Origin of the sequence: Microcoleus sp. S13_C3 (genome assembly GCF_036700905.1) — a bacterium.
In the GTDB taxonomy this organism is placed as follows: domain Bacteria; phylum Cyanobacteriota; class Cyanobacteriia; order Cyanobacteriales; family Microcoleaceae; genus Microcoleus.
This window is the reverse complement of the sequence record NZ_JAUBPT010000050.1, coordinates 1-48,650: the sequence shown is the minus strand read 5'-3', so window position 1 is coordinate 48,650 and position 48,650 is coordinate 1. Positions and strand designations below refer to the sequence as shown.

The window sequence follows — 48,650 nt, the reverse complement described above, 5'->3', positions numbered from 1 at the left end:
CAAGCTCAACCTTTGTTTTATTAGGCTGATGATTAGAAGGCTTGCACCCTCTTCTTAGATGTCAAATGGGTTCTATACACTGGTAGTAGGCGAGTTGTTGTTTAAATTGCCAAATTAGATTGGCTTGTATCTCTGAAGTTCAAGCCAACGGCAAAATCAAAAATGCTTTATTGTTTAGCACTGATATTCATCTACAACCTGAGCAAATTCTTGAATATTATCAGGCTCGCTTCCAGATTGAATTTATTTTTCGTGATGCCAAGCAATTTACGGGATTGTCTGATTGTCAAGCTCGTCATTTGCCACGGCTGGACTTTCATTTTAATGCCAGTCTTATTGCCTTAAATTTAGCCAAATATCAACTCTCTAGCTGTCATTCATCTGCCAAATTTTTTGTGTTTTCTATGGCTTCTTATAAACGTCTGGAACTCAATAAGCATCTACTTTATACCTTTATTGATAAGTTAGATTTAGACCCGGATTTGATTTTAAATCACCCTAACCTTCCTTCAGTCTTGTCTTATGGTACTTTGGCTGCTTAAAAACTGTCCGGACTATTGTTCTAACAGTAGCACCAGTAACCCTCAAAGGCGTTCTTTAGCTCGCACTGTCCATTGCAGTAACCATTGGGCGGATCGTGGGTCAAGTTGGGGAGCATCTCATATTGGTAAAAACACTTCTTCTAACTCCTTCCTTCTTCCTCTTGCCTTCTGCCTCCTGCCTCCTGCCCCGGAGCAAGAGGGCCTAAAAACTCCAATTTCTAGGTCGGCTGCTTTCATTGAGATGTTCCCTCAAGTTGTGATATGTTGTTATAGGATCAACCAGTCTAATTTTGCGAGATTGCCGACCCTGCCAGAACTGCGTTTGTGTTTTGTAAAGATTTAAAATATTCTGATGCTAGATAAGTTAACTGCGGTCAGTCAAAGGCTCGGCCCTAATCTGCGCCAGGTACTCAGCAACATAGCTTGGCTGTTCACTGACCAAATCTTGCAGATGGGTCTAGGTCTGTTTGTAGGTCTTTGGGTGGCTCGCTATCTTGGTCCGACACAATTTGGATTGCTCAACTACGCGATCGCCTTTGTGTCGCTGTTTAGTTCGGTGGCAACGATGGGGTTGGGTACTCTGGTAGTGAGGAATATCGCTCGTGACCCAGAATGCAAAAATGAGACCCTGGGAACTGCCTTCGGACTGCAATTTACTGGCGGTATAATCACTCTGGTGTTAACTGTCACCGTGATTGCGCTACTCAAGCCCAACGACACTCTGACTCGGTGGCTGGTAGGTATCATCGCAGCAGGAACTATCTTTAATGCCTTTGAGGCTATCAATTTTTGGTTTCAGTCCCAAATCCAGTCAAAATATACAGTTTTGGCTAAAAATTCGGTATGTTTTTTAGTTGCTGCTGTCAGAATTGGCTTAGTGACAATTAAAGCCCCCCTGCTTGCCTTCGCCTGGGTGCGATTGGCAGAGGTGGCATTGGTAGGAATCGCTTATGTATATTTTTATAAGCTTACGGGGAATAAAATTAAGGATTGGCAATTCAGTTGGGAACGGGGCAAGGAACTGCTATCGGAGAGTTGGCCGATAATTTTGTCGGGATTGGCAGTTTATGTATACTCAAAAACCGATCAGATAATGCTGGGTGCGATGAATAAAAATGCAGAACTGGGCTATTATGCTGCCGCTGTGAAAATTTCAGAAATCTGCGATTTCTTGCCGATGATCATATCCAGCTCTATTTTTCCCAAATTAGCGAATTTGAGAAAGACCAATTATGAAGAATATTTAAATAAATTTCAAATTTACTCGGATATTATGATATTTTTATGGTTGGGAGTTGCCATACCGATATCATTACTTTCTCCCTGGATAGTGCATCTACTTTACGGTGAAAAATATGCACAGTCAGCAGCGGTGCTTGGAATCTATGTTTGGGCGCAATTTGGCAGTAACTTTGGAGTAGCACGGAGCAGCTATTTAAACATAGAAGGTCAGTTGCGCTACGGTCTTTATTTGACTGTAGTCGGATCTACTTTAAATGTAGGGTTGAACTTTTTGCTGATTCCTAAGTATGGAGCTTTGGGAGCAACCACAGCTACTCTGATAACTTATTTTTACGTGATTATATTAGTCAATTTCTTGATTAAGGAATTGCGTCCTTTCGGAAATTTTATCTGGCGATCGCTTAACTTGTACAAGGCTGCTTCCCGGCTCATAGGATTAGTAAGATGATTGAAATTAAACCAAATATTCAGCATAAATCAAATTGCCCTTATTCTGATAGGCCCCTCACGCCCCTCAGCGTATTCTGGCCCGGAATGCAAATTTGTGTAATCTCTAAGTGCGTTGACTGCGATTGCGAATTCATCGAAGGGTTGAGAGTGGGTCACTCGGTTCATAATCCCTACCAAATTGATTTAGAAAAAAAAGTAATTTGGTCTGACAAACACTCCAAAGAATGGTTTGTGAAACCCCTTCTAGAAGCTCTCCAAAATCCTGAAAGTGAAAAACTAGAAATTCATAAAGAGGTTTTCCGGGAGTGTAAGCGGATCATCGTCTTAAACTGTCTTGATTATCTTTACGGACACTGCTTGTTAAAGCTGCTGAATGCCCAAAGGCATTTAGATTCTCACTCGGATTGTGGCGTAGTTGTCATAGTACCAAAGTTTCTAAGGTGGATGGTTCCCGATGGAGTGGCAGAAGTATGGACGGTGAATATATCCCTAAAAAAAGGTTCATGCTATTATCCCAGCTTTGAGAATTTCGTGGCCGAAGAATTCCACCGTTACGATCAAATTTACGTGAGTAAAGCACATTCGCATCCCAGCAAATTCGACATCACAAGATTTACTAGAGTCCCCAAACATAATTTTGAGGAAAAAGAATTTAAAATCAGCTTTGTCTGGCGTGAGGATCGGCTTTGGTGCAATAGTTTTCTTTTCCGAGTTCTCAGAAAACTCAAAATGCTTGATATGGGAATCGCCATCCAAAATTGGCAAGTGCGGAGGTTATTTGAAAAAATGCGTAATCGCCTTCCTGAAGCAAAATTTGCCGTGGTAGGTCTAGGCAAAAAAACTGAATTCCCTGAATGGATTGAAGACTATCGAGTAGATAAGTTTGATGCAAAAACGGAAATAGAAATGTGTAAAGTTTACGCGACGAGTCGTCTAGTAATTGGTTTGCATGGCTCTAATATGCTGCTGCCTTCTGCCCATGCCGGCATGACAGTTGATTTGATAGATGAGCGGTGGGGTAACTTTGCCCAAGACATCCTTTACCAAGAAACTGATCCCCGGGTTGCTACTTTCCGCTATCGATTTCTGCCAGTTCAGATGCAGATTTCAGTGTTAGCAAACATCGCTGGTTGGATGATTCTGAGTTACTGTGACTTTAAATCGAACATGACTGCTGATATCGTTGATTTAGTTGCTGGAGAAGATTAGAAAAGAGGAAGTGGCGAAATGTTAAGGTGCGCTTGTGGATTGAGCTTGTCAACTTCACATTTTTTTGCTATAGTTAAGCTAACACGCATCTAATTTTCCAAGGCGAGTCCTGTGCTACAAAAATTTGCACCCCTAAAAAGTGCTATTTAGATGCGCGCTCAATTACCCACCCTAAAAGTTAGTAAAGTAAAGTTTTACTAATAAAGTTTTACTAAGGAGAAGCCATGGAGTCTCTCAAAGCGAAGTTAGTTCGCAAATGGTTACAATTAGCGAATCAGAGGCACGAGCAAAAAATACAGAAAAAAGTTACCATTTCTAAAACTTCCGAACCAAGCTCAATTTACACAAGCAGCCCCAAACTTTCACTTATTGTACAATTTTTCAATAAAAAACCTAATATTAAGAGTATCATCAATGCACTCAGGTTAACCTCTGCTGAAGAACTGATCGTCATTGATGATGGCTCTAGTGATGGTTCTTACGAAGAGTGGATGAAATACCTGGATAGGCGCAATGACTTTATACTGCGCTGCAATGACTTATTCGAGGTAAGAACCTACGATCGAGCGATCGGGATGGCGAAAGGCGAGTTTGTTTGCTTACTGCAAGATGATGATATACCACCTTATAATAATACTTGGGTAGAGAACGCACTCTCTTTGTTTGAAGCTTTACCTAGTTTACTAATATTAGGTGGCAGAGAAGGCTTGGACTTTTTAACCCCAGATCCAGTGAATCCAAATGAAGAGCCTACCTATAAAAGAATTGGAGACATAATTACTCGACCAGGACTTTTTAAGAAGCGGATTTATGAAACGCCTCACTACATAGAACCTCAGTCGGGTATACCATTTATGTTTGCTACATCTGTTAACAGGGCTCCCACATTTCTGAGGAGAAAGCCTTTCCTGGAATTAGGAGGAATCAATCAAGATTATGCTCCGTTTCAGTTTGACGATGACGAGGCGAGCGTCAGAGCTTGGTTGGCTGGGTACCAAGTAGGTTTATATCCCTGCCCATTTGTTAGAAATGTGGGCGCTGGTGGCATGAGAATCTTTAATAGCGAAAGAGTGAAAAAACAATCGGTTATTAATGCGAAAAAGTTTTATGAGGCTTATGCTCCTATTATTGCCAGTGGCGAACTGCAAAATATGATAGATCGTGCTAATCAGCAATTAATCAATGCTCCCAACAAAAACTAAATAATTTGAACTCACATTTTGAGCGAGATATCACTGATGGACTTTTCCTAAAATTGGGCTGAGTCAGTCTCTCTGATACCTAAACTATAAGCATAGTCTAAGCAATGTCAAATTACAAAATCCAAACACCAGTCGCTTTTATCATCTTCAAACGCCCTGATACAACGGCTAGAGTATTTGAGGCAATTCGTCAGGCAAAACCCCCTAAATTGCTAGTAGTTGCTGACGGCCCGCGTCCAGATAGGCCTGGAGAAGATGGAGAATGTGCTGCCGCTAGAGCTATTATTGACCAAGTTGATTGGGACTGCGAAGTTTTGAAGAATTACGCAGACGTAAATCTCGGTTGTCGGCTGCGAGTTTCTAGCGGTATGAATTGGGTGTTTGATACGGTTGAAGAGGCAATTATTCTTGAGGATGACTGTCTCCCTCATCCTACATTTTTCCGCTTCGCTGAAGAATTGCTCGATCGTTACCGAGACGACCACCGAATTCTGTCTATTTCTGGTCAAAATGTTCAGTTTGGGCGGAAAAGAACTGATTATAGTTACTACTTTTCTCGCTACAATCACTGCTGGACTTGGGCGAGTTGGAGGCGAGCTTGGCAGCACTATGATTTAGATATGAAGCTGTGGCCAGAAATTCGTGATGGTAATTTTTTGATGGATGTACTGGGAGACTCCAATGCTGTAAAAGTTTGGACAAATATTTTTCAGCTTTGTTATGAAAAAAAATTACAGAGTTGGGCTTGTCAGTGGACATTTGCTAGCTTTATTCAAAATGGTATTAATATTCTGGCGAATGTTAATTTAGTTTCTAATATCGGACATGGTGTAGGGGGAACTAATACGGAGGATGTCAACAGTCCTTATAGTAATATGCCTGTAGAAGCTATAACATTTCCGATGAAACACCCGCCTTTTGCAATTAGGGATACGCAAGCAGATAATTTTACCCAAAAAACTTTATTTGATTACGATCCGCCGTTGTTAAGAAAGGTGCAAAAAAAAGTAGATAAACTTTTGAAACAATTCCGATAAAATCAGCTAGAAATCTAGAGGATAGGCATGGAAAATGAAGGTTGTAATTGTCAATAGTTCTGATACTGAAGGGGGGGCAGCCCGCGCAGCTTATCGACTGCAACAAGGTTTGCAGGGGATTGGTGTTTCTTCGCAAATGCTCGTAAAAAATAAGGGTAGTGGCGATTCAAGTGTAATTTTGTCACAGAATAGTATTACAAATAAGTTGGACAAGATTATTTCAACTTTATATAACTCGCCATTGCGACTTTACCCTGAGAGAAGGCCTGTTATTTTTTCTACAGAATGGTTGCCAGATTCTCTAGATGTCCAAATTTCCAAAATCAAGCCTGATATTATTAATTTACACTGGGTGTGTGGGGGTTATTTACAAGTAGAAAGTATTCCCAATTTTAAGCAGCCCTTAGTTTGGACGCTGCATGATATGTGGCCTTTTACAGGTGGATGTCATTATAGTGAAGATTGCAATCGCTACACTCAATCTTGTGGTAGTTGTCCGCAACTTCACAGTAAGAAAGAGTCGGATCTGTCACGGTGGGTGTGGCAGCGGAAAGCTAAAGCTTGGAAAAAGCTTAACCTAACTCTGGTTAGCCCTAGTATTTGGTTAGCTAAATGCGCTAATTCTAGTTCTTTATTCAAAGATTTTAGAGTTGAAGTAATTCCTAATGGCATCAATACTCAAAAGTATAAACCCATAAATCGTCAATGGGCGCGAGAAATTCTGAATTTACCTCAAGATAAACAAATTGTACTGTTTGGAAGTGCAGGTGGAACGGGCGATCGCTGGAAAGGATTTAACTTGCTCGTACCCGCTTTACAAAGCCTCAGTAAATCAGGCTGGAAAGATCGGATAGAGTTGGTGGTTTTTGGATCTTCTGAACCCGAAAATCCCATTGAACTTGGTTTTAAAACTAACTATGTCGGGAGACTCGCAGATGATATTTCCCTAGCCACTGTTTATGCAGCAGCAGATATTTTTGTCGCCCCTTCCGTGATAGATAACTTGCCAAATACAGTCATGGAAGCCCTTGCTTGTGGCATCCCCAGCGCCGCATTTAATATTGGGGGACTGCCCGATCTGATCGAACACTGCTCCAATGGCTATTTAGCTCAACCTTATGAAACAGAAGACTTAGCGCGAGGAATTGCTTGGGTTTTAGAAGATCCCACTCGGCATCAAAAACTTTGTATTCGCGCCCGCCAGAAAGTGGAAAAAGAATTTACCTTAGACATACAAGCAAATCGCTATTTGTCTATTTTTAACGATGTTGTGTCAACTCCAAAGTAAAAATCTGATTTTACGTAGTAAATTTTACCGGGCTATCGCTAAAAGTCGCACAATGGGGAACAATGAACCGTACTAAAATCGCCGCCCTTTTAACTTGCTTCAATCGCAAACAAAAAACATTGGCTTGCCTAGAGGCCCTTTTTAAACAGGTACTTCCAGCCGATGTTGATATTTTAGCCTATCTAGTGGATGATGCCAGCACGGACGGAACCAGCGATGCAGTCCGTCAAACCTATCCTCAAGTCAAGATTTTTTGCGGCGATGGGAACCTATTTTGGAACGGGGGAATGCGTGGGGCTTTCAGCGAAGGAATGAAAGATAATCCCGACTACTACCTCTGGTTAAATGATGACACTATTATTTACCCACAAACAGTAAGTGTCTTGCTAGAAACCTGTCACAAATTATCAGAAAAAGGAGAAACAAAAGCCATCGTTGGCGGTTCTACCTGCGACCCAGAAACTGGTCAAACAACATACGGCGGCCTGGTGCGAAATAACCCTTTGCACCCCTTCCGATATGGTCTCCTAGAACCAACAAAAGAGCCTCAGATTTGCGATACTATGCACGGCAACTGCGTATTAGTTCCCCGCAGTGTTGTGCAAATTGTCGGCAACCTCGATCCGACTTTTGTCCATTATATTGGGGATTGGGATTATGGTTTACGAGCGAGACAGAAAGGATGTACAGTGTGGATTGCTCCGGGTCATTTAGGAACTTGTTCCCTCAACCCCCAGGTGACCAAAACGGCTGCTGAGAATTTAAGCGAAGGATTGGATAAAATGAGCAAACCGAAAGGTTTATCCTTCAAAGATACTACCCTGCAACCGGCTCAAGAGTGGAAAGTATTTACTCAGCGGCATGGTGGCTTGTTGTGGCCAATTTATTGGCTGCTACCTTATCGAAGGTTAGTTTGGCTTTCAGTGTCGAGTAAGCTGGGATTGACTAAAAACAAAACTCAAGGTGAATAGGATGGTTGATAGAAATGAACTCCGCATTGCTTGGCTCGTTCCTTCGGCAGAATTTGGGGCCTATTGGCCGCCGGTTTTGCATGAGCTCAAAAAACTGATTCCGAACACGATTTTTTATACAGGTCGCCTCTGGCCTCGCTACGATCCGGAAGCTCCTGGTACAGAAGTAGTCGAAGTTGTGGGAGATACACAATTCATCACCACCCAAAAGATAGAAACTGGGTACAGTCGTGGTTATATTAAGGCTACTCCGGGGATTATTTTTCCTCTTTTGCAATTCAAGCCCCAGGTCATTTTTGCTAGTGGATTTTCGATCTGGACATTGGTAGCTATACTCTTTAAGCCTATAGGGAAATGGCAACTGGTTTTAGTTTATGAAAGTAGTTCCCCGAATGTAGACTTTCGAGATTCTAAGGTGCGCTCGACGATTCGACGCTGGATGGGTAAATTTGCTGATACCTTTGTTTCTAATAGTCGCCGAGGTAAAGAATATTTGGTAGAAGTGATTGGGGCCGCCGAAAGTAATATTTTTGCTCAACCTTACATGGTTCCTGATGCTAAAGCTTTGGTACAAAAGTTAGAAAATAATAAGTCTATCTCCTTGTCATTCCCCCACCCAATTTTTCTGTGCGTGGGTCAAGTAATTTCCCGCAAAGGGATTAAGAATCTGTTAGAAGCTTGCAGAATTTTGCAAAGCCAGGGATACTCGAATTACACAGTCATTATCGTTGGAGACGGGGAACAGCGATCGGAACTAGAAGCACTTACAAAAAAATGGGGTTTAGAAAAACAAATTGTTTGGACAGGGTGGATAGAATACGGATACTTGGGCTCTTATTTTCTAGAAGCTGATGTGTTTGTTTTTCCTACGTTAGAAGATACTTGGGGAATGGTGGTGCTAGAAGCGATGGCATTTGGTAAGCCGGTTTTGTGTTCAAAATGGGCTGGGGCTTGCGAAATGATCGTTGAAGGTGAAAATGGTTATATTTTTGATCCCTATCAGTCGGAAGGTATTGCAAACGCGATGCGGGACTTGATTGATTGCCCAGAAAAGTTAGCCATCATGGGCAAAAAATCCCAGCAACTGATTGCTGAACATACACCCGAAAATGCTGCGAAATTAATAGCAGATGTGACTTCGCTAGTATTGGAGAAAAGTTGATGAAAATTCTTTTATCTGCCTTTGCCTGCGAACCCGGACAAGGATCTGAGGAAGGAGTGGGCTGGAATGCGGTGGTAGAAGCCGCCAAGCATCAAGAAGTTTGGGTACTAACTCGCACCTTTTACCGTACCGCTATTGAAGCCTTCCTGGCCACGTACCCGAACCCTAACCTGCACTTTGTCTATATTGAGCCTTTCGGCTGGAGCGAAAACTTTAAAGGTAGACAGGGAGGGCTGCAATTGCACTATTACCTGTGGCAAATTTTGGCTTATTTAGAGGCGCGCAAGCTCCACCGCCAAATTAATTTCGATATCGCCCGCCACGTCACCTACGTTAAATTTTGGTCGCCCAGCTTCATCTCGCTGCTGCCAATTCCTTTTATTTGGGGGCCTGTGGGCGGCGGTGAAGCAGCCCCGAAACCTTTTTGGGCTGATTTTAGCTTTAAGGCAAAACTTTACGAAACGGCGCGAGATTGGGGACAGCGGCTCGGCGAAAGCGATCCCTTTGCCCGGATGACGGCTAGGCGAAGTGTCTTAGCTTTTGCGACAACGGAGGACACGGCGAAGCGGGTGCGGGCGATGGGTGCTAAAAAGGTGCAGGTGCTTTCCGAGGCGTGTCTGTCGAAGAAAGAGATGGCGAGGCTGGGAGAGTGCCAGATGCCAGGGCTTTCCCCGATCAGGTTCATCAGTATGGGGCGGCTGCTGCACTGGAAGGGCTATCACCTTGCGTTGCGGGCATTTGCCCAAGCTAACTTGCCGAATGCCGAATATTGGCTGCTGGGGGATGGCCCGGAACGCGATCGCCTTCAGTCTCTAGCGGAAGAATTGGGCATTGCCTCTCAAGTTAAGTTGTGGGGGAGGCTGCCACGCGAGGAAACTTTGGCTAAGCTAGGGGAGTCTCATGTACTTATTCACCCTAGCTTGCACGATTCAGGTGGCTGGACTTGCTTGGAGGGGATGGCGGCGGGGCGTCCCATCATCTGCTTGGATCTGGGAGGGCCTGCTACTCAAGTGACGGCGCAAACGGGGATAAAAGTACCTGGTTACAATCCAGAACAGGCAGTGCAGGGTCTAGCTGAGGCGATCACTAATTTAGCCGGCGATGCCGAGTTGCGATCGCGCTTGGGTCAAGCAGGTCGCAATCACGTTCGGGAAGTATATGATTGGGATGTTAAAGGCGAATTCTTTGCTCAATTGTGCGAAGATATAGTCTATGGAAAATCAGGATAACTTCTGATGGGCGCGATCGGGAAAAACACAAAAAACTATATTTTTTTAGGCGGTGAAACGTGGGCGTTGCAATCATTACTGGCTCGGCGGGATTAATTGGCTCTGAGGCGTGTAAGTTCTTTGCCAAACAAGGCTTAGATATAGTTGGGATCGACAATAATATGCGCCAGTTCTTTTTTGGTGCTGATGGTTCTACAAACTGGAACCGGCAACTGCTCGAAAAGTCTTTGGGTACCAAGTATTATCACTTAGATGTGGACATTCGCGACTATGAAGCGATTACCAATATCTTTCAGCGGTACGGCGAGTCGATCGAATTAGTAATTCACACAGCAGCTCAGCCCAGCCATGATTGGGCTTCCCGTGCTCCGAAAATAGACTTTACCGTCAATGCCAACGGCACTCTCAATCTTCTAGAAGTAACTCGCTTGTACTGTCCTAAAGCGGTTTTCATTTTCACTTCTACAAATAAAGTATATGGCGATACGCCTAACAGTTTGCCTTTAATTGAATTAGAACACAGGTGGGAAATTGAACCCGGTCATACTTACGAAAGTGGCATTCGGGAAGATATGTCAATCGATCAGTGCCTGCACAGTTTGTTTGGTGCTTCTAAGGTAGCTGCTGACATTTTAGTCCAAGAATACGGTCGATATTTTGATATGAACACCGCTTGTTTTCGTGGCGGCTGTTTGACGGGGCCAAATCACTCAGGAGCTCAATTGCACGGCTTTCTAGCCTACTTGATGAAGTGTGCTGTCACGGGAACTCCTTACACCGTGTTTGGCTACAAAGGCAAGCAAGTTCGCGATAACATTCATAGCGCGGATTTAATTTCGGCATTTTATGAATTTTATAAAGCTCCCAAAAGCGCCCAAGTTTATAACACAGGAGGAGGCAGGTACAGCAATTGTTCGATGTTAGAAGCTATCCAGATGTGCGAGGCAATTGCAGAACGCAAGTTTAATTGGACTTATGCTGAAGGGAATCGCATTGGCGATCACATTTGGTGGATTAGCGACAATTCCAAATTTTCCAGTCACTATCCCAACTGGAAAATGAAATATAACGTTAAACAAATCTTACAGGAGATTTATGAATGTAACCGCGAGCGTTGGCTGAAAGAGGATGCCAATGAGTGAGCGGGGCAAAAAGAATGTGCTGAGAATTGCGGTAAACAATTGAAGAATACAAGGTCAAACAAATCTTAGGGGAGATTTATGAGTGTAACCGCGAGCGTTGGTGTAAAGAAGTGTTCCATGATTGATAAAGGGAAAAAGAATGTACTCGGCATATTAGTAAATGCCGTTAATTATGAAGCGGCTGTTAGCAAAATTATTGCGGCAGCCAGCGCCGGAAAACCAATGTCAGTTTCTGCTCTCGCGGTTCATGGGGTAATGACTGGGGTTCTCGACAGCACTCATCGTTATCGGATTAATCACATGGACTTAGTATTGCCAGACGGACAGCCTGTCAGGTGGGCGTTAAACTGGCTCTACCATACGGAATTGCCCGATCGAGTTTGCGGGCCGAATGCGATGTTACAAATTTGCGAACGTGCGGCAGAAGAAGGATTACCTATCTATTTGTACGGATCTCAAGCTTCTGTACTGGAAGCTTTATCTCGCAATCTCTGCCAGCGTTTTCCCAAGTTAATTATTGCTGGAACTCAGCCTTCTAAATTTAGGCACGTGTCGCCCCAAGAGAAACAAGAAATTGCACAGCAAATTCGCAACAGCGGTGCAGCAATTACTTTTGTCGGTTTGGGGTGTCCCCGGCAAGAAGTCTGGGCTTACGAATACCGGGACGACTTATCAATGCCATTGATTGCTGTAGGTGCTGCTTACGATTTTCATGCGGGTAATTTGGCTAAATCTCCTGACTTTTTATCTAAAATAGGTTTGGAATGGCTGTTTCGGATGATGAAGGAACCTCGGCGCCTTTGGCAGCGGTATGTTTTTTTGAATCCGCTTTATATCTGGCTGTTTTTGCTACAAGCTTTGAAAATCAAACAGTTCGACCCCACAGACGCCACGCCGCCTGTAGAAGAAGTATTATATGGTTGAAATTTAAAAGTTTTTGGTGAATTATGGGTGCTCACAAGAAAAAATTTAAAAAGCAAACACATCGTAACTAATCGTTTTGAGGTGCAACTGCGATCGCATTTTAAATAAAATTTATATCAAATCCGGTGGCATCGGAATTATAGTGGGAGCTTAAGAGTTCGCGATTTGGGTAGCGAGATATTAAGCTCCCACTGACACGATCCGAATATATAATTCCGATGCCACCGGAAAGGATATTACGCCAGAAAACACTTTTTACCTTATCTATGTGGTAAGCTGCCGACTGCACACCTTACATACAAAGTTTGTGCGTCAGTCTCGATCGAGTCAGGTGGATTGCTGGGTCAATAGTCGCATTTGGTTTGAGTGGGGTCGGGCGGGTTTATAGAACCTATTTGCAAGCTTTAAGGCTGTTGGCGAACCCGCCCCTACGGCTAATTGAGAATGGTGCAAGATCTCAGTTTGAGCGCACTCCTGGCATGGGGGATGATGGCAGGGGAGCGCAAAACTATTGTGACTGTGTAACCAAGCTGGATACAAAACCAAAAGTTTATTGCCCTTACCTCGCTCTTGCTATGGCTTTTGGGCTACAATCCGGATCGAATCGTACTTGTTTTCATCAGCCGCAAAAATTGTTTTCAGCAGTAGATTCCAAGCTTGGGCCTTACTGTTTTCTTTGGGCTTTACCATCCGAGGGGATTCCATTGAATCCAACACACTTAAAATTTTTCTTTCATCATCGATCCAACTGTTGGCAAATTGGCGATAGTAGCCATTAAACTGGGTAGAAATTATCTCAAATCCGGCTTTTTCACAGATAGCGCGGAAGCTCTGCGGTGTGAAGAAATACAAATGCCTTGGTACATCTAGATGCATCCATGCAATCCCTGATGACTTCAGCCCAATACAAGAGTTATTTGGTACTTCCATTACCAATTTGCCGCCATCCACGAGCAACTGCATGGCATTGCGGAGTGCAAGTAAAGGATCTCTGGTATGTTCGAGTACGTGGTTCATCACAATCATGTCGTACTGTCTAGACGTGACTTCCGGGGGCAAAGATTCAGCAGTACCATAAAATACATCAAGACCTCGCTGCTCGGCCAAAACCAAAGCTTGTCGATCGGGTTCTACGCCCCAGACTTTGTGACCATGTGCTTGCAGTTCTTGCAGCAGGTACCCGTTGGCGCAACCGATTTCTAAGATCGAGCAGGAAGCAGTCCCGAACTGTTGCTTCCACCATTGACTTGTGACATCTACTCCGCGATCGAAACGCCAAGCTAGATGCGTGCGTAATTTATCCCAGAAGGAAATAGAAGAGGAAGACTCGGAACCTGTAGAGTCTATATGATGAGTATAGTAGTCGTCAATCTCGTAGAAACTGGCGATTTTGTTGAGTTCGGGTAAAGGATGAATGCATCCAAGTTGTGACTTTTCGCACCAGTACAATTGAAAGGATTCTTTGTTTGCAGGTCTGCGCCAATCACCGGGTATCAATAGCCACGGTTTCATATTCTGTCCCGATATCGGACAGACGACGGTAGGACTTAAGCAATTTTGACTTGGCATTTTAGTTTTCATTATTTAGGTACTTGATGTACTAATAACCACTGATGTTGGATTTCAAATCCGGAAATAAATTATGTGCCAGTGACCATTGCGGAATCTGAAATACAGCGGATGACGGCCCCAAAATTATTAGGTTTCGGAAACAGGATTGCTGCGGGGTGGTTTTCAGCTTACATCGCATTTAAGCTAACGCATTTAGCTTGCTTTGTCACGTGTAATAAAAAACTACACATTCCGCGATCGGGCTGTGAGTAAGTTTTCCTATATTTAGGAATTCATCAATAATTAAAGTATAAATTAAGTTATAAAACTGGGTAGCGATGTCGGCTGCGATCGAGATAAATAAAAGCTTTATTGCCTTCATACCTAAGTAATATTATTTATTTTATTGCAAAAGCGAAGTATAAAATTTGCGATTTCATATATCGGTGGACGCAAATGTTGCGCCCGCTACGGTGCCTTGACATAAAAATTTAGCTCCCAGTTGAGTTGGGAAGCCAAACTTTTCTTTAATCTTCATCACAATAGCTGATTGACAAGCAGGGATTTTTATGTAGAGGTCGCCAAGGTCTCCTATCGATCGGCGTAAGCCCCCATCCGTTCTTTGATAAACCGGATATAAAAATGCCTGAAAGTAGACTTAATCACCCGCGGCATACCAAAGTCTATTGGCATCATACTTTCCGGCAACTTCCAATCCAAAACCTTGAGATTTTCCGGCTGCAAAAGCGGAAAATCAAGATCCTCCAAATTCGAGCAAAGCCCCAATCTCATCGCCGCAGCTACAGTGGGAACCGCCGCGGGATCAGCATTAATAATTTCAACTAAAGTTCTGTCCAAAGCAAACACATCATCAGATCCAGCCAAAATTCCCAAAAACTTAGGTTCCCCGCCGCTTGGCCCGTTACCTTCGTGGCCGATAATGCCATCCAAAATCGTCAAATTAGGGTTAATTGCCCTGGCCGTTTCTACTAGCATTTCACCGAATCGGGCGCTATCTTTGCCAGCTTCCATGTGCCACCAAGCCTTCATTTTACCAGGGACGCAGCCGAACAAGTTTTTCACGCCCATTGTCACGGTTAATTGAACGTGAGATTTGAGTTTGGGCAAATTAATCACTACATCCGCTTCCATTGCTTCTTTGCAAATTCGCAGATGATTGAAATCTTCGCTGACAGTTTCGTAGCGTTTTCCTTGAAACTCAACTACTGGCAAATTCAGTTCTTCCAACAGCGGCAAATAACCGTTGGCTTTGGCTACACCCATCGCGGTACCAAAAGCTGGACTATCACCTAAAAATGGTTTTCCTCCCGCTTCAATGACCATTTTAGCGACGCAGTAAACCAATTCTGGGCGGGTGACACATTCTTTTGTAGGGCGAGAACCGGTGAGGAGATTGGGTTTGAGTAAAACCCGATCGCCCGATTTGACAAAAGCCGAGATTCCGCCCAAGGGTGCCAGCAAACTTTCTAAAGATGTTTGCAAGATTTGGCGATCGTATGAATTGGCACGAATTAAACTAACAGCAGACATAATTATGAATTAATTTGTAATTGGTTATCGATCGGGAATAATCTCAATGTAACGCAGGCACGGAACATCCTAAGCAGGGTGATCTGCGCCTGCGTTACCAAGAATCATCTCAATACAAATGAAGCCTAACTATTCATCGGCAATCTACCAACAGCAGCCCGCTGCATGGTACTAACTCGCAGCGAGTTAGAGAATACTCCTTGACCTTGCAGTTCCGGGATAGCAGGTTTTACTTCTACTTTTACCACCCTGGCTGTGCAGATAAAAACCGTTTGATCGGCTAAATGGAAAGTCAACCAAGGTTGATTTAACAAATGCAGCACTTCCTCTTGGAATTCTTGTGCAGGGATCGGAATAGTGAAAGTTTCAGCCTGACCTTCCACATAATGAAATGTCACTTGAGTTGTGTTCTCTTTATCTTGAGTTAATTTGGCAAAAGAACCGGCGCGCATAATTTTTGCTCCCCAACTTTAGACTATAAAAAAAATTCAGAATTAAATGTAAAAAAAATGAATTCTGAATTGTTTAACTTTCACCTGTGACAGCGATCGGGCAGAACTCAGAAGGCAGAAGGCAGAATTAAATCGAGTTCAGCCTTCTAGTTTCTAGCTGATTCCTGCGAGATCCTATACGTTAGCAGAAGATGTTGGCATCGCACTCATTTTCTCTAAATCTAGAACTTTTGCCAAGTCTTCTGCACTCATTAAACCCCGTTCTAGCACAATTTGTCGCAAAGATTTGCCGGTTTCTAGAGATTCTTTGGCGACAGCGGCGGCGTTGAGATAGCCGATGTGAGTGTTGAGGGCGGTAACGAGGGCGAGACTACCTTCAGCATAAGCGAGACACCGATCGCCCTTAGCTTCAATTTTGGCGAGGCATTGTGTAGTCAACGCGCTGATGGTATTGCCCAAAATTTCGATGCTGTGAATGAGATTGTAGGCAATCAGGGGCATCATCACGTTCAATTCTAATTGTCCTGCTTGGGCGGCAAGGGCGATCGCGCTATCGTAACCCATAACTTGAAAACAAACCATCGATGTCATTTCTGCCATCACAGGATTGTATTTTCCCGGCATAATTGACGAACCCGGTTGCACAGGAGGCAGTTGAATTTCTTTCAAACCCGTTTTCGGCCCTGAGTCCATCAAACGCAAGTCGTGGGACATTTTAACGCAATCTTGAGCGAGATTTCGCAGTGCACCAGACACATTTACAAACGGTGCCATACTCTGCATAGCAGCCATTAAATGCTTTGCTGGTTTCAGGGGGTGGTCAATTAATTCGGAGAGAATTTCCGCAACTTTTTGACAGTATTCAGGGTGAGTATTTAACCCTGTTCCTGCGGCACTTCCCCCCAATCCCAGGGAGGTCAAATCATCGGAGGCCCTGTCAATTCTCAAGGTATGTTCTTTCAGAATTTGCGCCCAAGCGCCGAAGGTGTCGCCGAGTCGAACTGGTACGGCATCTTGCATATGAGTGCGGCCGGATTTAACGATATCTTTGAATTCTTCTGCTTTGTTTTCTAGGGCGACTACGGCCTCCGACAAAGCCGGAAACAGAGTTTTTTCTAAGGCCAACAATCCGCCGATCCGAATCGCCGTCGGAATCACATCATTTGTCGATTGACCGTAGTTTACATGATCGTTGGGACTCACGCGCTTGTAATTGCCTTTTTCCTCGCCCATAATTTCCAAAGCGCGATTTGAAAGAACTTCATTAACATTCATGTGGTGAGAAGTTCCGGCGCCGGCTTGGTAGACATCAACTACAAATTGATCGCGCAATTTGCCAGCTAGGATTTCATCTGCTGCTTGGACAATTGCTTGACTGATGTCTTGGGGAATGCAGCCGAGTTCGCCATTGGCGATCGCCGTTGCTTTCTTAATTAAAACACAAGCATCAACGTATGTTGATAAAGGCTTAATGCCGCTAATCGGGAAATTTTCAATAGCCCTTAGAGTTTGGATGCCATAATAGACATTAGATGGGATTTGTTTGTCTCCCATAGAGTCGCTTTCTGTGCGGTAGCTGATGGTTGGGTGTTCGCTCATATCGCCTTGTTTGTGATGATTGGGAATTGAGATTTTTTTAAAACGCTGCTGACTGTCACTGCTGTTTTACCGCGCGCCGGCGGACTCAGTAAAATACAAGTCACGATTGTAAATAATTATCTCACACTCTGAGTTAAATCTCAAAACTAAAATTTTAAATTAAGGTTTTTCCCTAAATTTGTGAAGAAGAGTAGTTGTGTAATCCCAAGTTTTTGAGTTTGCCCATTTTGGACTTTATTAGATAAGATTTGCCTGTTTAACAATAAATATTAAACCAGGGTTCTGATTTTTGTAACAAAAATTCAAGTTACAAGTTTCGGAAAGTTGTTATATTTGGTAGCACAAACAATTTTGCAGCAGGCGAATTGCCAAAAATTATGCCGCGTTACCAAACCATAGATGATGTTCCGACCCTCCAAGAGGCACTCGAAGGAATAATTGTTGAAGATTTAAAAAAGCTGAATGCACTGTTGTCGGGCGATCGTAAATTAACCCGCAAAGCAGACCTGGTTGCTGGGATTAAACAGCAAATGCAGGGAGAAAAACTTAAGCAAGTTTGGGCGCAATTAGACGACCTGCAAAAAGCGGCCGTAGCGGAAGTTATACATGGGTCAGGTGGTGGCTATGATGCCGATGTATTTGTGGCGAAATACGGACAACAACCAAACTGGGGAACAAGCGATAGCTATGGATACAACCGAGAACCATCCCTACTATGCTTGTTCTTCTACGGCACTGCGATACCCTACGATCTGGAAGAAAAATTGCTGAAGTTTGTGCCAAAACCTCAAGCAACTCCCTTAAATCTGGTTGGGGATGTACTGCCAGATAATTTTATGGTTCGTGTAGAAAAACCTAACTTTCGTACATCTCAAACAGAGGTATCCGAGTACGAACTTCCTTTGACAATTTGTGAAATGGAACGGGCAGCCCCAAAGGATTTGGAAGCAGTTTTGCGTCTGATTCAGTCGGGCAAAGTTGCCGTTAGTGAGAAAACCGCATTACCTGGTGCCGCAACTCAGAAAGCGATCGCCGCTGTATTGCAGGGGGGTGATTTTTATAACGACGAACAGCGCCAAGCTACCGTGGAAAAGGGCGATATATTCTACGAGGTTGGTAACATCAAATCCTTTGCTTGGGCCGCGATCGCCCAAGCGAGCAAATTCGCCGAACTATCGGGCAAAAAGCTAGTTTTGACGAAAGCGGGACAGAAAGCTTTGCAAGAATCACCTGCCAAAGGATTACAGACAGCATGGAAGCGCTGGTTAAAAACAAACTCTTTTGATGAATTTCGCCGCATTGATGCGATTAAAGGACAAACTGGCAAGGGGGCGCGCGGCATGACAGCGGTGGCGGGGCGGAGAGAGGCGATCGCCTCAATTCTAGCAGAATGTCCTGTCGGTAAATGGGTTCTGTTTAGCGAATTTAGCAGATATATGTTGGCAACGGGCAATCGGTTTGAAGTAACGCGCGATCCCGACAATCTCTATATTTCTGAATTTGGGTATGGTAACTTAGGATATTCCGGCAGTCACGATTGGCATATTCTGCAAGAAAGATATATGCGCTGCCTGTTGTTTGAGTATGTTGCTACCCTGGGAATAATTGATGTTGCCTATGCCGATCCGTCTCTCCTACCCAGCGATTTTGACGATCTTTGGGGTACGGACGATTTGAGATTTCTCAGTCGCTACGACGGCTTAATCTCTTTTCGCCTGACAGCTTTGGGGGCTTACTGTTTGGGATTGACTCATAATTACACTCCGCCAGCAATTGAGTTCCGTCAAACACTCCGCGTACTGCCCAATTTAGATATTGTTGTAGCAGGAGAAGGCATCGCGACATCAGATGCGATCGTCCTCGATCTCTATACTAAAAAAGTTTCAGATGTCGTCTGGCAACTCGATCGACAAAAGCTATTTACCGCCATTGAAGCCGGATACCCGCTAGCAGAATTTAAAGAAGTTTTAGAGACAAGAAGTATCGAACCGCTACCGGAAACCGTACAGCGATTTTTGACGGATGTTACAGAACGATCGAATAGTTTGCAAGATGCAGGAACTGTCAAGTTAATCGAATGTGCTAACCCCCATTTAGCTGTGTTGATTGCCAATGATTCCCGTACCAAAAAATTCTGTCAGCTAGCGGGCGCTAGCACTTTGGCGGTTCCATTATCCCAGGAAACTAAGTTTCGCAACGCCCTGCGGCAAGTCGGCTACGTGTTACCCCAGCGGGATAAATAGTAATACCATTTCTCTAAAATCGTGCAACACTCTTTGACCCCCCCTAGCCCCCCCTTGCAAAGGGGGGGGACAAGAATGCGGGATAAATAGTAATACCATTTCTCTAAAATCGTGCAACACTCTTTGACCCCCCCTAGCCCCCCCTTGCAAAGGGGGGGGGCAAGAATACTGTTATTTCGTTTAAAAGTGGTATAAAATCCTGTCCGATGGTATCGATCGCACTCGCGCCAGAGTGCAGCATTCCGATACAAATCCTGAAATTTATTGCAGGGACAAGCGCCCGACTGCTTCACCCCTACAAGTATCTAAAATAGTTTCCTTCTTCCCGATCGCATTTGAGACAAGCATAATAATTAATCCGTGTATCCGTGTTAATCCGTGTCGTGCATTCCTTCTTCCTATGAATTATGTTCCCGAAAATGCTTTGATCGTGCAAAGCGATCGATCGATCTTACTAGAAGTTCACGCCCCCACAGCACAACAGGCGCGAGAAGCGATCGCCCCCTTTGCCGAATTAATCAAAAGTCCCGAACACATCCACACCTATCGCATCACGCCCCTCAGCGTGTGGAATGCGCGGGCGGCGGGAATGCCAGTTGAAGAGGCGATCTCCGCTTTGCGAAAGTATGCCAAGTATCCCATTCCTGAGTCGGTAGCGCAGGAAATTGAACTGTTGGGGGCGCGGTATGGATTAACTGTAATTGAAAGAATCGATGCGGCTAGCCCCGATTTACAACTGCGAATTGCCGATTTGCCCCTAGCGGAATTGCTGGTACGGGACGATCGCGTCAAACCAATGTTGGGCAAGCGCATCTCGGATCTTTGCTTTCAAGTCGATGCCGGGAATCGCGGCGTACTCAAGCAAGCTTTACTAGCGGTGGGCTATCCGGCAGAAGATTTGGCTGGATATGTCGAGGGTGCCGAATTAGGGATTTCTTTGCGTGATCGTACTCTAACAGATTTGCCCTTTAATTTGCGTGCTTATCAACAAGAAGCAGCAGAGGCATTCTATCAGGACGGGGAGGTAAAAGGTGGAAGTGGCACGATCGTCCTACCCTGCGGGGCTGGTAAAACCATAGTCGGGATGTTAGCGATGAGTTTGGTAAAGCAAAAGACACTCATCCTCACCAGCAGTTTGACTTCTGTGCACCAGTGGCGCAGAGAAATATTAGACAAAACAAGTTTAACTGAGGATGCGATCGCTGAGTACAGCAGTGTCACCAAACAGACGGCTGCTGTCACCCTATCGACTTACCAAATGCTAAGTTATCGATCGAATAAAGATGATGAATTCCCGCATTTCGAGTTGTTTAATGCCCAATCATGGGGACTGATTATTTATGATGAAGTCCATCTATTACCTGCACCGATATTTCGGATTACTGCGGAATTACAAGCACGACGCAGGTTAGGTTTAACTGCGACATTGATTCGCGAAGACGGGAAAGAAGGCGATGTATTCACGTTGATTGGGCCCAAGCGCTATGACGTACCTTGGCGCGAATTGGAAGGACAGGGATTTATTGCCACTGCGAATTGTACGGAAATCCGCGTCGCCCAAAATGAGGCGGAAAAAATGGAATATGCCCTAGCGCCCCGCCGCAATCAGTTTCGGATTGCTGCGGAAAATCCGGGTAAGTTGGATGTGGTGCAAAGTTTGTTGCAAAAGGAGGCGGGACACCGTATTTTAATTATTGGTGAGTATCTCGAACAGTTGGATGCGATCGCCAAAATTACCGAATTGCCTCTGATTACGGGGAAGACAAAACAGGCAGAGCGCGATCGGTTATACGAAGCATTCCGTCATAAAGAGATTCCAGGGTTAATTCTATCTCGCGTGGGCAATTTTGCCGTCGATTTACCCGATGCCGATGTGTTGATTCAAGTATCGGGAAAGTATGGTTCTCGCCAAGAAGAAGCGCAGCGCCTCGGACGAATTCTCCGTCCCAAAGCCGACGGACACAATGCCAGCTTTTATACATTAGTATCGCTACAAACTTGCGAGGAAGATTTTGCCCGACACCGCCAACTATTCCTCACCGAACAGGGCTACAACTATCGCATAGAAGTTCAAGGCAATGGTTAGTTAGCGATCGATAAATTCTTGGTAAAACTGCTCATGCAAACCTAAGAAATTATCCATCCCCTTCTTTGTCAGATACCCGCTCTTCTTACCAGTGTGCGGGTTTTCGACGTAGCTATAAATTACTTTTGAAACATTAGGATTCTCGCGCCAGCTAATGTTGAACGCTGCATACTTTGGGAAAAAGGTCATTTCTGCATAAGCATCAATGTGGTCATGTATCCACCATGCCAATGCTGTCCAATCTTGAGTGCGATCGTAGTAAGGAATGAATGATGTAACAACAATACATACTGTTGCTCCCATATACCCATCTGAATCTTTTACATCCCAGATATGTTCTGCATAGTTGGACTCATTACTGGCACAGTTGTACTGATTTTTATTCTCTGCTCCTTTGGCGTTCACTGCAGAAGAACGATAGGCTGAGCGGATACTAATCCGACCAAGCGCATCTTGAATTGGTTCAAGCACCCTCTCACACAAATTCTTTCCTGCTGCGATCGCCAAGTCAGGATCGCTAGGAATGTTAGGGATACCTTCAATTTGAGAGATTTCTGAATAAAGAAACTCACGCATGAAAAAACTCTTAGACAGTTGAACCCGTCCTAGCTCTTCCAAAGCTTTAACAGTTTGTGGCTTTCTCATAGAATGAACTCCAGCAATTAGAGGTGAATAGCTTAATGTTAAACACTGGCCGATAATTTAGAAGCATTGTTTCAGCCAAAAGCAACGTTCCGGTTGAGTGGCTAGAAATAACTTTTGCATCACCACCAATATCTTTCGGTAGTCCGCTCCAACCGGGTTGTTAGACCGCGGCGATCGCCACTTGACGCTGTTATTGTCCGCGTCCTGGTTTGCAATCTGCAAAACCTAATGCCTCCGTGTCAAGGAAACTAGCGATCGCCATCTCAATGACTGCTTCGATTGGGTATTCAATTTCAGCAGCACGAGCAATTAGGGCAGCACGAATTCGTTCAGGAAAACGTCCTAAAATAACTTCGGCATCAGCGAGGGAAAGTTGCTCTTGAAGTTTGGCTTGCATGGCATTTACATCTCAGTTGGAATTTGGACGTTGTAAGGGGGTTCAGTAGCTCTTAGAATGATGGCTTCTAGCTCCAATAGTAACGCAGGGTTCTGCCAGTGAGAAATTGTCTGTACTGCAATCCGTATGTCTTCATCGCTATATTTATCGAGCCATGCCCACAAAAAAGCTTTGTGCCCACCACTGAAGCGACCTCGTAAGCTCTTGGTTTTACCGATGTAGAGCAATCCATCAGTTCTGTGCCTGATTGCATAAATGCCAGGACGCGCAGGAATGCTCTCAAACCCACGGGTCAAGGGTTGACATTGCTCAAAAGGAATGAAAGCAATCGCGTCTAGAATTCTTCGCGCTTGGATTTGTAGGTCAGAATCATTCGTTGGCATGAAGGCAAGAAGGCTGATTGCACAGAAATCATAATCCCACAAATTCTGTTACAACCATCATCAACTAGGGATGGTTTCCTGCGCGATCGCACAGAGAAGGCGATCGATCCCGAGCTGATTTGAGCCTTGGCCGTGCCTGTGTTTTTCTAGGATATGGTAAAGGGGCGAGCGATCGGGTTTCACCTGTCGGTAAAAAATGTAACGTTATTTCCGTAAAAAACCTGGTTTCTGCGTCCAGGAGTATTCATGATGAAATTAAATCTAAAAAGCAACAAGTGCAGAATATCTGGCAACCATCCGAATTATACCTTCTAACATCCTGCTACACTATTAATAACCGCATCCTCAAGCACATTTATGTTCGCAAACGCAATCATCGACGCTATCGCTCCCTTAATCTTGGAAGTGCTGTCACCCATTGCCAGAAATATCGGTCACAAACTAGGAGAAACCCTCAGCAATAAATCTCAACAGTGGGTAGAATATCTGATTCCCGAACCCAATCAGATATTCTCAGATTCGACTGAGATAGAGCAAGCAAAACAGCGTTATTCCCAGGAAATGATCGAATACGCGAAAGCGAAAGATGCCAGAGATAACGAATTGTTAAAGATGAAAGTAGCACAAACGGCGCGTCGCATAGAGTTGCAGGAACAGGAACAGCGAGACAGACGGAAGCTGGCGGCTTTGCAACGGGATTTGATGCGGGAATTGCAAGCAAAAGATATTCAGGTAAAGCTGGCTGAAATTCAAACAATTTGGGATAAAGATACTTGGTTTTCTAAGTTGAATCGAGAGGAGACTAAGCAGATTTTACTTGAACAGCAACATCGCCTCTTAATCTTACTGTCACCGCCAAAAATTAGCAAGCGATGCCCGGAAACCTTCTGTGAAGATTTGCCAATTGAGATGAGAAGTGTGGGAGATTTTCTCAGACAGCATTATCCTCAACAGGATGTCTTACGCCCAGTTAAGTTTTATAGCGACTATTTCACTGAGTCGATTGGTGATATTGATGTGGAACGCTTGCAGCGAATTTTATCTCCGGTTCCTACTACAATTCTATATAGCGATATCAGCGACTATGCCGTAACTTTTCGCGTCGGCTTTTGGGGCTTCCTGAATAATCAGGAAGTATCCCTGTTTTCTACGAAAGTTTTTGACTGGGAAGAGGCAAAAGATGCACTTTTAGCATCTGGGGTAAGTGAGAAAAAAGCCCTCCGCATCATTCGGCAGTTGATTGTGGCGATTCACAAGTTACTGGCTGGATTTTTAGCAGATTTGTATTATATCAATATTGACCCCGGCTATGAACCTTTATTATTTAAGTTAAAGGATGAATTGGCTCAAAATGGGTTGGCAGAAGAATGGGTGAAACCTTATTTTGATATTCTTCAGGATATCCAGGGGCGACAGCGAGAACTGTATGAACAGGAGTTGAAAAAGCTGATTGAGCAAGTAGAGACTGAACGTCAATCTCAAGAAGCTGCCAAAGCTGAAGCTCAACGCCAACAACAAATAGAAGAAGCTGCCAAAGCTGAAGCTCAACGCCAACAACAAATAGAAGAAAAAACCATTAGAAAAGCTTACTCCTTCAAATGTGTAAAAACTCTTAATGGCGTAGCTATGTCATCTGTTGATTGCGTAGTTATTAGTCCAGATGGCAAGACTTTTGCTAGTAACAGCAGTGGAAATTGTAGCAAACTTTGGAATCTCCATACAGGAGAGCTGATTCGTACTTTTTCTGCGGATTCAGGTGCGGTTTATTGCGTTGCCATTAGCCCTCATGGAAAAATTTTAGCTAGTGGAAGTTCTGACCAACAAATTAAGCTGTGGAATCTGGAAACTGGACAAGAGATTAGCACTCTAAAGGGTCACTCAGGTTTAATTCGGTCTCTTGCTTTTAGTCCAGACGGAGAAACTCTTGTTAGCGGCAGTGGTGACCATACTATCAGACTGTGGAATCTGAAAACCAAACAGGAAATCCGCACTCTCACTGGACATTCAAACCTGGTTATGTCTGTCGCTATCAGCCCGGATGGAGAAAATATTGCTAGTGGCAGTTGGGACAAAACTATCAAACTGTGGAGTCTGAAAACCAGACAGGAAATTTGCACTTTTACTGGGCATTCAGAGTCAGTTTATTCTGTCGCCTTCAGCCCGGATGGACAAATTCTTGCTAGTGGTAGTGGAGACAAGACTATCAAACTTTGGAATCTGAAGACCATACAGGAAATTTGCACTCTAACAGGGCATTCACACGGGGTTTTTTCCCTTGTCATCAGCCCGGAGGGACAAATTATTGCAAGTGGAAGTAATGACAATACTATCAAGCTTTGGAATCTGAAAACCGGACAGGAAAATCGCACTCTTACAGGGCATTCAAACAAGGTTAATTCGGTCAGTTTTAGCCCAGATGGAAACACTCTGGTTAGTGGCAGTAATGGTGGGAGTATCAAGATTTGGCGGTGTGATGGGTGAAGTAAGAGGGAAAGATAAAAATTATGGCGCGATTGGCAAACATGGAACTACAAAACTTGACTGCGTGAGAAATAAACTGATAAATGCTTAGGGAAGGTAATTCAAATGTCAGAAACAATTAATTTTGAGCAAGCAGTCTTAGAGAAGCTGCGACAGTTGCCAACGGAGAAACAACAAGAAGTGCTCGACTTTGCACAATTCCTCGTGCAAAAAGCGGAACAGAAAAAGCAGTTAGCCAGCGAAAGTTCTGAGTCTAACAGTTCGTCAACAACCGCACCTACTCTCAAGCTATCACAAGCGAGAAATTGCTAGCCTGCCAATAGCAGAACGCCATAAAATACTAGCACCATTTATACCTGCTACAGCCGAAGATTTTTTGACATATCCTGAATTAACCGAGTTTTCGGTACTCGATGGCGAAGACTGGGAGACTGAGTATGACTACTAACCCAAAACGATGAGAGGTTTGGCTGGTACAACTTGATCCAACCCGAGGACAAGAAATTCAGAAAACACGTCCTGCGGTTGTGATTAGTTCGGAAATGTTTAGTTCTATCCCCATGCGGATTATAATTCCTGTGGCTACATGGCAACCTAAATTTCAAAATCGCCCTTTCATGATTCTGATTCAGCGAACTGAATAAAATTGTTTAGACGCAGACTCAGCAGGCAATGTTTTGCAAGTTCGGAGTGTAACTACTCAGCGATTTGTCAGATGTATCGGCAAAGTTTCCGAAACGGTTGTGCAAGAATTAGTAATAGGCTTAATTATCTGTGTTGATTATCCTCCATAAAATCAGGAATGTCGATCGCCCGAATTAGCTTTCTGAACATAAAACACACAAGAGGCTAGTCAGTAGGTTGGCTTGCACTTGATTCAGGTCAACAGTGGCAAACCATCATCTAGTGGCGTTTCCTCCCTCAACCCAAACCTGCCAAACTTACCAAACTATCAGCCGACTTCCCGCATCAAAATTTACTATCCCGCAGGGTGTTGATTTATTCCCACCGATCTGATTTCTTTGTGACACAATAGATTCTAGTATCGATCTATGTGAGGATTGTTTATGGCTCGTTTTAATCAAATCCTTGTCCTTAGCGCCATCAGCCTTCTAGCTTTGGCTGGTTGCGACAGCGCTAAAGAAGCTTCCACTCCCCCAACTTCACCCACCCCGGTTCCTGCTGCTACTGCTGTAAAAACTGAGAAACCAGCATCCCAGGGAAACTATGCAGAATTGAGTGGTGTGGTTTCCAGTACCAAAGCAGCAGTTGAGGCTGGAAACTTTGCCAAAGCCAAAACCGAATTTGACAAATTCGAGGATGCCTGGAAGAAAGTTGAAGACGGTATCAAAGCTAAAGATCGTAAAAGCTACGATGCAGTTGAGGATACCACAGACAAAGTAATGGCCGACCTCAAAAAGTCTAAGCCAAGTAAAGACCAAGTGCTGACTCAATTGCAGTCGCTGGAAAAGACTATCAGTAGCATTCCTAAGTCCTAAATTTCAGTGGTGAGTGCTTGATTCTAAAGTCTCCGACGCAGAAACCGAGTTTTTTAACTTTGGTAATTCGTTCCAACCTTGAATAAAAGTTAAAAGATCCGGTCTCTCTGCGTCGGACTGCGTAAGTCCTGTGAGAGTTATGCGATCGCAGTTACTCAGAAACAAGCACTCAACACTCCCTCCTAATATAACATCAGTATTCCCCAACTTTCAACCACTATGAAGAAAGCATTTCGTAAGTACCACCGCATTCTAGGCCTTATTGTTGCTTTGCCGATCGCGCTGACTGTCTTGACTGGAATGGTCATAACCATTCTCCGAGAGTGGCCGCTGGGTATAGAAATTTCATCGAGATTTTTATTGAAAATTCATACAGGTGAAATCTTTCACCTGCAAGCCATTTACCCGATCTTGAACGGATTGGGAATGCTCGGCTTGCTCGTGACTGGTTTAAGTATGTCGGGTGTGTTTGGCCGGAAAAAGCAGCCCACCTCCAACGATTAAAACCACAGAGGTGAGGAACTTGGGTCGGTTATATTGTTGGACTGGCTAAAATCAGAAACGCTCTCACCTTTGAGAGGCGTGATAAAATATGTAGGTAACGCAGAAATATAACAAAGCTGAAGGGTAAAAAACCCATGAAACCAACTATTAATAATATCGAAAAAAGCGTGTCAGAAAAACTGCGACTTCTGCCGAGAGAAAAACAAGAAGAAGTGCTCGATTTTGTGCAATTCCTCTTGTACAAAGCACAACCGACAAAGCAGTTTAGCATAAGTTCAAAATCTAGCACTTCGCCAACAGAAACACTGCCTATCAGGCGCTGGCTACTCAAATTACTACAGACAAAGCCGTTGAGCGTAAGTTCAGAATCTAGCACTTCGCCAACAGAAACATCGCCTCTCAAGCGCTCGCTACTAGACGGCGAAGACTATTTAATTGACCCAGCTATTACTCGCAGCCATGATGCTTTTTTGAAAGGTTACGCACCCGAAGACGAAGGACTTTATGACGACTATTGAACGGGAGTGATTTTTGGGTGGCAAATATTCCTTTTACAAACGGGATCGACTCTAAAAAACGCCCCATACTTTTGCTGTGGTTGGATGGCGAGGATGTGGTAGCAGCCGCCGTCACTTCTGCCAAACCCCGCAGCCAAACTGATGTATTTCTTAATGATTGGTCTGCCAGCGGTTTGCGCGTTGCTTCAACAGTACGCTTGTCTAGATTAGATTGTCTGGAAAAGTCTTTGTTGCTAGCGAAAATCGGGCAAATTTCTCAACCGGATGCAGCAGAAGTGAAACGAGTCTGGGATTTGTACGTTAAGCCTCAATTCTAATGATAGTTCGATCGCCCTCAACTCCCCAACTCCCCTCAACTCCCCTCTCCCATCCCCCAACCCCGCACAATACTTAATAAAAACTTTACAAAACTTACCCGATCGCCCAACATGGGTTAGAGTTATCCTAGAAAATCCAGCAATCCTGCAAAGCGTCAACCTTCTCGTCACTTATCCAGTGGTTCGATGACTCAAACCCAAAGCACTAAAACCGCCACCCCAACTGCAATTTATTCCTTGACAATTGCTCCCGCCTGTGTATTGCGAGGTCGATCGGCCATCGCACAAGCCGGAGATGCGATCGCCCGTTTCGGAAAGCGGCCGCTAATCGTCGGCGGCAGCAACTCCCTCGCCGCCGCCCAACCCTACCTGCAACCAATCCTCGAACAGCAGCAGTTACAATCCGCCGAAACAGCCTACGGCAAGGATTGCAGCGAAACCAGCCTCGAAACCCTCCGCCAAGCAGCCCAAACCCATCAAGCCGACTTCATCATCGGTGTAGGCGGCGGCAAAGCCTTAGACGCAGCAAAACTCGTCGCCCATCAGTGCAAAATCCCGATCGTCACCATACCCACATCAGCAGCCACCTGTGCCGCTTGGACAGCCCTTTCTAACATTTATTCAGAACAAGGTGCATTCCAATACGATGTCACATTAGCGAGATGTCCAGACTTATTAATACTCGATTACGGTTTGATTCAAACCGCACCGCAGCGGACATTAGTAGCAGGAATTGGAGATGCGATCGCCAAATGGTACGAAGCATCAGTCAGCAGCGGACACTCCGAACAAACCCTGATAATTTCCGCCGTCCAACAAGCTAGAATACTGCGCGATATTTTATTCCAAAAATCAGCCGCCGCCCTCAAAGAACCCGGTAGCGAAACCTGGCAAGAAGTCACAGATGCCGCCGTATTGCTAGCAGGAGTAATCGGCGGAATTGGCGGCGCCCAATGTCGCACCGTCGCCGCCCACGCCGTCCACAACGGCTTAACTCATCTATTAGCAAGTCACGGCACATTGCACGGCGAAAAAGTCGCCTACGGCATTTTAGTACAACTGCGACTAGAAGAAATGCTGCAAAACAATCAACTCGCCGCTAGCGCCAGACAGCAACTGCTAAAATTCTACGCCGAGATTGGATTACCCCAAACTTTAGACAACCTCGGACTCGGAGACATTACCATAGCAGAATTGCAGCGCGCCGCCGACATAGCCTGCAATCCCAATTCCGACATCCACCGACTGCCTTTTAAAGTTGTTCCCCAACAATTAATGGCAGCGATGGTTTCTACCACCGCACCTGTGGGAGAATTAAAGATTAAGAATTAAAACAGTTTGTAGTAAGGACTAAAGTCCTGAAAAGGCTGTGCTAGCAAGGACGAAAGTCCTTACTACAAACCAGGAAAACTGACAACTGACAAAAAATAAATGACCTTGGATTGGATTACCCCTGCTGACAGGTTGCAAAAACTACCGCCCTACGTATTTGCCCGTCTCGACGAACTCAAAGCCCGCGCCCGCGAACAAGGACTCGATTTAATAGACTTAGGAATGGGAAACCCCGACGGTGCCACTCCTCAACCAGTAGTAGAAGCCGCTGTCGCAGCCATCCAAAATTCTGCAAATCACGGCTATCCACCCTTTGAAGGAACTGCCAGTTTCCGCCGTACCATTACTAAATGGTACAGCCGCCGCTACAACGTTGAACTCGATCCAGAAAGCGAAGCATTGCCTTTGTTGGGTTCTAAAGAAGGTTTAGCACATTTTGCGATCGCCTATATCAATCCCGGCGACTTAATATTAGTACCAAGTCCCGCTTATCCCGTATTATTTCGCGGCCCAATCATCGCCGGTGCAAAAGTTCACAACATCATTCTCAAACCAGAAAATGACTGGGTAATTGACTTAGCCGACATTCCCGACAGCGTAGCCGAACAAGCCAAAATCCTCTATTTCAATTATCCCAGTAATCCGACTGGAGCAACTGCACCCCGCGAATTTTACAAAGATATTGTTGCTTTCGCACACAAACATCAAATCTTGCTGGTTCACGACTTGTGTTATGCGGAATTAGCCTTTGACGGCTATCAACCGACAAGCTTATTAGAAATTCCCGGCGGTAAAGAAATCGGTGTCGAATTTCACACCATGTCCAAAACCTACAATATGGCCGGCTGGCGCGTCGGTTTTGTAGTAGGAAATAGCAAAATTATTCAAGGTTTGCGGACATTAAAAACTAACCTAGATTACGGTATATTTTCCGCTTTGCAAACAGCAGCAGAAACAGCACTGCAATTGCCGGACAGTTACTTGCACGAAGTGCAGAATCGTTACAGGACTCGCCGGGATTTCATGGTGGAAGGATTGGCAGAATTAGGGTGGAATATTCCCAAACCTCTGGCTGCAATGTATCTTTGGGTTCCCTGCACTCCGGGCATGAGTTCGACTGATTTTGCCCTGAATGTTTTGCAGCAAACGGGTGTTGTGGTGACTCCGGGCAATGCTTTTGGGCCAGGCGGCGAAGGATATGTGAGAATTAGTTTGATTGCAGATTGCGATCGACTGGGAGAAGCCCTGCGGCGTTTGAAACAAGCAAACATTCGCTATTAGTTATTGGGCATGGGGCATAGGGCATGGGGAATTGGGCATTGACTTTCAAGTACAATCTTGACGCAATTGACTAATTAATTAAATTCAACCTATCCTCATAACCCAGCATTATCTTCTGCAAGGTGTTCTGCAACTTCTGAAATTCTGAATCATTTACAGAAAAAGCAATTCTTGCCTCCTCGCAATTTGTATGAGGATTGGGTCTTGAAGGATCGAAACGAACAATTAAGCGTTCGCGGTTTAAAGTAACTTCTTTAATTCCTCCATATTCTCCCCAAGACTGATCGTCTATCTCCCAGTAAACACTCCCTACGTTGGGAAGAGCATCTTCTTTATGAAATTCATGTCTTTGCATAACAAAATAATGTTCGTTATCCTCCCCTGACGAAAAACCAATATAAAATGACTCTTGAATTCCCACAAGTTGTGCAAAAAGTTCAAACACCATCATAAACTTACTCTACTTGTTTTGGTGAGCTATTCTATTTTAACCGGAACTTCCCCTTCTACGCTCTTAACTTTTCTCTGAAACCATTTATAGCGGTTCTCAAGAAAGTGAAGTAAGTAGGCTGCGTCCCATGCCCTATTGGTGTCAACTTAACATCAAACCGATAGTCCGGCAGGGGTTTAAACCCCTGCCTCAAAGCTAAAGTCCTCTCAAAGAGGACTGAAGAACTCATTAGTCCTCTTTGAGAGGACTTTAGCTATTAGACAGGGAATTCATTCCCTGGCGGACTGACGGGTGGGCGGGAGGACTGGTGGACCAAAAGCTTAAGTTGACACCAATGCTCATGCCCCATGCCCTATCCCAATTCCCAATAACTACGCTTTTTTAATTTCCTCGATCACCCAATCAAAAGTTTCCATAACTTGCTTCAGTGCAGATTCATCTTGCAAAGTAAACAAAGCCAGACTCGGCGACCTTCTCTCACCCGGTTCTATAGGCAGCGACAGACCGATCGAACTCAGCTTACTTCTCAATTCCAGCCAATTTTGTTCCGCATTAAACGGCGGCTGGGAACCGTAATTATCAGCAGAAATCTCCATTCTGGCAGCAATATCTACAGTGAATAACTGATAGGGTTTTCTTCCCCTTTGAGGCAATTGAGCCGTGAAACCGCCATAGGCGTCCCCTGTTCCCCAGTGGATTTGAACTTCGGGTTCTTGACTTTTTGCCCAAAGGTAAATTGCTTTTGCCATTTGCGCCTCGTCCGCGCCTCGTCTAGCTTTGATTTCCGCAAAAAATGAAGATTCATCCCAGCGCCTTCTTTCGCGCGTTGCGCTGGATTTTTTCTGCTGTGCTTCCGCTGTCTGACCGATGACTCTGGGAACCAACGTTTTCAAACCGTCTTCACTTACATACTGCTTAATTTCCAGGGCCAAAACTTCAACCGGGTCCATTTGTTCGTTGAGAAATTCCACAACTCGGCGCATTTCAGCGGAAATCTCGTCAGCTACAAACACTAAGCGAACTTTACCCGCTTGCAAATTAGTTTTAACCTTCTGCCAAAATAGGTCTTCATTAGCATTTGCACCGAGAAACTCTTCAAAAATCTGTTCGGGATCGCGACCCCGATCGCGACAATTAGCTTCAAACAGAGCAATAATTGAATCGACAGGCCAGTAAACCAACGCATTAGCAGCATAGTCGATCGACTGGCCCAAAACTTTTTGCCGCAGTTCCGCATTAGGAGTTCGCCTGACATCCACCAAAGTAGGAACTGCATTTTGGTCGAGAAACAAATGATCCAGCGACCACTGCACCGCTGTTTCCTCATCGCTGGGTGCAGCTTCCCGCGAAATTAACAGCCACCTCCGCGCCGTAGCCCGATCGATTTGGTCTCCCGCGATCAAATTAGGATAAGTTACTAGCAACTCTTGTAACTGGTCTTCCGAGTCGTAGGGCTGTTCCATCATTTCTACCAGCCTGTCGTCGTCCTGAATCAGATAAATACCTCCAGCCATGCAAGCCCACCTACTTAATTTTAGATTTTAGATTTTAGATTTTAGATTTTAGATTTCAGGCTTAGTTATTAGTCTTCAGTCTTCAGTCCGCAGCCAATAATATCATGTCCGATCAATTAACCATAATATCCCCGTCTGGGCGGGTTTTTGAGATTGTCAATTATTGGCAGGTATTGTTGGCTCACGGGCCCTACAAAAATCGCGGTCGCTCAACCGGACATGATATGATTTGCGAAGGCGGAAGGCATTGGTCAGAATTCAATAAAAATTTTGAATTCAATAATTTTTATTGCTTGTTAATTAAACAAAAAATCCCTTCTGACTAATGACTGATGACTAATAACTAATGACTAATAACTAATGACTAATGACTAATGACTAATGACTAATACAACCAGTAAATACTCGCTGTGCCGGCCCGGTCATGTAAATCCGCCCAGAAACTTCTGCCCATTCGATTTCCAAAACGCCGCCGGGGAGCTCAACAGCAGTTGCCCGATCGCACTTTCCTACCAACACCCCAGCTACCACAGCAGCACAAGCACCAGTCCCACAAGCTAGAGTAACACCCGCGCCTCTTTCCCACACCCGCATTTTTACATAGTCTGAACGTACCACTTGAATAAATTCCGTATTGGTACGCTGCGGGAAGGCTTTGTTGTGCTCGAATTGAGGCCCGACAGTTTCTAAAGCAACCGCCACAACATCCTCTACAAAAGTAATGCAGTGAGGATTACCCATGCTGACGCAGGTAACAGACCAAGATTTATCAGCAACTTCGATCGGCACATCTATAACTTTCGCATCCGGTGCAGCCAAAGTTGTCGGAATTTCCGCAGCCAGCAGCCGGGGAACTCCCATATCCACCTTAACCTGACCGTCCGATCGCAATTCCGGGCTAATCACACCAGCCAGAGTGTGGATGCGGTACTGAGTTTTGGCCTCTGACCCGTCCAAATCCGCGATAAACTTAGCCAAACAGCGAATCCCGTTGCCGCACATTTCCGGTTCCGAACCGTCGGAGTTAAAAATCCGCATCGTATAGTCAGTATCGTTTTGACCCGGAAGAGCAAATATCACACCGTCTGCGCCAATCCCGAAATGTCGATCGCACAAATCCACAGCTTGTTCTGGTGTGATCGCGGGTTCTGACGAGTGGCGGTTGTCAATCAGAATAAAATCATTTCCCAGTCCGTGATACTTCGCAAACTCGATCGGCATAAAAACAAACCTCTTTTGGTTAAAACTGATTAGATAATTTGATGACCAAATTACCCATTTCCCAGTATTATAAAACTTTATGCAATTTATAGTCCTTTCTAGTGAAATATAAACAAATATAATTTTTATAACTTCCCAGGGATATCTAATTAATGCTGATGTTAATGGCTCAATGAATATCGGTCTAAAACTAGCAGCCCAGGGGTTTCTCCCTCATCGGGTAGACGCGCTTGTAGTTGCGGCAGTAAGGGTTAAACGCTATAAACAGAAGAATATGGTTTAAGGTAATATTTGACTATATTTTTCTGAACTATGTCTGAATTTGAAACCGGATTGCCCAGCGTTCGCTTAATACAAAGCTACATCAAAGACAAACAACAGGTGGAGATCAAACTCCTGACCGGCGACTTAGTAGCGGGCAGAATTTTTTGGCAGGATAATAGCTGCATTTGCCTCCTCGATCCCTCAGAAACACAAATTCTGATCTCGCGGCCAGCAATTGCTTATCTCAAACCCAACGGCTGAGAGTGGGACATGGGGCATGGGGCATGGGGCATCGGGCATGGGGCATCGGGCATCGGGCATTGGGCATTGGGCATCGGGCATTGGGCATGGGGCATCGGGCATGGGGCATGGGGCATCGGGCATGGGGCATTGGGCATGGGGCATCGGGCATCGGGCATTGGGCATCGGGCATCGGGCATTGTTGACTGTTCGCTGGAAAGCTCACAACAGTCAACAGTCAACTGCCAACAGTCAACTGCCAACTGCCAACTGCCAACCGTCAACTGCCAACTGTCAACTGACTAATCGCTAAACAGCTTTTCACTGACTTGGGCCTTGACCAAAGGCAGCTTTAAAGCAGGTTGCGGCACAGGCGGTGAGGCCGTCCGCTGCATCAAGCCGAGCTCGTAGAAGCCGCCGCACAGCAGCAAACGATCGCCTTCTTGCAAATTGGTAGTTCCGTCGGGCCAGCGAGTAAATTTCCCTTCCCGGCGGATCGCCCGCACCTGCACCCCGTACTGAGTCAGCAATTCTACCTCTGACAGTTTTTTGCCCGCCCAAGGGCTGTTTGCTGGCAGCCTCAGCCACTGGCAAGAACTGTCGCCCTGCGGCACAGCAACTTCCCCCTTCGCCAGCAACTCAAAACTGATGAGTTCTTCCGGTTCTCCGACTACAAAAAGTCGATCGCCCGGCTGCAAAGCTGTCTTCCCGTTAGGATAATCAATTTCCTCGCCATTCTCGCGGACGATCGCCATCACGCTGACCCCTGTCAACTGCCGCAAGTTAGTTTCTTCCAGAGTCATGCTGGCGATAGGAGAACCTGACGGCAAGCTGTACCACTCGCTGTTCATATCTCGAACCGCCACTTTCAAATCCCGCGAAACCGCCAAAGGTTCGCGCGGTGGCCGCAATTCCAGATAACGGCTGCTGCGAATTTGCTGCACATCCCGCGCGATCGCCATTGCGGAGAGCCCCATGCCAGCGAGCAAGTGGGAAGACAGTTCTAAACTGGCCTCAAACTCCGGCTGCACAACTTCCCAGGCCCCCAGTTGGTAAAGCAGTTCGATGTCTTTATCTTGGTTGGCCTGCACCACAATATCCAAATCCGGGACTAATTCTAAAGCCCGCTTCAGACACAAGCGAGTGCTCATGGGATCGGGAAGGGCGATCGCCATTGCTTTTGCCCGTTCCACCCGCGCGGCTTCCAATACGTGCAAGCTGGCAGCATTCCCGTAAATGTAAGGAATTCCTTGCACTCTGCAGTCTTGAATACTACTTTCTGACTCGTCGATCACCACAACTGAACAGTTGCGGCTTTGCAGCATTTTTACTAAAATTCTGCCGACTCGCCCATAGCCGCAAACCACAACATAATTTTGTTCCGGCAAAGTTTCAGCTATTGCCACAGGTTGAGATGTTTCGTCAAAATAGCGCTGCAAAGGCCCGAAATTTTCCGCCCATTTCAATAACTGTGGCACGCTTCTCAACACAAACGGAGTCAGCACGAGGGTGACTGCTGTCGTGCCTAAAATTAACAGGTAAACGTTCCGCGAAACCAGCCCCATAGCTTGGCCGGCACTAGCGAGTACAAAGGAGAATTCTCCTATTTGAGCTAAGCCCAAACCTGCGATTAATGCTGTTTTTAGCGGATAGCCAAATAGTCGGACGATCGGCGTTATAATCAAGAATTTGCCGACAAATACTATAAATACCAGTCCCAGAATTACTTCTAGATGGTTCCACAGAAACATCGGGTCAATTAACATTCCGATGGTGACAAAAAATAAGGATGCAAAAATATCTCGCAAAGGCTCGACATAAGTTAGAGTTTGGTCGGCATATTCCACCTCCGAAATCATTAAACCCGCCACAAATGCGCCCATCTCGATCGAAAAACCCAAATATTCTGTCAGTAGCGCAATCCCTAAAGCCAGAACCACAACTCCCAGCAAAAACAGTTCCCGGCTTTCTGTTTGCGCGAGGTAGCGCAGCAACTGCGGTACCATCCAAATGCCGGCGACTACAGCACCGACAGCAAATAACCCGATCCGCAGCAGGGCCCACGCTACCGTCATGCCGATCGCTTCTGCTGGCTGATTGAGTGCCGGCAAAACTGCTAACATTAGCCCCAAAGCCAAATCTTGAACTACTAATATTCCCAGCATGACTTGACCGTGGGAAGTACCGGATTCATTGCGTTCCATCAAGCACTTGAGTACAACTGCGGTCGAGGAAAGCGACAGAATCGATCCTAAAAACACGCCTTGAGCAGGCGATTCTACCCAGCCTACAGCCAAGGAAATTGCAGTAGTAATGGCGATCGTCAGCACAATTTGCAAGCCCCCCCCGCCCAAACTAATGGCTTTTACTTTCTGGAGTTCGGCGAAAGAAAATTCCACTCCCAAGGCAAATAACAGAAAGGCAACCCCGAATTCAGCCAGGGTGTCTACCTGAATTAATTCTTTAATCAGCCCCAAACCGGCCGGCCCAACTACGATCCCTCCCAGGAGGTAGCCGAGAATTACCGGCTGTCGCAATAGCGATGCAAAGAGTCCTCCTGCTGCGGCAGCAGCGAGAACTAGAACTAAGTCAACGATCAGTCGGAAGTCTTCTTGCACAAGTTTATGAAAAAAGTATAAAGTTATATTATAGTCTCTAATGTGTTGACTGTGTTTAGTTGTAAGACTATAGTTGGGGAGCCAGGGTAACTGCCACTCTTGAACAAGGTATTTTCTCATGACACAGAGTTCAACTCCTCACAAAAAGCTTAACCTCTTGCAAGTTTATCGAGGGATTGCCGCTGTATTGGTGGTAATGTTTCACCTCAACGAGATCAGCACGGGTATATTAAATCAAGTTACTTTTTTTAATTTATTTCAGGGTGGGTGGAGCGGTGTTGATTACTTTTTTGTATTGAGCGGTTTTATCATGGTGTACGTTCACCGCTCGGCGATCGGTAAAAAAGACCAATTAAAATCTTTTTTAGTCAAGCGCGCCGTGAGAATTTATCCCATATACTGGATAATTACTCTGACACTTTTGTGTTTTTTTATAGTAATTCCCGGTTTTGCTAACAATCAAGATTTAGGTTTAGGATACGTAATTGGCTCGCTTCTCTTGATTCCTCAAAATGAATGGCCCATTCTCGTGGTAGGTTGGACTTTAATTTACGAATTATATTTTTACTTCCTGTTCAGTATAGCTATCTGGTTGAAACCAAAACATTCTGTACCGATACTTTCGACTTGGCTATTTGTCACGATTCTACATTTTTGGAAAATTGTAACATTCCCCAAGTCTTTTGTCTGGCTGGCTCTAGTATTTGGGGGTATGAATCTAGAATTTGTTTTGGGCTGCATGGCTGGGTATATTGTGATTAAATATAACAATAAGATCGGCAAGTACAGGTGGATATTGTTTGGGATAGCAAATTTAGGATATGTTATTTTAGGAATCCTCGTCGCATGGAGAAACATAGAGCTCCGGCGCGTCCCTACTTTTGGAGTGCTAGCAGCTATGTTAATCATTGCTGCTACCTCGATAGACCTCAAGGATTCCCCGAAAATTCCTAATCTTTTAATTTTCTTGGGAGATGCCTCATACTCGATATTTTTGACCCACGTACCGCTGATTTTAGCAATGACAAAAATTTTGCAAAAGGCGAATTTAGGAAAATATTACGACGGTTTCTTTGCTCCGGCTCTACTGGCAGTGTTCGCCGTAGTTTTCGGTTGCATATTCTACTCTTTGATAGAAAAACCATTGACACTTTTTCTGCGGAAAAATATTGTTGAAAAAATGTTTCATCCCAAAGCCGAAGGCAGAATCTAAAAAAGCTGAAGGTTTGATGGCGTTGGAAGCTAAGAATCCCGATTCTGTCTCCTGTGAAATTAATCTCCTTCTAACGGGTTATTGTTACTTTCGGGATCGGGCTCCTAAACTGTGATTTTAGTCATCAAAAACGCACTCACTATAGATATTTGAGCTGTATAGTGAAAAGCTCTCGAATGCGCCAGATTATGGGGATTATGGGCAGCCATCTCTATGCACCCGTGATCAAGTCAATTGCTATTGAGCGTCTGATTGTGGCCAGCCACGGGGGTCAAACTAACGAGGATAAGGTGAAAGCTGCTGTAGCACCTGTAAAGACTGCGCTAGAGGCGATCGAGCCCCTAACTGTAGGACACCCCTATTTGCTCGGTCACGAACTGAGCATTGCCGATTTCTACCTGATTCCAGTCTTCACCTACCTCTGGCAGACCCCAGAGTATGAAGCAACGATCGCACAAACTTCAAAGCTGCGGACTTGGTGGAATGAGGTCAGTCAAGTTCCCAGTGTGAATAAATTCTGTGCCTGACCAAGGATCTGGGTGCAAGCCTCGCCCTTATAGGGCGACTTTAATTAAGACTTGTGAATAATCGAGTTAGCCCTTAGTCACGACACTATCATTAGGGCAGGAGGATAGAAAGAATGTTTAACTTAACTTACGAGTTCAAATTGAAACCAACCGCAGTACAAGTAGCCTTCTTTGAAGATTGGCTGGAACAGTGTCGCTGCGTCTATAACTACGCGCTAGCAGAGCGCAAGCATTGGTTTGAGTCTCGCAGTTGCCAAGTTAACGCTTGTTCTATCCGTTCTGAGTTCATCATTCGGGCCGAAACAAAGCGCCCAACTTATGCCAGTCAGTGCAAAAGCTTAACCGCAGCTAGGGCAAACATACCTGCTTTGTGTGCCGTCGCCGTACACGTTCTACAGCAAACCTTGAGAAGGCTTGAAAAAGCGTTCGTGAGTATGTGGGAGCAAAAGCACGGTTTCCCTCGTTTCAAAAAAGCGGGAGCAATGCGATCTTTTGTTTTTCCGCAACTGGGTGTCAATCCTGTCAACAACGGGGTACTAAAACTCCCTAAGATTGGGTTCGTTAAATTTCATCAATCGCGTCCTATCCCTGATAGCGCAAATATTAAGCAAGCGAGAATAGTTCGCAAGGCAAGTGGTTGGTACGTGATGCTAACCCTGCAATGGGATGTTTCCGTACCGTCAGTTATGCCACACGGTGAAGCGTTAGGCGTTGATGTTGGATTAACTAACTTCATAGCAACTTCCAATGGTCTTTTAGTTAAACGCCAAAAGTTTTTTGCTGATGCAGAGTGCAAGCTTAAATTGCTGCAAAAACGTGTCAGTAGGAAAAAGTTAGGCTCAAATAATTGGAAAAAAGCCCAGAAGAAAGTTGCCAAATTGCATGAGTACGTCGCTAACTGTAGAAAAGATTGGCACTGGAAATTGTCTCACCAACTCTGCAAAGACGTGGGGATGGTTTTTGTCGAGGACTTGAACCTGGTTGGTTTGTCTAAAGCTATGCTAGGAAAACATTGCTTGGATGCAAGCTGGGGACAGTTTTTGGCGATTTTAGAGCAAACCTGTTTTAAATACGGTGTGTATTTTCAAAAGGTAGATGCTCGTAAAACCAGCCAAATTTGTCCTAGTTGTGGTTTGGAGACAGGCAAGAAAAAACTGTCAGAGCGTATTCATTCATGTTCCGATTGTGGCTATACAACAGACCGAGATGTTGCAGCCGCACAAGTAGTTCTTATTCGAGGACTTGCAGCCGTAGGGCATACGGTCAAGATGCTTTCTTGCAAGTAAATTCGTCGGAATCCCTGCGAAGAAAGAATCCTCGTACCTGATAGTCGAGGAGTGTCAAATCTGTGCATTTTATAACTCACGGGTTTACAACCATGTCGCATTTATTTGAGCCATTGGATCAACGTGGTGTTACCTTCCGAAATCGCATTGCAGTTTCTCCCATGTGTCAATATTCCAGTGTTGATGGGTTCGCGAATGATTGGCATCTGGTTCATCTTGCCAGTCGAGCCGTAGGAGGGGCAGGGCTGGTGATGACTGAAGCAGCGGCAGTCGAGCCACAAGGACGAATTACGCCCCAAGATTTGGGAATCTGGCAAGATGCTCACATTGAAATGCTGGCGCGAATAGTCGAGTTAATTCACCGCAACGGTGCGGTTGCGGGGATTCAACTTGCTCATGCAGGTAGAAAAGCCAGTACAGCAACTCCGTGGGATGGCGGCGATGTGCTTTCGGAATCTCAAGGAGGATGGACTTCGATCGCCCCTAGCGCGATTCCATTTGAACCTGATAGCCCCGCTCCCATCGCCCTGAGTATCGAAGACATTCAGAAGCAGACGACACTCTTTGTCAACGCAGCCCAACGCGCTCTCGAAGCCGGATTTGACGTAATCGAGATTCATGCCGCTCACGGCTATCTACTCCATGAATTTATGTCTCCCTTGACCAATCAACGGACTGATGACTATGGTGGCAGTTTTGAGCATCGCATCCGGTTCCTATGTGAAGTCGTACAAGCGGTGCGAAATGTTTTGCCTGATCGAACACCGCTTTGGGTTCGCATCTCTGCAACCGATTGGGTTCCAAATGGTTGGGATATTGAACAAAGTATTGCACTCAGCGATAAATTAAAGTCACTGGGCGTTGATTTAATCGATTGTTCATCAGGCGCAATTGTACCCGGTGAAAAGATTCCCACGGGTGCAGGTTATCAAACTATTTTTGCCGATCGCATTCGACGCTCAGCGAACATCGCCACCGGAGCCGTTGGTATGATTACTGCACCCGCTCAGGCTGACCACATCATCCGTACAGGTCAAGCAGATATGGTATTACTGGCCAGAGAAATGCTGCGCGATCCTTATTGGCCGATGCGGGCTGCGAAGCAACTACGTCAATCAGTGCCTGCTCCTATTCAATACGATCGCGCTTGGTAATTAAGCGGATTTGCGAGTGAGTTTAGGTGAGCCGATTTAATCAATTAACAGGAGTGAAGATGTCTGAAATTCAAAACAAGGTTGTCATCATTACTGGAGCAAGTAGCGGTTTAGGTGAAGCCACCGCTCATCGTCTAGCCGCCAGCGGAGCCAAACTGATGCTTGCTGCCCGCCGCGAAGATAGACTCAAGGACTTGGTGGCTGCAATCGAAAAAACAGGTGGCACCGTTGCCTATCGAGTCACCGATGTTGCCGATCGCGCCCAGATGCAAGCATTGGCGGACGCAACGCTGGAAACCTATGGACGCATTGATGTGCTGGTCAACAATGCGGGTTTAATGCCACTGTCTCCCCTTGACCAGATTAAGGTCGATGAGTGGGATCAAATGATTGATGTCAACATTAAAGGCGTACTTTACGGCATCGCAGCAGTGCTGCCGACTATGCGCCAACAGAAGTCGGGGCACGTAATCAACTTGTCATCTGTTGCAGGACACAAAGTATTTCCGGCGGGGACAGTTTACTGTGCTACCAAGTATGCGGTGCGAGCGATTTCCGAAGGGCTGCGGCTGGAGTCAAACGGTGAAATTCGTTCTACCAACATTTCCCCCGGTGCGGTTGCCACTGAGTTAACCAGTACCATCACTCATGGTGATACGGCATCAGGGGTGAATCAGTTGTATTCAGTCGCCATTGATGCCGATGCGATCGCCCGGGCTATTGCCTATGCCATCGAGCAACCCGGTGATGTGGATGTCAACGAAATGATTATCCGTCCGACTCGTCAGGAGTTGTGAAGTGGCGCGCATGAAAGTCGATCGACTCAACTGAATTTAACCCAACGGCTGAACTAGAGGTCGAATGGCTGGTGAAAAGCACTACATTCGAGGTGAGACAGGTAAGCCGTTGCTGCTGATTCATAGTTTGGCCCGAAGCTGGCGATCAGAGCATCCCATCCTCAACGATCTCGCTGCTAAACGCGATCGGCTTGCTTACGAAAAACTCAGCAAGGTGTGCCGGTGCGTTCGATCGCACATCCCCTCGCGATCACTTGGCACTCCCAATTCGTTCCTCTGAGTGCATCGTTGTGTCGATCGCACCTTCCTTCGTCAAACTCAACAATATAATAAATCTAGCCACCATAATATCGGATAATTGTAAAGCAATTCACCAAGCCAACAGCGTCACTAACCCCAGCCTAAAGGCATGGGGCTTGAAAGAGGAAGACTCACCACCTTCTTAATTTGAGACTAAAACAGTGTCTAGCCTGCGTCTTTGAGACAAACTGAATTATCTGGTGGTGGTACACCGAACGATGTTACTGGATGCCTCCCTAGTCTGTAACCTCAAGGGATATCAGTGGCGAAGGGATATACACACACGGGCTTACCGCCACTTGTTATGCGTACAGGTAGAAAGCACTCGATCCGTAACTGTCCGGGTTAAAGGCGAATACAAAACGTCGAACGTCGTTAGTATATCCAAGGCGGTAACAAGCATTCATCGGGGGAGAATTCCTCCCCCCCCATCCAATGTAAAGCCGTCCTAAAAGGACGGGGTTTCAAACCCATATTTCTGATGAGTATTGACCAATTAAACACAGACTACGGCATAGCCGGACACCTCACCTTCGCCACCGGAAACGGTGGTTTCCCCATGATTCACATCGACAACGGTCAAGCCAAAGCCTTAATTTCTGTGTATTCCGGTCAAGTGCTCTCCTTTCAACCGGCCACCGAAACCACAGACTTGATGTTCGTCAGCGAAAAAGCCTACTACGCCGAAGGGAAAGCCATCAAAGGCGGTATACCCATCTGTTGGCCCTGGTTTGGCCCAGATCCCGAAGCCTTGGGGCGTCCGAGTCATGGGTTTGTGCGGAATCGCCTCTGGAATGTGCTAGAAACCGCCACAACCCCAGACGGCGCCACCAAAGTCACTCTAGGACTCAAGGATACCGATGAAACTAGAGCAATTTGGCCGCAAGCCTTTGAACTGGCGATCGAGATTACGAGCGGCACCAGCCTCACGGTAGAATTAATCACCCGCAATCTAGGCGACAAAGCATTTCCCCTCACCCAAGCTTTCCACACCTATTTCCAAGTCGGCGATATCAACCAGGTGCAGGTTTTAGGCTTAGAAAATAGCCAGTATCTTGATAAAGCGGATGGTGGTGTGGAAAAAACTCAAGTGGGTGCAGTGGTAGTAACAGGTGAAGTCGATCGCATTTATCTCGATGTCACCAACGAATTAGTCATTGACGATAGCGCCCTCAATCGTCGGATTCGCATTAAATCCTCTGGTAGTAAATCCGTCGTAGTGTGGAATCCCTGGGTGACAATTTCTGCAAATATGGCCGACCTTGATGATGCAGATTATCAGCGTTTACTCTGCGTAGAAACCACCAATGCAGCTACAGATATTGTGGAAGTTCCCCCTCATGGTGAGTTCCGCTTGCAGGCAATTTACAGCGTTGAACGCGACTAAGGAATTAGAGCTTAAGCTTAGCGGTGATGGGGCAAAAATTCCCAGTAAGCGGTTCAACATTTCAATTGGATATTTTGGACGTTGCTCAAATCCTACCCACAAGACTGGGATTGTTTGTTTAACTATCAGCCGAGAAGTCCCTCGGTATATTTAAAGGGGAGCAATCTGAGCGCCGCGAAGTACCCCGAATAAATTACCGAGCGTGATGTCCAGAAGCGTCGGATGTCGCGGACGGAAGCCGACAATTAGACATTGCGAGTACCTTTAACTTTGATGTACTTTCTAAACATTAAATTGAAAAAATGGTACATTAAAGTAGGTCGAAAAAAGGAAGTTTCCAATGCAACTGACATACAAATACCGCCTCAAACCCACAAAAGCCCAACTAGCAACAATTGTGGCTCATCTAGAACTCTGTCGCCGACAGTATAACTACCGACTCGGCGAAAGATTTAGATGGTGGGAAGCCACGAGAACACCTATCAATGCCTGCCCCTTGATTGTTTCAATAGTCCCTATTGAGGAGATATATCAAAATATTCCCTTAACCAGGGTGCAAACTAGAGATGGCAGAAAAAAGGATGCGTCAGGCAATCCTTTGACTAGAAAAGGTGATGTTTTCTCGAATATTGAAGGCGGATATGTCCAGTGGCAAACCATACAGCTTGCTGACATAAAAAACACCAAAAAACAATTTCCTGATTATAAGCTTTTGGACTCCCAGGTTTTGCAAGATGTCCTCAACAGAGTGGAAACTTCCTTTTCAAATTTCACCACGCCGGACAAAAATGGCAATCGTAGAGGCAAACCTAAATTTAAAGGTTTTCACCACTACAAATCTTTCACTTATCCTCAATTAGACAACTTAGATATTGCTAAGGATGAGCAAAATAGGATTTGTATTAACCTGGCAAAAATAGGTCAAGTGCCTATGGTTTTCCATCGCCCAATACCAACAGGATTTAAAGTTAAGACGGGTAGTATTATCCCAGAAGCGGATGGGTGGTATATTTCCCTAACGCTAGAAGATAAGACGGTTCCCGTAACGGTTGCAGAAATTCAACCGACGGTCGAGAATGCTGTTGGGATCGACTTGGGAATCACTAATTACATTTATCTTTCCAATGGTGAAAGAGTTGAAAATCCCAGATTTTTGAGGAAGTCGGCCCAGAAATTGGCAAGACTTCAAGCGAAGCTGGCTAGTCGGCTTAAGGGTTCTAAGCCTTGGAAAATAATCAAGGATAAGATTTCTAAACTTCACCAATTTATAGCTAGAGCTAGACTGGACTTTCAGTTTAAAACGGCACAGCAGCTCTTTAGCAAATGTGATGTTTTAGTTATTGAAGACTTGAGTGTCAAAAATCTGACTAGACGTGCCAAGCCCAAGACCGATATTGAGGATGGCAATTTGGTTTATTTGCCAAATGGTCAGTCAGCTAAAAGCGGATTGAATAAATCAATGCTTGATGCTGCTCATGGGCAATTCACCAGCGTCCTGAAATATGTCGCAGGGAAACTAGGTAAAAACGTTTTGTTTGTAGATCCTAAAGGAACTTCTCAACACTGTTGGAATTGCCTCAATAAAGTTCCAAAAGAATTGTCAGATCGATGGCATTCTTGCCAATGTGGAGAATCTTTGGATCGAGATGAAAATTCAGCCAAACTTATAAAGAAGATTGGTCTAAGTTACGAAAGTGGCGGGGGAACTCCGTCACTCAAAAAAGCCTTTAAAAAAAAGGAAAAAGAAGCCTGCGGTCTAACGGTACTCCGTTGACCGTCAGGTTCGTTCACATACAACTTAAATGCCGATTAGCTGATTGAATTGAAAAACTCTGTCACCCTAATGACTAATAATACCAAATCCCAAATTTCTCCCCTGTTTATTTGTTAGTCCGCGAAAGACGATCGGGTAACGCTCAGTCCAACGGGCCGCAGAGGAAAGTTTGTATAATCGGTTTCAACCGCCGACTCCGATCTTTTTACTTACCATCAATTATTATGCAAAACTTCAACTGGACAAAACTTCAAAATGGCTCAGACATTCGCGGTATCGCCCTCGAAGGGGTTCCCAATGAAAAAGTCAACCTCACCCCCGAAATTGCGACAATCTTAGGTAAATCATTTGTCAGTTGGCTGGTGCAAAAAGTCAATAAACCAGTGGCCGAATTAACGATCGCGATCGGGCGTGACAGTCGCCTATCAGGGCCAACCTTAATGCAAGCAGTCATGGAGGGAATCGCCTCAGTTGGTGCAACCGTGTACGACTTTGAAATGGCCTCAACCCCCGCCATGTTTATGAGTACCATTACCCCTGGTTTTGATTGCGACGGCGCGATTATGCTCACTGCTAGCCATTTGCCCTTTAATCGAAACGGCTTAAAGTTTTTCACCGCCAAAGGTGGGTTACAAAAACAGGATATTACAGATATCTTAACACTAGCCCAAAGCAATTACTTTCAGCCAGCCGCATCGCCCGGTAACATTGCAAAGCATGATTTCATCTCTGTTTATGCTAACCAATTTGTTAAAAATATCCGGGAAGCAGTTAATCATCCAGATAATTTTGAGCAGCCGCTGACAGGATTAAAAATTGTTGTGGATGCGGGCAATGGTGCGGGCGGCTTTTATGTTGATAAAGTCTTAAAACCTTTAGGTGCAGACACCACGGGCAGTCAGTTTTTAGAACCCGATGGTACTTTCCCAAATCATGTGCCAAATCCCGAAGATAAACAGGCAATGCAGTCAATTTGTCAAGCGGTAATTGAAAATCAAGCTGATTTTGGGATTATTTTTGATACCGATGTCGATCGCAGTGCGGCAGTCGATCAAGTTGGCAATGAACTCAATCGCAATCGCTTAATTGCCTTGATTTCTGCCATTATATTAAAAGAACACCCAGGCTCTACCATTGTCACCGATTCTATCACCTCCGATGGCTTGACACAATTCATCGAACAAGATTTAAAAGGAATTCACCATCGCTTTAAACGCGGCTACAAAAATGTGATTGACGAGTCGATTCGCCTCAATGAAGCGGGACAGGAATCATGGCTGGCGATTGAAACATCTGGACATGGAGCTTTGAAAGAAAATTACTTTTTGGATGATGGCGCTTATTTGGTCAGCAAATTATTGATTGAATTGGCTAAGTCAAAGCTAGCCAACCAATCTTTGCCAGATTTAATTGCGAATTTAAAAGAACCCGAAGAAAGTGCAGAGTTTCGGATTAAACTTGGTGTAGATGATTTCACGGCTCACGGCGATCACGTTATTGAGCAACTGCAACAATTTGTCTCAACGCAACCTGACTGGAAAATAGTTCCCAATAACTACGAAGGTCTGCGAATTTCCTGCACCTCACCTAGCGAATCCGGCTGGTTTCTGTTACGCTTATCACTCCACGATCCGGTGATGCCTTTGAATGTTGAGTCTAATGTTAAGGGTGGTGTTGCTCACATAGTGGCTCGGCTTTTAGCTTTTTTCCAAACCACAGAATCCCTTGATTTTTCGGCACTATCGACCTAAGTTTTACTCGTGTCAGACTATTAGTAAACCAAACCCAAGGAGGAATTTAATTATGTGGCTTTTAATCATAAAATGTTCTGCTGAAAGCTGGGATATCCATTCCAAAGCTTTCAAAGCCATTGCTGCCAAATATCCGGCCACGCCTTCCTCTTCCAAAAAGATGAAAGGCGATGGTCAACGCATCATGGAATATCAGCTTGAGAATGTCAACGATGTAGAGGAATTTATGGAAGAATGCTTGACATTAGATGGTTTCACTGCTGCCTTTGAATCTCTATAATTCTAGGTGATAGATTATAGCCATTCTCAATAATTTTTATCTCATACCATTTTCGATGTGAGATTGAAAATTTGGGAATTAATACTATTTATATCGTTGTCGGTTGCATCGGAATAATATATTGGGCTCGTGTCATATCAAATCTGTTAGCATCGGAATTATTGATATCTCTAATCTCGACATCTGCGTGAATTAGCGCCAATCCATTGTCCGGGGTGGCCCGAACAATTCTCTTTCTTTAACCGCAGATGATAGGCGATAAACACTGATTCACGCAGATGAATTAGATATATAGCAAGTCTATTTGAGTCATGAATGTAGAACCACCTGAAACGTTTGTGATCATTGAATCGATTGTTTACAAATCAAATGGTTTTGCTATATTCCGGTTGCAACATCGGTGATTGTTGACTGTAGACGGGATTTTACAATTCCGATGCTACCGGAATTGATATTACTCAAAAATAGGCTAGAATAACTAGAGAGTTTTAGGAAGATTTTGACACTCTCCGACCTGAAGGTGCGGAGATTCTTAAGAAGTTTTGACGCTCTTAATGGCGCTGTCAAGACACCTCTAGACGTTCAAAACAACTACCTTTTGGTGTTGCAATTACGCTTACTTTTTGTATGCTTTCG

General features: G+C 45.0%; 47 protein-coding genes. 34 read left to right on the top strand and 13 right to left on the bottom strand.

Translation table 11 applies throughout. The features are described 5' to 3' along the window. Positions 1 to 113: 113 nt before the first annotated feature. From QUA16_RS15660 to QUA16_RS15610, 11 genes are all read left to right on the top strand, one after another. Positions 114 to 542: a transposase gene (locus QUA16_RS15660; RefSeq protein ID WP_333104226.1), complete on the top strand. Its 429-nt coding sequence runs from the start codon at positions 114 to 116 to the stop codon at positions 540 to 542. Between the two features lie 352 nt (positions 543 to 894). Next, positions 895 to 2,232, top strand: a complete 1,338-nt coding sequence (locus tag QUA16_RS15655; protein WP_333104224.1) for a flippase — start codon at positions 895 to 897, stop codon at positions 2,230 to 2,232. 86 nt (positions 2,233 to 2,318) lie between these two features. Continuing rightward, complete coding sequence (locus QUA16_RS15650) at positions 2,319 to 3,443, top strand: hypothetical protein (RefSeq protein ID WP_333181217.1); 1,125 nt, start codon at positions 2,319 to 2,321, stop codon at positions 3,441 to 3,443. Between the two features lie 224 nt (positions 3,444 to 3,667). After that, positions 3,668 to 4,645: a glycosyltransferase family 2 protein gene (locus QUA16_RS15645; RefSeq protein ID WP_333104222.1), complete on the top strand. Its 978-nt coding sequence runs from the start codon at positions 3,668 to 3,670 to the stop codon at positions 4,643 to 4,645. Between the two features lie 104 nt (positions 4,646 to 4,749). After that, positions 4,750 to 5,682, top strand: a complete 933-nt coding sequence (locus QUA16_RS15640) for a glycosyltransferase family 2 protein (RefSeq protein ID WP_333104221.1) — start codon at positions 4,750 to 4,752, stop codon at positions 5,680 to 5,682. A gap of 34 nt (positions 5,683 to 5,716) precedes the next feature. Next, positions 5,717 to 6,970 carry a glycosyltransferase family 4 protein gene (locus tag QUA16_RS15635; protein WP_333104220.1) on the top strand — a complete coding sequence of 418 codons (1,254 nt, stop codon included), beginning with the start codon at positions 5,717 to 5,719 and terminating at the stop codon, positions 6,968 to 6,970. A gap of 62 nt (positions 6,971 to 7,032) precedes the next feature. Further along, positions 7,033 to 7,941 (top strand): glycosyltransferase family 2 protein, encoded by a 909-nt coding sequence (locus tag QUA16_RS15630; protein ID WP_333104219.1) that lies wholly within the window; start codon positions 7,033 to 7,035, stop codon positions 7,939 to 7,941. Position 7,942: 1 nt separating this feature from the next. Beyond that, the gene (locus QUA16_RS15625) at positions 7,943 to 9,103 is read left to right on the top strand and encodes a glycosyltransferase family 4 protein (protein WP_333104218.1); all 1,161 of its coding nucleotides are present in this window, start codon (positions 7,943 to 7,945) and stop codon (positions 9,101 to 9,103) included. Further along, complete coding sequence (locus QUA16_RS15620) at positions 9,103 to 10,332, top strand: glycosyltransferase family 4 protein (RefSeq protein WP_333104217.1); 1,230 nt, start codon at positions 9,103 to 9,105, stop codon at positions 10,330 to 10,332. Before QUA16_RS15625 ends, QUA16_RS15620 begins: the two co-directional genes overlap by 1 nt. Before the next feature lie 59 nt (positions 10,333 to 10,391). Next, positions 10,392 to 11,474: an NAD-dependent epimerase/dehydratase family protein gene (locus tag QUA16_RS15615; RefSeq protein WP_333104216.1), complete on the top strand. Its 1,083-nt coding sequence runs from the start codon at positions 10,392 to 10,394 to the stop codon at positions 11,472 to 11,474. A gap of 78 nt (positions 11,475 to 11,552) precedes the next feature. Then, positions 11,553 to 12,398 carry a WecB/TagA/CpsF family glycosyltransferase gene (locus tag QUA16_RS15610; RefSeq protein WP_333104215.1) on the top strand — a complete coding sequence of 282 codons (846 nt, stop codon included), beginning with the start codon at positions 11,553 to 11,555 and terminating at the stop codon, positions 12,396 to 12,398. A 573-nt stretch (positions 12,399 to 12,971) separates the two neighbouring features. Here the strand turns inward: QUA16_RS15610 and QUA16_RS15605 are convergent. From QUA16_RS15605 to QUA16_RS15585, 5 genes are all read right to left on the bottom strand, one after another. After that, positions 12,972 to 13,910: a class I SAM-dependent methyltransferase gene (locus tag QUA16_RS15605; protein WP_333181215.1), complete on the bottom strand. Its 939-nt coding sequence runs from the start codon at positions 13,908 to 13,910 to the stop codon at positions 12,972 to 12,974. 265 nt (positions 13,911 to 14,175) lie between these two features. Further along, positions 14,176 to 14,331 carry a hypothetical protein gene (locus QUA16_RS15600; RefSeq protein ID WP_333181213.1) on the bottom strand — a complete coding sequence of 52 codons (156 nt, stop codon included), beginning with the start codon at positions 14,329 to 14,331 and terminating at the stop codon, positions 14,176 to 14,178. Positions 14,332 to 14,540: 209 nt separating this feature from the next. Next, positions 14,541 to 15,500 carry a DUF362 domain-containing protein gene (locus tag QUA16_RS15595; RefSeq protein ID WP_333104213.1) on the bottom strand — a complete coding sequence of 320 codons (960 nt, stop codon included), beginning with the start codon at positions 15,498 to 15,500 and terminating at the stop codon, positions 14,541 to 14,543. 125 nt (positions 15,501 to 15,625) lie between these two features. Continuing rightward, positions 15,626 to 15,952, bottom strand: a complete 327-nt coding sequence (locus QUA16_RS15590; RefSeq protein ID WP_333104212.1) for a hypothetical protein — start codon at positions 15,950 to 15,952, stop codon at positions 15,626 to 15,628. 174 nt (positions 15,953 to 16,126) lie between these two features. Continuing rightward, positions 16,127 to 17,551 (bottom strand): aspartate ammonia-lyase, encoded by a 1,425-nt coding sequence (locus QUA16_RS15585; protein WP_333104211.1) that lies wholly within the window; start codon positions 17,549 to 17,551, stop codon positions 16,127 to 16,129. Positions 17,552 to 17,928: 377 nt separating this feature from the next. On the opposite strand from QUA16_RS15585, the gene QUA16_RS15580 reads away from it, so the two are divergent. Together QUA16_RS15580 and QUA16_RS15575 are read left to right on the top strand one after the other, a co-directional pair. Further along, entirely contained in the window at positions 17,929 to 19,794 is a 1,866-nt protein-coding gene (locus QUA16_RS15580) for a hypothetical protein (protein WP_333104209.1), read from the top strand. 400 nt (positions 19,795 to 20,194) lie between these two features. Continuing rightward, positions 20,195 to 21,880: a DNA repair helicase XPB gene (locus tag QUA16_RS15575; RefSeq protein ID WP_333104208.1), complete on the top strand. Its 1,686-nt coding sequence runs from the start codon at positions 20,195 to 20,197 to the stop codon at positions 21,878 to 21,880. Here QUA16_RS15575 and QUA16_RS15570 read toward each other — a convergent pair whose 3' ends face one another. The 3 genes from QUA16_RS15570 to QUA16_RS15560 all read right to left on the bottom strand — a co-directional run bounded on the left by QUA16_RS15570 (position 21,881) and on the right by QUA16_RS15560 (position 23,347). Beyond that, the gene (locus tag QUA16_RS15570) at positions 21,881 to 22,525 is read right to left on the bottom strand and encodes a peptidase M15 (RefSeq protein ID WP_333104207.1); all 645 of its coding nucleotides are present in this window, start codon (positions 22,523 to 22,525) and stop codon (positions 21,881 to 21,883) included. It lies immediately after the preceding gene. 190 nt (positions 22,526 to 22,715) lie between these two features. Continuing rightward, a complete protein-coding gene (locus QUA16_RS15565; protein ID WP_006631417.1) occupies positions 22,716 to 22,922 on the bottom strand; it encodes a hypothetical protein in 207 nt (68 codons plus the stop codon). 5 nt (positions 22,923 to 22,927) lie between these two features. Further along, positions 22,928 to 23,347, bottom strand: coding sequence for a GIY-YIG nuclease family protein (locus QUA16_RS15560; RefSeq protein WP_333104206.1), 420 nt, complete (start codon positions 23,345 to 23,347; stop codon positions 22,928 to 22,930). Between the two features lie 315 nt (positions 23,348 to 23,662). Here QUA16_RS15560 and QUA16_RS15555 point away from each other — a divergent pair, with 315 nt between their 5' ends. The 9 genes from QUA16_RS15555 to QUA16_RS15515 all read left to right on the top strand — a co-directional run bounded on the left by QUA16_RS15555 (position 23,663) and on the right by QUA16_RS15515 (position 31,237). Next, the gene (locus QUA16_RS15555) at positions 23,663 to 25,786 is read left to right on the top strand and encodes a serine/threonine protein kinase (protein ID WP_333104205.1); all 2,124 of its coding nucleotides are present in this window, start codon (positions 23,663 to 23,665) and stop codon (positions 25,784 to 25,786) included. A gap of 105 nt (positions 25,787 to 25,891) precedes the next feature. After that, a complete protein-coding gene (locus QUA16_RS15550) occupies positions 25,892 to 26,098 on the top strand; it encodes a DUF2281 domain-containing protein (protein WP_333104204.1) in 207 nt (68 codons plus the stop codon). A 158-nt stretch (positions 26,099 to 26,256) separates the two neighbouring features. Beyond that, positions 26,257 to 26,430, top strand: coding sequence for a type II toxin-antitoxin system PemK/MazF family toxin (locus QUA16_RS15545; RefSeq protein WP_333104225.1), 174 nt, complete (start codon positions 26,257 to 26,259; stop codon positions 26,428 to 26,430). A 423-nt stretch (positions 26,431 to 26,853) separates the two neighbouring features. Beyond that, on the top strand, positions 26,854 to 27,285 hold the full coding sequence (locus tag QUA16_RS15540) for a hypothetical protein (protein WP_333104203.1): 432 nt from the start codon (positions 26,854 to 26,856) through the stop codon (positions 27,283 to 27,285). A gap of 219 nt (positions 27,286 to 27,504) precedes the next feature. Further along, positions 27,505 to 27,789, top strand: coding sequence for a peptidase (locus QUA16_RS15535; protein ID WP_333104202.1), 285 nt, complete (start codon positions 27,505 to 27,507; stop codon positions 27,787 to 27,789). A gap of 134 nt (positions 27,790 to 27,923) precedes the next feature. Further along, the gene (locus QUA16_RS15530; RefSeq protein WP_333104201.1) at positions 27,924 to 28,307 is read left to right on the top strand and encodes a hypothetical protein; all 384 of its coding nucleotides are present in this window, start codon (positions 27,924 to 27,926) and stop codon (positions 28,305 to 28,307) included. A gap of 17 nt (positions 28,308 to 28,324) precedes the next feature. Then, positions 28,325 to 28,624, top strand: coding sequence for a type II toxin-antitoxin system PemK/MazF family toxin (locus tag QUA16_RS15525; protein WP_333104200.1), 300 nt, complete (start codon positions 28,325 to 28,327; stop codon positions 28,622 to 28,624). 186 nt (positions 28,625 to 28,810) lie between these two features. Continuing rightward, positions 28,811 to 29,956 carry an iron-containing alcohol dehydrogenase family protein gene (locus tag QUA16_RS15520; RefSeq protein ID WP_333104199.1) on the top strand — a complete coding sequence of 382 codons (1,146 nt, stop codon included), beginning with the start codon at positions 28,811 to 28,813 and terminating at the stop codon, positions 29,954 to 29,956. A 99-nt stretch (positions 29,957 to 30,055) separates the two neighbouring features. Then, positions 30,056 to 31,237 carry an aspartate aminotransferase gene (locus QUA16_RS15515; RefSeq protein ID WP_333104198.1) on the top strand — a complete coding sequence of 394 codons (1,182 nt, stop codon included), beginning with the start codon at positions 30,056 to 30,058 and terminating at the stop codon, positions 31,235 to 31,237. A 70-nt stretch (positions 31,238 to 31,307) separates the two neighbouring features. On the opposite strand, the gene QUA16_RS15510 is transcribed toward QUA16_RS15515, so the two are convergent. The 4 genes from QUA16_RS15510 to dapF all read right to left on the bottom strand — a co-directional run bounded on the left by QUA16_RS15510 (position 31,308) and on the right by dapF (position 34,423). Continuing rightward, positions 31,308 to 31,688: an Imm10 family immunity protein gene (locus QUA16_RS15510; RefSeq protein WP_333104196.1), complete on the bottom strand. Its 381-nt coding sequence runs from the start codon at positions 31,686 to 31,688 to the stop codon at positions 31,308 to 31,310. A 55-nt stretch (positions 31,689 to 31,743) separates the two neighbouring features. After that, the gene (locus tag QUA16_RS15505) at positions 31,744 to 31,917 is read right to left on the bottom strand and encodes a hypothetical protein (RefSeq protein ID WP_333181212.1); all 174 of its coding nucleotides are present in this window, start codon (positions 31,915 to 31,917) and stop codon (positions 31,744 to 31,746) included. A 142-nt stretch (positions 31,918 to 32,059) separates the two neighbouring features. Beyond that, the gene (locus tag QUA16_RS15500) at positions 32,060 to 33,202 is read right to left on the bottom strand and encodes a hypothetical protein (RefSeq protein WP_333104195.1); all 1,143 of its coding nucleotides are present in this window, start codon (positions 33,200 to 33,202) and stop codon (positions 32,060 to 32,062) included. 378 nt (positions 33,203 to 33,580) lie between these two features. Further along, complete coding sequence (dapF, locus tag QUA16_RS15495; RefSeq protein WP_333104194.1) at positions 33,581 to 34,423, bottom strand: diaminopimelate epimerase; 843 nt, start codon at positions 34,421 to 34,423, stop codon at positions 33,581 to 33,583. 312 nt (positions 34,424 to 34,735) lie between these two features. Here dapF and QUA16_RS15490 point away from each other — a divergent pair, with 312 nt between their 5' ends. Next, positions 34,736 to 34,948 carry an Hfq-related RNA-binding protein gene (locus QUA16_RS15490; protein WP_333057289.1) on the top strand — a complete coding sequence of 71 codons (213 nt, stop codon included), beginning with the start codon at positions 34,736 to 34,738 and terminating at the stop codon, positions 34,946 to 34,948. Between the two features lie 9 nt (positions 34,949 to 34,957). Next, positions 34,958 to 35,233, top strand: coding sequence for a hypothetical protein (locus QUA16_RS15485; protein WP_333104193.1), 276 nt, complete (start codon positions 34,958 to 34,960; stop codon positions 35,231 to 35,233). On the opposite strand, the gene QUA16_RS15480 is transcribed toward QUA16_RS15485, so the two are convergent. Further along, positions 35,230 to 37,545, bottom strand: coding sequence for a cation:proton antiporter (locus QUA16_RS15480; protein WP_333104191.1), 2,316 nt, complete (start codon positions 37,543 to 37,545; stop codon positions 35,230 to 35,232). The two genes, QUA16_RS15485 and QUA16_RS15480, sit on opposite strands and share 4 nt — an antisense overlap. A 118-nt stretch (positions 37,546 to 37,663) precedes the next feature. Between QUA16_RS15480 and QUA16_RS15475 the strand changes: the two genes are divergently transcribed. The 10 genes from QUA16_RS15475 to QUA16_RS15430 all read left to right on the top strand — a co-directional run bounded on the left by QUA16_RS15475 (position 37,664) and on the right by QUA16_RS15430 (position 48,014). Further along, positions 37,664 to 38,758 carry an acyltransferase gene (locus QUA16_RS15475; RefSeq protein WP_333104190.1) on the top strand — a complete coding sequence of 365 codons (1,095 nt, stop codon included), beginning with the start codon at positions 37,664 to 37,666 and terminating at the stop codon, positions 38,756 to 38,758. A 161-nt stretch (positions 38,759 to 38,919) separates the two neighbouring features. Beyond that, positions 38,920 to 39,285, top strand: coding sequence for a glutathione S-transferase domain-containing protein (locus QUA16_RS15470; RefSeq protein ID WP_333104189.1), 366 nt, complete (start codon positions 38,920 to 38,922; stop codon positions 39,283 to 39,285). Positions 39,286 to 39,398: 113 nt separating this feature from the next. Then, complete coding sequence (locus QUA16_RS15465) at positions 39,399 to 40,571, top strand: transposase (RefSeq protein ID WP_333104188.1); 1,173 nt, start codon at positions 39,399 to 39,401, stop codon at positions 40,569 to 40,571. A gap of 92 nt (positions 40,572 to 40,663) precedes the next feature. Continuing rightward, entirely contained in the window at positions 40,664 to 41,725 is a 1,062-nt protein-coding gene (locus tag QUA16_RS15460; RefSeq protein WP_333104187.1) for an NADH:flavin oxidoreductase/NADH oxidase, read from the top strand. 59 nt (positions 41,726 to 41,784) lie between these two features. Continuing rightward, positions 41,785 to 42,522: an SDR family oxidoreductase gene (locus tag QUA16_RS15455; RefSeq protein WP_333104186.1), complete on the top strand. Its 738-nt coding sequence runs from the start codon at positions 41,785 to 41,787 to the stop codon at positions 42,520 to 42,522. A 64-nt stretch (positions 42,523 to 42,586) separates the two neighbouring features. Beyond that, positions 42,587 to 42,802, top strand: a complete 216-nt coding sequence (locus QUA16_RS15450) for a hypothetical protein (protein WP_333104185.1) — start codon at positions 42,587 to 42,589, stop codon at positions 42,800 to 42,802. A gap of 501 nt (positions 42,803 to 43,303) precedes the next feature. Then, positions 43,304 to 44,209: a D-hexose-6-phosphate mutarotase gene (locus QUA16_RS15445; protein WP_333104184.1), complete on the top strand. Its 906-nt coding sequence runs from the start codon at positions 43,304 to 43,306 to the stop codon at positions 44,207 to 44,209. A gap of 340 nt (positions 44,210 to 44,549) precedes the next feature. Beyond that, complete coding sequence (locus QUA16_RS15440) at positions 44,550 to 45,983, top strand: transposase (RefSeq protein ID WP_333104183.1); 1,434 nt, start codon at positions 44,550 to 44,552, stop codon at positions 45,981 to 45,983. A 224-nt stretch (positions 45,984 to 46,207) separates the two neighbouring features. Further along, positions 46,208 to 47,734: a phosphomannomutase/phosphoglucomutase gene (locus QUA16_RS15435; protein WP_333104182.1), complete on the top strand. Its 1,527-nt coding sequence runs from the start codon at positions 46,208 to 46,210 to the stop codon at positions 47,732 to 47,734. Between the two features lie 52 nt (positions 47,735 to 47,786). Next, positions 47,787 to 48,014, top strand: coding sequence for a hypothetical protein (locus QUA16_RS15430; protein ID WP_333104181.1), 228 nt, complete (start codon positions 47,787 to 47,789; stop codon positions 48,012 to 48,014). Positions 48,015 to 48,650 lie beyond the last annotated feature (636 nt).

Excerpts from the sequence above, each read along its gene's own strand:
- QUA16_RS15655 (WP_333104224.1), top strand. The coding sequence starts at position 895 with ATGCTAGATAAGTTAACTGCGGTCAGTCAAAGGCTCGGCCCTAATCTG.
- QUA16_RS15650 (WP_333181217.1), top strand. The coding sequence starts at position 2,319 with ATGCAAATTTGTGTAATCTCTAAGTGCGTTGACTGCGATTGCGAATTC.
- QUA16_RS15645 (WP_333104222.1), top strand. The coding sequence starts at position 3,668 with ATGGAGTCTCTCAAAGCGAAGTTAGTTCGCAAATGGTTACAATTAGCG.
- QUA16_RS15640 (WP_333104221.1), top strand. The coding sequence starts at position 4,750 with ATGTCAAATTACAAAATCCAAACACCAGTCGCTTTTATCATCTTCAAA.
- QUA16_RS15635 (WP_333104220.1), top strand. The coding sequence starts at position 5,717 with ATGAAGGTTGTAATTGTCAATAGTTCTGATACTGAAGGGGGGGCAGCC.
- QUA16_RS15630 (WP_333104219.1), top strand. The coding sequence starts at position 7,033 with ATGAACCGTACTAAAATCGCCGCCCTTTTAACTTGCTTCAATCGCAAA.
- QUA16_RS15625 (WP_333104218.1), top strand. The coding sequence starts at position 7,943 with ATGGTTGATAGAAATGAACTCCGCATTGCTTGGCTCGTTCCTTCGGCA.
- QUA16_RS15620 (WP_333104217.1), top strand. The coding sequence starts at position 9,103 with ATGAAAATTCTTTTATCTGCCTTTGCCTGCGAACCCGGACAAGGATCT.
- QUA16_RS15610 (WP_333104215.1), top strand. The coding sequence starts at position 11,553 with ATGAGTGTAACCGCGAGCGTTGGTGTAAAGAAGTGTTCCATGATTGAT.
- QUA16_RS15605 (WP_333181215.1), bottom strand. The coding sequence starts at position 13,910 with ATGAAACCGTGGCTATTGATACCCGGTGATTGGCGCAGACCTGCAAAC.
- QUA16_RS15600 (WP_333181213.1), bottom strand. The coding sequence starts at position 14,331 with ATGAAGGCAATAAAGCTTTTATTTATCTCGATCGCAGCCGACATCGCT.
- QUA16_RS15595 (WP_333104213.1), bottom strand. The coding sequence starts at position 15,500 with ATGTCTGCTGTTAGTTTAATTCGTGCCAATTCATACGATCGCCAAATC.
- QUA16_RS15590 (WP_333104212.1), bottom strand. The coding sequence starts at position 15,952 with ATGCGCGCCGGTTCTTTTGCCAAATTAACTCAAGATAAAGAGAACACA.
- QUA16_RS15585 (WP_333104211.1), bottom strand. The coding sequence starts at position 17,551 with ATGAGCGAACACCCAACCATCAGCTACCGCACAGAAAGCGACTCTATG.
- QUA16_RS15580 (WP_333104209.1), top strand. The coding sequence starts at position 17,929 with ATGCCGCGTTACCAAACCATAGATGATGTTCCGACCCTCCAAGAGGCA.
- QUA16_RS15575 (WP_333104208.1), top strand. The coding sequence starts at position 20,195 with ATGAATTATGTTCCCGAAAATGCTTTGATCGTGCAAAGCGATCGATCG.
- QUA16_RS15570 (WP_333104207.1), bottom strand. The coding sequence starts at position 22,525 with ATGAGAAAGCCACAAACTGTTAAAGCTTTGGAAGAGCTAGGACGGGTT.
- QUA16_RS15565 (WP_006631417.1), bottom strand. The coding sequence starts at position 22,922 with ATGCAAGCCAAACTTCAAGAGCAACTTTCCCTCGCTGATGCCGAAGTT.
- QUA16_RS15555 (WP_333104205.1), top strand. The coding sequence starts at position 23,663 with ATGTTCGCAAACGCAATCATCGACGCTATCGCTCCCTTAATCTTGGAA.
- QUA16_RS15550 (WP_333104204.1), top strand. The coding sequence starts at position 25,892 with ATGTCAGAAACAATTAATTTTGAGCAAGCAGTCTTAGAGAAGCTGCGA.
- QUA16_RS15540 (WP_333104203.1), top strand. The coding sequence starts at position 26,854 with ATGGCTCGTTTTAATCAAATCCTTGTCCTTAGCGCCATCAGCCTTCTA.
- QUA16_RS15535 (WP_333104202.1), top strand. The coding sequence starts at position 27,505 with ATGAAGAAAGCATTTCGTAAGTACCACCGCATTCTAGGCCTTATTGTT.
- QUA16_RS15530 (WP_333104201.1), top strand. The coding sequence starts at position 27,924 with ATGAAACCAACTATTAATAATATCGAAAAAAGCGTGTCAGAAAAACTG.
- QUA16_RS15520 (WP_333104199.1), top strand. The coding sequence starts at position 28,811 with ATGACTCAAACCCAAAGCACTAAAACCGCCACCCCAACTGCAATTTAT.
- QUA16_RS15515 (WP_333104198.1), top strand. The coding sequence starts at position 30,056 with ATGACCTTGGATTGGATTACCCCTGCTGACAGGTTGCAAAAACTACCG.
- QUA16_RS15510 (WP_333104196.1), bottom strand. The coding sequence starts at position 31,688 with ATGATGGTGTTTGAACTTTTTGCACAACTTGTGGGAATTCAAGAGTCA.
- QUA16_RS15505 (WP_333181212.1), bottom strand. The coding sequence starts at position 31,917 with ATGAGTTCTTCAGTCCTCTTTGAGAGGACTTTAGCTTTGAGGCAGGGG.
- QUA16_RS15500 (WP_333104195.1), bottom strand. The coding sequence starts at position 33,202 with ATGGCTGGAGGTATTTATCTGATTCAGGACGACGACAGGCTGGTAGAA.
- dapF (WP_333104194.1), bottom strand. The coding sequence starts at position 34,423 with ATGCCGATCGAGTTTGCGAAGTATCACGGACTGGGAAATGATTTTATT.
- QUA16_RS15490 (WP_333057289.1), top strand. The coding sequence starts at position 34,736 with ATGTCTGAATTTGAAACCGGATTGCCCAGCGTTCGCTTAATACAAAGC.
- QUA16_RS15485 (WP_333104193.1), top strand. The coding sequence starts at position 34,958 with ATGGGGCATGGGGCATGGGGCATCGGGCATGGGGCATCGGGCATCGGG.
- QUA16_RS15475 (WP_333104190.1), top strand. The coding sequence starts at position 37,664 with ATGACACAGAGTTCAACTCCTCACAAAAAGCTTAACCTCTTGCAAGTT.
- QUA16_RS15465 (WP_333104188.1), top strand. The coding sequence starts at position 39,399 with ATGTTTAACTTAACTTACGAGTTCAAATTGAAACCAACCGCAGTACAA.
- QUA16_RS15460 (WP_333104187.1), top strand. The coding sequence starts at position 40,664 with ATGTCGCATTTATTTGAGCCATTGGATCAACGTGGTGTTACCTTCCGA.
- QUA16_RS15455 (WP_333104186.1), top strand. The coding sequence starts at position 41,785 with ATGTCTGAAATTCAAAACAAGGTTGTCATCATTACTGGAGCAAGTAGC.
- QUA16_RS15450 (WP_333104185.1), top strand. The coding sequence starts at position 42,587 with ATGGCTGGTGAAAAGCACTACATTCGAGGTGAGACAGGTAAGCCGTTG.
- QUA16_RS15445 (WP_333104184.1), top strand. The coding sequence starts at position 43,304 with ATGAGTATTGACCAATTAAACACAGACTACGGCATAGCCGGACACCTC.
- QUA16_RS15440 (WP_333104183.1), top strand. The coding sequence starts at position 44,550 with ATGCAACTGACATACAAATACCGCCTCAAACCCACAAAAGCCCAACTA.
- QUA16_RS15435 (WP_333104182.1), top strand. The coding sequence starts at position 46,208 with ATGCAAAACTTCAACTGGACAAAACTTCAAAATGGCTCAGACATTCGC.
- QUA16_RS15430 (WP_333104181.1), top strand. The coding sequence starts at position 47,787 with ATGTGGCTTTTAATCATAAAATGTTCTGCTGAAAGCTGGGATATCCAT.